The sequence below is a fragment of the Haemophilus sp. SZY H53 genome, from assembly GCF_054332375.1.
Genome location: NZ_JBTGNV010000003.1, coordinates 173,015 through 230,685, shown reverse-complemented (window position 1 = coordinate 230,685; position 57,671 = coordinate 173,015). Strand labels below are relative to the sequence as shown.

At 39.2% G+C, this 57,671-nt stretch carries 58 protein-coding genes and 6 pseudogenes; 31 read left to right on the top strand and 33 right to left on the bottom strand.

Annotated elements, in window-relative coordinates; translation table 11 throughout:
- Positions 1-17: 17 nt before the first annotated feature.
- Entirely contained in the window at positions 18-680 is a 663-nt protein-coding gene (locus tag ACXVWB_RS04710) for a tetratricopeptide repeat protein (RefSeq protein WP_289901385.1), read from the bottom strand.
- Between the two features lie 100 nt (positions 681-780).
- On the bottom strand, positions 781-1,062 hold the full coding sequence (locus tag ACXVWB_RS04705) for a hypothetical protein (protein WP_289901386.1): 282 nt from the start codon (positions 1,060-1,062) through the stop codon (positions 781-783).
- 131 nt (positions 1,063-1,193) lie between these two features.
- Between ACXVWB_RS04705 and ACXVWB_RS04700 the strand changes: the two genes are divergently transcribed.
- On the top strand, positions 1,194-1,583 hold the full coding sequence (locus ACXVWB_RS04700) for a helix-turn-helix domain-containing protein (protein ID WP_354669538.1): 390 nt from the start codon (positions 1,194-1,196) through the stop codon (positions 1,581-1,583).
- A gap of 53 nt (positions 1,584-1,636) precedes the next feature.
- On the opposite strand, the gene murI is transcribed toward ACXVWB_RS04700, so the two are convergent.
- From murI to gmk, 5 genes are all read right to left on the bottom strand, one after another.
- On the bottom strand, positions 1,637-2,446 hold the full coding sequence (murI, locus tag ACXVWB_RS04695) for a glutamate racemase (RefSeq protein WP_128787052.1): 810 nt from the start codon (positions 2,444-2,446) through the stop codon (positions 1,637-1,639).
- Positions 2,447-2,476: 30 nt separating this feature from the next.
- Positions 2,477-4,558 carry an ATP-dependent DNA helicase RecG gene (gene recG, locus ACXVWB_RS04690; RefSeq protein WP_458485221.1) on the bottom strand — a complete coding sequence of 694 codons (2,082 nt, stop codon included), beginning with the start codon at positions 4,556-4,558 and terminating at the stop codon, positions 2,477-2,479.
- The gene (spoT, locus tag ACXVWB_RS04685) at positions 4,558-6,678 is read right to left on the bottom strand and encodes a bifunctional GTP diphosphokinase/guanosine-3',5'-bis pyrophosphate 3'-pyrophosphohydrolase (protein ID WP_128787050.1); all 2,121 of its coding nucleotides are present in this window, start codon (positions 6,676-6,678) and stop codon (positions 4,558-4,560) included. Before spoT ends, recG begins: the two co-directional genes overlap by 1 nt.
- 75 nt (positions 6,679-6,753) lie before the next feature.
- Complete coding sequence (gene rpoZ, locus ACXVWB_RS04680) at positions 6,754-7,020, bottom strand: DNA-directed RNA polymerase subunit omega (protein WP_289901387.1); 267 nt, start codon at positions 7,018-7,020, stop codon at positions 6,754-6,756.
- Between the two features lie 60 nt (positions 7,021-7,080).
- Complete coding sequence (gmk, locus tag ACXVWB_RS04675) at positions 7,081-7,707, bottom strand: guanylate kinase (RefSeq protein ID WP_289901388.1); 627 nt, start codon at positions 7,705-7,707, stop codon at positions 7,081-7,083.
- A 218-nt stretch (positions 7,708-7,925) separates the two neighbouring features.
- On the opposite strand from gmk, the gene gap reads away from it, so the two are divergent.
- Together gap and ACXVWB_RS04665 are read left to right on the top strand one after the other, a co-directional pair.
- The gene (gene gap / locus ACXVWB_RS04670; protein WP_128787049.1) at positions 7,926-8,945 is read left to right on the top strand and encodes a type I glyceraldehyde-3-phosphate dehydrogenase; all 1,020 of its coding nucleotides are present in this window, start codon (positions 7,926-7,928) and stop codon (positions 8,943-8,945) included.
- Positions 8,946-9,171: 226 nt separating this feature from the next.
- The gene (locus ACXVWB_RS04665; RefSeq protein WP_128787048.1) at positions 9,172-10,989 is read left to right on the top strand and encodes an AMP-dependent synthetase/ligase; all 1,818 of its coding nucleotides are present in this window, start codon (positions 9,172-9,174) and stop codon (positions 10,987-10,989) included.
- 51 nt (positions 10,990-11,040) lie between these two features.
- Here ACXVWB_RS04665 and selD read toward each other — a convergent pair whose 3' ends face one another.
- The 3 genes and pseudogenes from selD to ACXVWB_RS04650 form a co-directional block, all read right to left on the bottom strand.
- On the bottom strand, positions 11,041-12,078 hold the full coding sequence (selD, locus tag ACXVWB_RS04660) for a selenide, water dikinase SelD (RefSeq protein ID WP_289901389.1): 1,038 nt from the start codon (positions 12,076-12,078) through the stop codon (positions 11,041-11,043).
- A 62-nt stretch (positions 12,079-12,140) separates the two neighbouring features.
- Positions 12,141-13,409 (bottom strand): HlyC/CorC family transporter, encoded by a 1,269-nt coding sequence (locus tag ACXVWB_RS04655; protein WP_128787046.1) that lies wholly within the window; start codon positions 13,407-13,409, stop codon positions 12,141-12,143.
- Between the two features lie 78 nt (positions 13,410-13,487).
- Positions 13,488-14,042 (bottom strand): annotated as a pseudogene (locus ACXVWB_RS04650) (cytochrome C assembly family protein); the annotation flags it as partial.
- Between the two features lie 2 nt (positions 14,043-14,044).
- Here ACXVWB_RS04650 and ACXVWB_RS04645 point away from each other — a divergent pair.
- From ACXVWB_RS04645 to ACXVWB_RS04600, 10 genes and pseudogenes are all read left to right on the top strand, one after another.
- A pseudogene (locus ACXVWB_RS04645) lies at positions 14,045-14,206 on the top strand (histidinol-phosphate transaminase); the annotation flags it as partial.
- Positions 14,207-14,224: 18 nt separating this feature from the next.
- Positions 14,225-15,313 (top strand): bifunctional histidinol-phosphatase/imidazoleglycerol-phosphate dehydratase HisB, encoded by a 1,089-nt coding sequence (hisB, locus tag ACXVWB_RS04640; RefSeq protein WP_128787045.1) that lies wholly within the window; start codon positions 14,225-14,227, stop codon positions 15,311-15,313.
- A 94-nt stretch (positions 15,314-15,407) separates the two neighbouring features.
- Positions 15,408-16,457, top strand: coding sequence for a cytoplasmic protein (locus tag ACXVWB_RS04635; protein WP_118790648.1), 1,050 nt, complete (start codon positions 15,408-15,410; stop codon positions 16,455-16,457).
- A 12-nt stretch (positions 16,458-16,469) separates the two neighbouring features.
- Positions 16,470-17,063: an imidazole glycerol phosphate synthase subunit HisH gene (gene hisH / locus ACXVWB_RS04630; RefSeq protein ID WP_289901391.1), complete on the top strand. Its 594-nt coding sequence runs from the start codon at positions 16,470-16,472 to the stop codon at positions 17,061-17,063.
- Between the two features lie 120 nt (positions 17,064-17,183).
- Entirely contained in the window at positions 17,184-17,639 is a 456-nt protein-coding gene (gene tnpA, locus ACXVWB_RS04625; protein ID WP_289901392.1) for an IS200/IS605 family transposase, read from the top strand.
- An 89-nt stretch (positions 17,640-17,728) separates the two neighbouring features.
- Positions 17,729-18,369: pseudogene (locus ACXVWB_RS04620) on the top strand (1-(5-phosphoribosyl)-5-[(5-phosphoribosylamino)methylideneamino] imidazole-4-carboxamide isomerase); the annotation flags it as partial.
- Positions 18,370-18,449: 80 nt separating this feature from the next.
- Positions 18,450-19,223, top strand: a complete 774-nt coding sequence (gene hisF / locus ACXVWB_RS04615; RefSeq protein WP_128787042.1) for an imidazole glycerol phosphate synthase subunit HisF — start codon at positions 18,450-18,452, stop codon at positions 19,221-19,223.
- Positions 19,224-19,338: 115 nt separating this feature from the next.
- Positions 19,339-19,689 (top strand): hypothetical protein, encoded by a 351-nt coding sequence (locus tag ACXVWB_RS04610; RefSeq protein WP_128787041.1) that lies wholly within the window; start codon positions 19,339-19,341, stop codon positions 19,687-19,689.
- Between the two features lie 13 nt (positions 19,690-19,702).
- A pseudogene (gene hisI, locus ACXVWB_RS04605) lies at positions 19,703-20,014 on the top strand (phosphoribosyl-AMP cyclohydrolase); the annotation flags it as partial.
- 18 nt (positions 20,015-20,032) lie between these two features.
- Positions 20,033-20,665, top strand: a pseudogene (locus tag ACXVWB_RS04600) (IS3 family transposase); the annotation flags it as partial.
- A gap of 27 nt (positions 20,666-20,692) precedes the next feature.
- Here the strand turns inward: ACXVWB_RS04600 and hisE are convergent.
- From hisE to ACXVWB_RS04585, 3 genes and pseudogenes are all read right to left on the bottom strand, one after another.
- A pseudogene (hisE, locus tag ACXVWB_RS04595) lies at positions 20,693-21,004 on the bottom strand (phosphoribosyl-ATP diphosphatase); the annotation flags it as partial.
- Between the two features lie 360 nt (positions 21,005-21,364).
- Complete coding sequence (locus ACXVWB_RS04590; RefSeq protein WP_458485219.1) at positions 21,365-21,475, bottom strand: helix-turn-helix domain-containing protein; 111 nt, start codon at positions 21,473-21,475, stop codon at positions 21,365-21,367.
- A 140-nt stretch (positions 21,476-21,615) separates the two neighbouring features.
- The gene (locus tag ACXVWB_RS04585; RefSeq protein WP_049356959.1) at positions 21,616-22,401 is read right to left on the bottom strand and encodes a cytochrome C assembly family protein; all 786 of its coding nucleotides are present in this window, start codon (positions 22,399-22,401) and stop codon (positions 21,616-21,618) included.
- A gap of 139 nt (positions 22,402-22,540) precedes the next feature.
- On the opposite strand from ACXVWB_RS04585, the gene ffh reads away from it, so the two are divergent.
- Both ffh and gntR read left to right on the top strand, forming a co-directional pair.
- Positions 22,541-23,932, top strand: a complete 1,392-nt coding sequence (ffh, locus tag ACXVWB_RS04580) for a signal recognition particle protein (protein WP_289901393.1) — start codon at positions 22,541-22,543, stop codon at positions 23,930-23,932.
- Between the two features lie 177 nt (positions 23,933-24,109).
- Positions 24,110-25,105: a gluconate operon transcriptional repressor GntR gene (gene gntR / locus ACXVWB_RS04575; RefSeq protein WP_289901394.1), complete on the top strand. Its 996-nt coding sequence runs from the start codon at positions 24,110-24,112 to the stop codon at positions 25,103-25,105.
- Between the two features lie 48 nt (positions 25,106-25,153).
- Here the strand turns inward: gntR and ACXVWB_RS04570 are convergent, their stop codons facing one another.
- Positions 25,154-25,684 (bottom strand): gluconokinase, encoded by a 531-nt coding sequence (locus ACXVWB_RS04570; RefSeq protein WP_289901507.1) that lies wholly within the window; start codon positions 25,682-25,684, stop codon positions 25,154-25,156.
- A gap of 227 nt (positions 25,685-25,911) precedes the next feature.
- On the opposite strand from ACXVWB_RS04570, the gene ACXVWB_RS04565 reads away from it, so the two are divergent.
- From ACXVWB_RS04565 to hda, 6 genes are all read left to right on the top strand, one after another.
- Entirely contained in the window at positions 25,912-27,261 is a 1,350-nt protein-coding gene (locus ACXVWB_RS04565; RefSeq protein ID WP_049356964.1) for a GntP family permease, read from the top strand.
- A 344-nt stretch (positions 27,262-27,605) separates the two neighbouring features.
- Positions 27,606-29,846: a nitric-oxide reductase large subunit gene (locus tag ACXVWB_RS04560; RefSeq protein WP_049356966.1), complete on the top strand. Its 2,241-nt coding sequence runs from the start codon at positions 27,606-27,608 to the stop codon at positions 29,844-29,846.
- Positions 29,847-30,022: 176 nt separating this feature from the next.
- Positions 30,023-30,361 carry a hypothetical protein gene (locus tag ACXVWB_RS04555; protein ID WP_049356968.1) on the top strand — a complete coding sequence of 113 codons (339 nt, stop codon included), beginning with the start codon at positions 30,023-30,025 and terminating at the stop codon, positions 30,359-30,361.
- A gap of 121 nt (positions 30,362-30,482) precedes the next feature.
- Positions 30,483-31,109: a uracil phosphoribosyltransferase gene (gene upp, locus ACXVWB_RS04550; protein ID WP_049356970.1), complete on the top strand. Its 627-nt coding sequence runs from the start codon at positions 30,483-30,485 to the stop codon at positions 31,107-31,109.
- Positions 31,110-31,230: 121 nt separating this feature from the next.
- The gene (locus tag ACXVWB_RS04545; protein WP_289901395.1) at positions 31,231-32,475 is read left to right on the top strand and encodes a nucleobase:cation symporter-2 family protein; all 1,245 of its coding nucleotides are present in this window, start codon (positions 31,231-31,233) and stop codon (positions 32,473-32,475) included.
- A 70-nt stretch (positions 32,476-32,545) separates the two neighbouring features.
- Positions 32,546-33,241, top strand: coding sequence for a DnaA regulatory inactivator Hda (gene hda / locus ACXVWB_RS04540; protein ID WP_289901396.1), 696 nt, complete (start codon positions 32,546-32,548; stop codon positions 33,239-33,241).
- 56 nt (positions 33,242-33,297) lie between these two features.
- On the opposite strand, the gene ACXVWB_RS04535 is transcribed toward hda, so the two are convergent.
- From ACXVWB_RS04535 to ccmA, 12 genes are all read right to left on the bottom strand, one after another.
- On the bottom strand, positions 33,298-33,600 hold the full coding sequence (locus ACXVWB_RS04535; RefSeq protein WP_289901397.1) for a hypothetical protein: 303 nt from the start codon (positions 33,598-33,600) through the stop codon (positions 33,298-33,300).
- A 4-nt stretch (positions 33,601-33,604) separates the two neighbouring features.
- Positions 33,605-34,198: a hypothetical protein gene (locus tag ACXVWB_RS04530; RefSeq protein ID WP_289901398.1), complete on the bottom strand. Its 594-nt coding sequence runs from the start codon at positions 34,196-34,198 to the stop codon at positions 33,605-33,607.
- Between the two features lie 19 nt (positions 34,199-34,217).
- Positions 34,218-34,616, bottom strand: a complete 399-nt coding sequence (gene gloA2 / locus ACXVWB_RS04525; RefSeq protein ID WP_289901399.1) for an SMU1112c/YaeR family gloxylase I-like metalloprotein — start codon at positions 34,614-34,616, stop codon at positions 34,218-34,220.
- Positions 34,616-35,533, bottom strand: coding sequence for a c-type cytochrome biogenesis protein CcmI (gene ccmI / locus ACXVWB_RS04520; RefSeq protein WP_289901400.1), 918 nt, complete (start codon positions 35,531-35,533; stop codon positions 34,616-34,618). The genes gloA2 and ccmI overlap by 1 nt, the downstream gene beginning before the upstream one ends.
- A complete protein-coding gene (locus ACXVWB_RS04515; RefSeq protein WP_054419647.1) occupies positions 35,533-35,997 on the bottom strand; it encodes a cytochrome c-type biogenesis protein in 465 nt (154 codons plus the stop codon). The genes ccmI and ACXVWB_RS04515 overlap by 1 nt, the downstream gene beginning before the upstream one ends.
- Positions 35,997-36,542, bottom strand: a complete 546-nt coding sequence (locus ACXVWB_RS04510; protein ID WP_289901401.1) for a DsbE family thiol:disulfide interchange protein — start codon at positions 36,540-36,542, stop codon at positions 35,997-35,999. The genes ACXVWB_RS04515 and ACXVWB_RS04510 overlap by 1 nt, the downstream gene beginning before the upstream one ends.
- Before the next feature lie 54 nt (positions 36,543-36,596).
- Complete coding sequence (locus ACXVWB_RS04505; RefSeq protein WP_458485218.1) at positions 36,597-38,546, bottom strand: heme lyase CcmF/NrfE family subunit; 1,950 nt, start codon at positions 38,544-38,546, stop codon at positions 36,597-36,599.
- Positions 38,546-39,076, bottom strand: coding sequence for a cytochrome c maturation protein CcmE (gene ccmE, locus ACXVWB_RS04500; RefSeq protein ID WP_049385008.1), 531 nt, complete (start codon positions 39,074-39,076; stop codon positions 38,546-38,548). The genes ACXVWB_RS04505 and ccmE overlap by 1 nt, the downstream gene beginning before the upstream one ends.
- The gene (gene ccmD, locus ACXVWB_RS04495; RefSeq protein ID WP_005699972.1) at positions 39,073-39,276 is read right to left on the bottom strand and encodes a heme exporter protein CcmD; all 204 of its coding nucleotides are present in this window, start codon (positions 39,274-39,276) and stop codon (positions 39,073-39,075) included. Before ccmD ends, ccmE begins: the two co-directional genes overlap by 4 nt.
- A gap of 29 nt (positions 39,277-39,305) precedes the next feature.
- Positions 39,306-40,046 (bottom strand): heme ABC transporter permease, encoded by a 741-nt coding sequence (locus ACXVWB_RS04490; protein WP_005695597.1) that lies wholly within the window; start codon positions 40,044-40,046, stop codon positions 39,306-39,308.
- Positions 40,047-40,113: 67 nt separating this feature from the next.
- Entirely contained in the window at positions 40,114-40,779 is a 666-nt protein-coding gene (ccmB, locus tag ACXVWB_RS04485; RefSeq protein WP_049364995.1) for a heme exporter protein CcmB, read from the bottom strand.
- Between the two features lie 6 nt (positions 40,780-40,785).
- Entirely contained in the window at positions 40,786-41,427 is a 642-nt protein-coding gene (gene ccmA / locus ACXVWB_RS04480) for a cytochrome c biogenesis heme-transporting ATPase CcmA (protein WP_065242994.1), read from the bottom strand.
- A gap of 283 nt (positions 41,428-41,710) precedes the next feature.
- Here ccmA and sodA point away from each other — a divergent pair, with 283 nt between their 5' ends.
- Positions 41,711-42,361, top strand: coding sequence for a superoxide dismutase [Mn] (sodA, locus tag ACXVWB_RS04475; RefSeq protein ID WP_289901403.1), 651 nt, complete (start codon positions 41,711-41,713; stop codon positions 42,359-42,361).
- Positions 42,362-42,412: 51 nt separating this feature from the next.
- On the opposite strand, the gene ACXVWB_RS04470 is transcribed toward sodA, so the two are convergent.
- The 7 genes from ACXVWB_RS04470 to ACXVWB_RS04440 form a co-directional block, all read right to left on the bottom strand.
- The gene (locus tag ACXVWB_RS04470) at positions 42,413-42,856 is read right to left on the bottom strand and encodes a methyltransferase family protein (RefSeq protein WP_289901404.1); all 444 of its coding nucleotides are present in this window, start codon (positions 42,854-42,856) and stop codon (positions 42,413-42,415) included.
- Positions 42,857-42,907: 51 nt separating this feature from the next.
- Entirely contained in the window at positions 42,908-43,522 is a 615-nt protein-coding gene (locus ACXVWB_RS04465; protein ID WP_005698380.1) for a YfgM family protein, read from the bottom strand.
- An 18-nt stretch (positions 43,523-43,540) separates the two neighbouring features.
- The gene (gene hisS, locus ACXVWB_RS04460; protein ID WP_289901405.1) at positions 43,541-44,812 is read right to left on the bottom strand and encodes a histidine--tRNA ligase; all 1,272 of its coding nucleotides are present in this window, start codon (positions 44,810-44,812) and stop codon (positions 43,541-43,543) included.
- A 9-nt stretch (positions 44,813-44,821) separates the two neighbouring features.
- Positions 44,822-45,928 (bottom strand): flavodoxin-dependent (E)-4-hydroxy-3-methylbut-2-enyl-diphosphate synthase, encoded by a 1,107-nt coding sequence (gene ispG, locus ACXVWB_RS04455; protein WP_049363739.1) that lies wholly within the window; start codon positions 45,926-45,928, stop codon positions 44,822-44,824.
- An 18-nt stretch (positions 45,929-45,946) separates the two neighbouring features.
- The gene (locus ACXVWB_RS04450; protein WP_289901406.1) at positions 45,947-46,975 is read right to left on the bottom strand and encodes a RodZ domain-containing protein; all 1,029 of its coding nucleotides are present in this window, start codon (positions 46,973-46,975) and stop codon (positions 45,947-45,949) included.
- A 74-nt stretch (positions 46,976-47,049) separates the two neighbouring features.
- Complete coding sequence (gene pilW, locus ACXVWB_RS04445) at positions 47,050-47,592, bottom strand: type IV pilus biogenesis/stability protein PilW (RefSeq protein ID WP_289901407.1); 543 nt, start codon at positions 47,590-47,592, stop codon at positions 47,050-47,052.
- Positions 47,593-47,661: 69 nt separating this feature from the next.
- Positions 47,662-48,810, bottom strand: coding sequence for a bifunctional tRNA (adenosine(37)-C2)-methyltransferase TrmG/ribosomal RNA large subunit methyltransferase RlmN (locus ACXVWB_RS04440; protein ID WP_289901408.1), 1,149 nt, complete (start codon positions 48,808-48,810; stop codon positions 47,662-47,664).
- A gap of 301 nt (positions 48,811-49,111) precedes the next feature.
- Between ACXVWB_RS04440 and ACXVWB_RS04435 the strand changes: the two genes are divergently transcribed.
- The 9 genes from ACXVWB_RS04435 (at position 49,112) to arsB (ending at position 57,649) form a co-directional block, all read left to right on the top strand.
- Positions 49,112-49,987, top strand: a complete 876-nt coding sequence (locus ACXVWB_RS04435; protein ID WP_070776048.1) for a D-alanyl-D-alanine carboxypeptidase family protein — start codon at positions 49,112-49,114, stop codon at positions 49,985-49,987.
- A 154-nt stretch (positions 49,988-50,141) separates the two neighbouring features.
- A complete protein-coding gene (locus ACXVWB_RS04430) occupies positions 50,142-51,023 on the top strand; it encodes a metal ABC transporter substrate-binding protein (RefSeq protein ID WP_049364985.1) in 882 nt (293 codons plus the stop codon).
- Positions 51,023-51,907, top strand: a complete 885-nt coding sequence (locus ACXVWB_RS04425) for a manganese/iron ABC transporter ATP-binding protein (RefSeq protein WP_289901409.1) — start codon at positions 51,023-51,025, stop codon at positions 51,905-51,907. The genes ACXVWB_RS04430 and ACXVWB_RS04425 overlap by 1 nt, the downstream gene beginning before the upstream one ends.
- Positions 51,908-51,910: 3 nt before the next feature.
- The gene (locus ACXVWB_RS04420; protein ID WP_049369424.1) at positions 51,911-52,762 is read left to right on the top strand and encodes a metal ABC transporter permease; all 852 of its coding nucleotides are present in this window, start codon (positions 51,911-51,913) and stop codon (positions 52,760-52,762) included.
- Entirely contained in the window at positions 52,755-53,588 is an 834-nt protein-coding gene (locus ACXVWB_RS04415; protein ID WP_458485217.1) for a metal ABC transporter permease, read from the top strand. The genes ACXVWB_RS04420 and ACXVWB_RS04415 overlap by 8 nt, the downstream gene beginning before the upstream one ends.
- A 387-nt stretch (positions 53,589-53,975) precedes the next feature.
- A complete protein-coding gene (locus ACXVWB_RS04410; protein ID WP_005662456.1) occupies positions 53,976-54,257 on the top strand; it encodes an ArsR/SmtB family transcription factor in 282 nt (93 codons plus the stop codon).
- 96 nt (positions 54,258-54,353) lie between these two features.
- A complete protein-coding gene (gene arsD / locus ACXVWB_RS04405) occupies positions 54,354-54,776 on the top strand; it encodes an arsenite efflux transporter metallochaperone ArsD (protein WP_289901410.1) in 423 nt (140 codons plus the stop codon).
- Positions 54,685-56,520, top strand: coding sequence for an arsenical pump-driving ATPase (arsA, locus tag ACXVWB_RS04400; protein WP_289901411.1), 1,836 nt, complete (start codon positions 54,685-54,687; stop codon positions 56,518-56,520). The genes arsD and arsA overlap by 92 nt, the downstream gene beginning before the upstream one ends.
- Positions 56,521-56,608: 88 nt before the next feature.
- Positions 56,609-57,649 (top strand): ACR3 family arsenite efflux transporter, encoded by a 1,041-nt coding sequence (gene arsB / locus ACXVWB_RS04395; RefSeq protein WP_289901412.1) that lies wholly within the window; start codon positions 56,609-56,611, stop codon positions 57,647-57,649.
- The last annotated feature ends 22 nt before the right edge of the window (positions 57,650-57,671 follow it).

The following is a 57,671-nucleotide window of genomic DNA, read 5'->3' as shown; positions in this document are numbered from 1 at the left end:
AAGTATAAGAAATAAATTTAATTATAAAGTTCTCTATTTATCTTAACATAATCTTCACAACCAGCTTGAACACCATTATCACAAGCCCTACCAAACCATTCCCTAGCTTGATATTTATCCTGTCTGACCCCAAGCCCGAAGTAAAACATTATGCCTAAATTACGTTGTGCAATTCCCTCTCCTTGCTCAGCGGCTTTTCTATACCATTTTACAGCCTCAAAATAATCTTGCTTTACTCCTTGCCCTTTATGATACATTACGCCTAAATCTGATTGAGCACCTGCATAACCTTGTTCAGCTGCTTTTTTATACCATTTTACTGTTTCAACATAATCCTGTATGACACCTTCTCCTGTTCGATACATATACCCTAAATTATATTGAGCTCTCACATGGCCTTGCTCAGCTGCCTTTTTATACCATTTAGCTGCCTCAACATAATCTTTTTTTACACCATCGCCCCACCTATACATATGACCTAAATTAAATTGAGCTTCCATAACGCCACTATTAGCTAAAGGTAACCAAATTTTTAGAGCGTTTTGGTAATCTCCTCTTTTAACAGCAGCAAGCCCTTTCTGAAATTGTTGATATGCCTTCTCTCCATCTTTTGATGAAGCCAAAGAAAATGTAGAAACACCTAAAAGTGTAGTAATTAAAAATACTTTCGCAAATTTCATAAAATAATCCTTTTAATAATCAATAAAAATAGGGTAAATCTCAGATCATCATCGAACGCTAATCCGTTGATGAACCTCAATTTACCCTCTTATCTATAAATTAGTAATTTCTATTAAACTGAAATTGCTCTGTATCTGGCGAATAAGTTGCATATTTAGGGCAAATCGTTTCACCTTGTGGTAAGAAAGCAGTTACATACCCCGCTGCATAATAATCTGTGCGAGCTGGCTTGTATGCACACTCAACCTTTCCAGAATACGCATCATATTGCGAACCGATCAATTCCATTTTCCATACTCTTGGCTGTTTAGGCTTGGACTCACAAGCAGATAACGCAAAAACAGATAAAGCAACAACACCGTATAGTGTTAATTTTTTCATAAAGACCTCACAAAGATTTTGAATACAAATTGATTTAACATTTGAATAATGATAATTTCGCCATAAAATTTATCCACCAACTCAAAAGCGATAAATTCACCTAAAAACATAGAAAATTAAACTAGGAGTATATGATGGGTGTTCACGATACCATTCGAACAATAAGAGAACTTAATCAATGGACGCAGGAAGATATGGCCGAAAAATTGAATATTTCGGTGAATGGTTATTCAAAAATTGAAAGAGGAAAATCTAAGCTAACCTTAGAAAAACTAGAGCAAATTGCGAATATCTTTAACATTAACGTTTCTGATCTTTACTCCGCTAAAGAAAAAGGATTTTTTTGTTTATTTAGTGAAAATAGTCAAAACAATTCAAATATCTATGCCAATACTGATGCAGTCGTCTTTGAAAATGAAAAATTATCACTCATAATTCAGCATAAAGATGAAATTATAAAAAGACAGGAAGATGAAATATCTACTTTAAGAGAGATGCTCAAATTACTGCAAAATAAATAAGACTCACTTTACAGATCTCTTTGACATCATCCTCGCCCTAAAGAGCAGGAATTTTAGTCTATTTTTATTACATCTAAAGATTCAAATCCCCATAGGTGTAAAGCTTTTTTAAATTGAGATTCTTCTAGAAAATGTTCAGTACAAAACATTTGATTATGTTTTTCACCTTGAGCTCGTACACTTTTACCATCGAGCAAATATTTTATCCGCTTAGCAATCGCCGCGCCAGGATCCATAAAATATTTAATTTGTGGCAAGCACAACTGAATTTCATCTTTGATGAGTGGAAAATGAGTACAACCTAAAACTAATGTATCTAAATCTGCCATGTCTGCCCACGGAGATAACTCATCTTTTAAACTGATTAGATCAACGGAATGACCACGAATTTTTTGCTCCGCAATTTCTACTAATTTTGTCGTTCCCAATCTCTCAACAATACAATCTTGCGCAAATTTATCAATTAAATCATCGACATAATGACGTTTTACCGTACCCTTTGTAGCTAATAAACCAATATGTTTTGTCTTTGTCATTTCTGATGCAGGTTTAATAGCGGGTACAGTCCCAATGATAGGAATATCAAAAGCAGCTCGCAAAGGCGGAAGCACAACTGTACTCGCTGTATTGCAAGCTATCACAATTGCATCTAATGGATAACGTTGATTAACAAGTTGGCAAACCGCTAAAGTGCGGTGAATAATACTTTCTTCTTCGCGTTCTGAATAAGGGAATCCCGCATTATCAAAACAATAGAGATAATGCCAATTGGGTAATAATTTTTTAGCTTCACGATATACGCTAAACCCACCCACTCCAGAATCAAAAAAGAGCACAGTTGGGCATTTTTCTTTTTTATTCATTTATAAAACTCTTTCAAAAATAACCGCACTTTAGGCATTCGAATAAATTTCTCGATTATTTAGCCAACGACGGATTAAACTTTCTGCCACATTCGGATATTTTACAATTAATGCTTTAGCATAATGTTGAACTGTTGGGATCATTTTACGATCACGCATTAAATTCGCCACTTTAAATTCGGCAATTCCTGTCTGTTTAGTGCCCAATACTTCACCAGGGCCGCGAATTTCTAAATCTTTCTCTGAAATCACAAAGCCATCTTGGCTATCACGCAATACCTGTAAACGTTTTTGCGACACTTTCCCCAACGGCGGTTTATACATTAAGACACAAAAAGACGCCGTACTGCCACGCCCTACTCGTCCACGTAACTGATGGAGTTGTGATAAGCCCAAACGCTCAGCATTTTCAATGATCATTAGACTGGCATTCGGCACATCCACGCCAACTTCAATCACGGTTGTAGCCACAAGCAAATCGAGTTCTGCATTTTTAAAGGCAGCCATAATATCTTGTTTTTCTTGTGGTTTCATTCGCCCATGTACAAGGCCAATTTTAAGCATCGGCAGCGCTTTCGTTAAATCTTCCCAAATGGCCTCGGCTGCTTGCGCTTCTAGCACTTCAGACTCATCAATTAATGTACAAACCCAATAAGCCTGACGTTTTTCATTAATACAGGCATTTTTGACTCGAGCAACGATTTCATCGCGACGCTCTTCAGAAATAACCACTGTCGTAATCGGTGTTCTACCTGGAGGTAATTCATCAATAATCGACGTATCAAGATCAGCATAAACCGTCATCGCTAATGTTCTTGGGATTGGTGTTGCTGTCATGATCAGTTGGTGCGGATAAAATCCTGCTTTTTCGCCTTTTTCTCGCAACATCAAACGTTGATGCACACCAAAACGATGCTGCTCATCAATAATCACCAAGGCTAAATCCGCAAATTCCACTTCTTCTTGGAATAAAGCATGTGTCCCCACCACCATTTGCACAGCACCCGATTTAATCTTTTCCAATTCGGTTTGGCGAGCTTTCCCTTTCACCTTACCCGCTAACCAGCCTACTTCAATACCAAAAGGTTCTAACCAACGGCGGAAATTATTCGCATGCTGTTCCGCTAAAATCTCTGTTGGCGCCATTAAAGCCACTTGTTTGCCATTATCAATCGCTAATAAGGCTGCTAAGGCTGCCACTAAGGTTTTCCCCGAACCAACATCCCCTTGAACAAGGCGCATCATTGGATAATCTTTCGCTAAATCCTGCTCAATATCCGCCACCACTCTATTTTGGGCATTCGTTAGTTGAAAAGGCAAAGATGTAAGAAAACGTTGCTTCAAATCGATTTGATAATGCAATGGCAACGCTAAAAACTGCTGCGCACCCAACCGCACTTTTTGCATCGCAAGATTATGTGCAAGAAGCTCTTCAAAGATAAGTCGTTGCTGTGCGGGATGTTGTCCTTTCTCCAAAATATCTAACGAGATATCTGGCGGCGGACGATGCAGAAATCGAATAGCATCCTTTAAACTAAAAGGATGGGGATTAAATTCATTAGGTAAAATTTCCGTTAATTGGATTTTATCGAGTAAAACCAATGCTTGATCGGTTAGCTTACGTAATGAATTTTGCTTTAAACCTTCCGTTGTGGAATAAATAGGCGTGAGCGTTTCCTCTAAAACCAATGGCGCATTATCCCGTATGATTTGATATTCTGGATGATGAATTTCTGCCATAAAACGCCCGCGTTTAATTTCACCAAACGCTTTGACGCGCGTACCAATCTGAAAACTGTTTTTCATCCCCGCATTAAAATTGAAAAAACGGAGCATAATCTTGCTCGTTCCATCAGAAAGACTTACGGTTAAAATAGGACGGCGCCCAAAGGCAACTTCACAGGTTTGGACAACCCCTTCAATGGTGGCATATTGTTCAGGACGAAGATCAGCAATGGGTGTTATTCTCGTGCGATCTTCATAACGGATGGGTAAATGAAAAAGCAAGTCTTGGAGATTATGAATTCCAAGACGGCTTAATTTATCGGAGATTGCCGCGCCTACACCAGATAAAGTGGTTAGAGGAACGGCATCGAGAAGTTGCATGCTCATTATGCTTCATTAATATTGCGCTTCAAACGAATCACACTGGTAATTTGTTTGATTTTTCGCATAATGTTTTCTAAATGATAGATATCTCTCGCGCCAACTTGGATAATAACTAATAGCACATTATTCTCTAATTCTTCAGTCCAAATACTTTGAATATTACTTTCACAAGTCGCGACCGCTGTCATGAGACTACCTAATACATTTTGTTCATTAAGCATTTCAATGTGTAATTCGGCATCAAAATTGACCGCACTTTCAGCCTCTTCCCATTTTGCCGCGGTGAAATCTTTGGCATTACCTGACGTTAAATTAGAACAAGCTTGATGATGTACAACCACGCCTTTCTTCGCCGTACTTAATGCCACGATCGGATCACCCGGAATTGGATGACAACATTGAGCGAAAGACGCTTTCATTTCGCCATCTCGGCTTAACGTTAGCGTACTTTGTGTGTTTTCAGATACACCATCCACATCAATTTCAATGGCCTCATCCATTAATTGATGAGCAATGACACTCGACATTTGGTTACCTATGCCAATTTCCTCAAAAAGCTCATTGAGGCTTGAGAGATTCAATTCATTTAGTAACGCTTGGATTTTCTCTTCAGAAACCTCAGAGAGATAATGTGGTTTTAAGGCCATTTCTAGCTGTTTTTTACCCGTCTGAACCGCATCATCTGCACGCAATAATTTTAAGAAATGACGAATACGGGTTCTTGCGCGAGCCGTCACTACAAAGTTTAACCAGCTAACGCTTGGATGAGTATTTTCACTGGTCACAATCTCAACAGTTTGACCAGATTCTAAAGCTTGTGATAACGGATAAGGTTTATGCTCTACTACTGCCGCAACACAATGATTTCCCACATCAGAATGCACGGCATAAGCAAAATCGACAGCTGTTGCGCCCATTGGTAATTCAACGATACGACCTTTCGGCGTAAAGACATAGATTTCTTTTGGGAAAAATTCAGATTTTACGTTCTCAATAAACTCAAAGGAGTTACCCACGTTTTGTTGAATATCCACTAAGCTTTGTAACCAACGTTGTGCACGTACTTGAGCGGTGGTGCTATCGTTTTTACCACCTTCTTTATACACCCAATGAGCGGTAACTCCCATTTCGGCAACCTGCTCCATTTCTTCAGTTTGAAGATGAACTTCTACTGGGACACCATGAGGGCCAATCATTGAGGTCTGTAAAGCTTGGTAGCCATTTGCACGTGGCACGGCAATATAATCTTTCACTTTACCAGGACGAGGCTTATACAAACTATGCATTTGCCCCAACCCGCGATAGCAATCATCCACCGAATTCACAATAACGCGGAAAGCATAAATATCCATAATGGAATGGAATTTCTGATCTTTCATGCGCATTTTTTGGTAAATTTTATAGAGATGTTTTTCACGTCCCCAAATACGATTTGTAATGCCCACATTATCAAGACGTTGTGAAATATCATTAGAAATGCGTTGAATCAATTCTTGACGAGAGCCACGCGCTTGTTCGACGAGCTTTTTCAGTACTTCATAACGACGAGGATGCATTGCTTCAAAAGATAAATCTTCTAATTCATTCTTGATATGCTCAATGCCTAAACGGTGGGCTAATGGGCAGTAAATCTCTAGAGTTTCTTTTGCGATACGACGGCGTTTATCCGGACGCAATGAACCCAACGTTCGCATATTATGGGTACGGTCAGCCAGTTTGATTAAGACGACGCGAATATCTCGAGTCATCGCTAAAATCATTTTGCGGAAGTTTTCAACCTGTGCTTCTTGGCGGGTACGGAATTTCAATTTATCTAGTTTCGATACGCCGTCAACAATTTCGGCTACGCTAGCACCAAATTCATCTTTTAATTGGGATTCGGTATAAGGGGTATCTTCGATAACATCGTGCAATAACGCGGCCATGATTGCTTCATGGTCTAAATGCATTTCCGCAATAATTGAAGCTACTGCAACAGGGTGAGTAATGTAAGGTTCGCCGCTTGAGCGAAATTGTCCTTCGTGAGCATCTCGCGCAATGACGAATGCACGTTTGATTAATTCAATTTTATCGGCGGGCAAATACCCCTGAATAATTCGATCTAAATCTGCAAACAATTCCAAAGGACACCTGACTTTTTGTAGAGAGAAAGACTAGGCGATCAAAATAGCTTTAATTTTGACCGCTCTTTAATGAGATTATTCTGCGATTAACGCTACAGCCACTTCTTCATTACGTTGAGAAACTGCCGCATCTAAATACTCTTTTGCATCCATGATTTCTTGGTTGATTAACCCTTTTTCGATTTCACGTAATGCGATTACTGTTGGTTTATCGTTATCTTCCGGCACTAACGGCTCACTTTGATGTAACTCTAATTGTCTCGCACGACGAGCGGCGGTTAAAATTAAATCAAAACGGTTACCAATTTTTTCTACTGCATCTTGCACAGTCACTCGAGCCATGTTTTACTCCGATGTTAAAAATAATGTCTATAAAGGGAAAATATTGTACTCAATTCAAGCTTATTTTGCTAGTAGCTGATGAATTAAGTCCGCATTTTCTGTTTGTTGATAAGCTTTGGTCAAGCGTTCCGCCTGCAAAATGCTTTGTAAATCTGCCAATGCCTGTTCAAAATTATCGTTCACAATAACATAATCATATTCATCATAATGCGAAATTTCGCTGATTGCTTTTGACATTCGCTCAGCAATGACCTCTTTGCTATCCTGTCCACGTCCAACCAAACGACGTTCTAATTCAGGCAATGATGGCGGCAAAATGAAAATACTTTTTACAGAAGGTACTTTTTGACGAATTTGCTGTGCACCTTGCCAATCAATATCTAAAAACACATCAATGCCTTTTGCTAAGTTTTCTTCAATTGCTGGCAATGAAGTGCCGTAATAATTGCCATCAAACACTTTTGCGTATTCTAAGAAATGGCCTTTTTCAATTAAGGTTTCAAATTCTTCTACTGAAACAAAATAATAATGCACTCCATGACTTTCGCCTGGTCGAGGTGAACGTGTCGTGTGTGAAATAGACACCATTTTTTTCGTGCCTTGATTTTTTTCTAATAACGCGGAAATTAATGATGACTTGCCCGCCCCACTCGGTGCAGAAAGAATATATAAATTACCTTGAGACATAATTGAAACCTCTTGTTGTTGTTTGTTTTTATTATACAAAAAGAAAATGAAAAGTGCGGTCAAATTTTCATTTGTTTTTACAAATCATTAAAAAGTGATCGAGATCACAAAAAAGTGGTATATACCCTTTTTTTTATCAAAATGCCCATGCTATAATCGACCGGAACTCGTTAGAGCAACGATTTTGTTTAACTTAAAAAATAGAAGGTGAAAATCTTATGGCTATTAAAATTGGTATCAACGGTTTCGGCCGTATCGGTCGTATCGTATTCCGTGCAGCACAACATCGTGATGACATCGAAGTTGTAGGTATCAACGACTTAATCGACGTTGAATACATGGCTTACATGTTGAAATACGATTCAACTCACGGTCGTTTTGACGGTACTGTTGAAGTTAAAGACGGTAACTTAGTCGTAAACGGTAAAACTATCCGTGTTACTTCTGAACGTGATCCTGCAAACCTTAACTGGGGTGCGATCGGCGTTGATGTTGCAGTTGAAGCAACAGGTTTATTCTTAACTGATGAAACAGCACGCAAACACATCACTGCTGGTGCGAAAAAAGTCGTATTAACAGGCCCTTCTAAAGATAGCACACCAATGTTTGTACGTGGTGTAAACTTCGGTGCATACGCAGGTCAAGATATCGTGTCTAATGCTTCTTGTACGACAAACTGTTTAGCACCTTTAGCACGTGTTGTTCACGAAACTTTCGGTATTAAAGATGGTTTAATGACCACTGTTCACGCAACCACAGCAACTCAAAAAACGGTTGATGGTCCATCAGCTAAAGACTGGCGCGGTGGTCGTGGTGCATCACAAAACATCATCCCTTCATCTACTGGTGCAGCGAAAGCAGTGGGTAAAGTATTACCAGCATTAAACGGTAAATTAACTGGTATGGCGTTCCGTGTTCCTACTCCAAACGTTTCTGTAGTTGACTTAACTGTAAACTTAGAAAAACCAGCAACTTATGAACAAATCAAACAAGCAATTAAAGATGCAGCGGAAGGTAAAACTTTCAACGGTGAATTAAAAGGCGTTTTAGGTTACACTGAAGATGCTGTAGTTTCTACTGACTTCAACGGTTGTGCTTTAACTTCTGTATTTGATGCTAATGCGGGTATCGCATTAACTGATTCTTTCGTTAAATTAGTATCTTGGTACGATAACGAAACTGGTTACTCAAACAAAGTATTAGACTTAGTTGCACACGTTTACAACTACAAAGGCTAATCAAAATCGCTAAAAAATTAACCGCTCTTTTTAGAGCGGTTTTTTTATTTCCAATTCATTTCACTTAATCAATATTTTTAAATTCTTTATTTCTCATCCAGAGATAAAAATAGAAAATAAATATGTCTATTATTTATTCTATATTCACAAAATAACAACATTTCACTAGATTTTAAATTTATTTCGTTTATATTAGCGTACACTTGTTCGCTCAAATAAGGCTTATATGAATTTAGAACGTCATTTCGTCAATCGAATTCGCCAACAGGCAAAAACTCGTCAAAATGCAACCGCACTTCGCCATAAAATTAATGGCTTATGGAAAGATATTTCGTGGAACGCATTTCAACAACAGCTTGATCAGCTGTCATTAGCTTTTCTTGCTTGTAACATTCAAGCACAAGATAAAATTGCGATTTTTGCACAGAATATGTCACGTTGGACAATCGCAGATATTGCGGCACTTCAAGTCCGCGCTATAACTGTTCCAATTTATGCAACCAATACCGCACAACAAGCTGAATTTATTTTAAATCATGCCGATGTCAAAATTCTGTTTGTCGGTGATCAAGAACAATATGATCAAGCGTTAGAAATTGCGCATCAATGTCCACAATTACAAAAAATTGTGGCCATGAAAGAACAAATTCAATTGAGTGAAAATACTCTTTCTTGCCATTGGGACGATTTAATTAAATTAGGCAAAGCCGAATTTCAGGCTGAATTTGAAACTCGCTTAGCAAATAAAACGATGGATGATTTATTCACGATCATCTACACCTCAGGCACAACAGGTGAACCAAAAGGCGTCATGCTTGATTACAGTAACTTGGCGCATCAACTTGAAGCCCATGATATGGCATTAGATGTTAATCAAGATGAGGTTTCACTTTCTTTTTTACCGTTTAGCCACATTTTTGAGCGTGCTTGGATTGCCTATGTATTACATCGCGGAGCAATTCTTTGCTATCTCGAAGACACCAATCAAGTACGTGAAGCATTAACGGAAGTACGTCCAACCTTTATGTGTGCAGTACCGCGTTTCTATGAAAAAATTTATTCTGCTGTGCTTGATAAAGTTCAAAAAGCGCCTTTTATTCGTCAGATGATTTTCCACTGGGCGATTACAGTGGGACAAAAACGTTTTGATCTTCTCTCTCAAAATAAAAAAGTCCCGTTCTTCTTGCAAAAACGCTATGCATTGGCCGATAAGCTGGTACTTTCTAAACTGCGTTCATTGTTAGGCGGACGAATTAAAATGATGCCTTGCGGTGGCGCAAAATTAGAACCAAGCATTGGGCTTTTCTTCCATAGCATTGGGATTAATATCAAACTCGGTTACGGCATGACAGAAACCACGGCAACCGTTTCTTGTTGGGATGACCATCATTTTAATCCGAATTCTATCGGTAAATTGATGCCAAATGCAGAAGTTAAAATTGGTGAAAATAACGAGATTCTGGTGCGTGGTGGCATGGTAATGAAAGGCTACTATAAAAAACCTGAAGAAACGGCTCAAGCCTTCACTGAAGATGGGTTCTTGAAAACGGGAGATGCGGGTGAATTTGATGCTGAAGGTAATTTATTTATTACCGACCGCATTAAAGAATTGATGAAAACCTCTAACGGTAAATACATTGCACCACAATATATCGAAGGTAAAATCGGTAAAGATAAATTTATCGAGCAAATCGCGATTATTGCTGATGCCAAAAAGTATGTTTCTGCCTTAATCGTACCTTGTTTTGATAGCGTAGAAGAATATGCGAAAAAACTGAATATTAAGTATCAAGATCGCATGGAATTACTCAAACACTCTGAAATTATCAAGATGTTTGAACAGCGTATTGAGAGCCTTCAAAAGGAACTCGCTCACTTCGAGCAAGTGAAGAAATTTACGCTACTCTCTCAAGCATTTAGCGTCAAACTTGGTGAAATCACCCCTACGCTCAAATTACGCCGAAAAGTGATTATGGAACGCTATCATCACATCATTGACTCGATGTATTCCAGCAATAAAGAGAACAAGGAAAATAAAGAATAAAAAAAAGTGCGGTGAATTTTTCACCGCACTTTTTAGTTTAACAAAAATGATTTATTCGACTTCGACCAGCACACCTTCTTGGTGAGGTTTCAATACACCGACCTCACTAAGCTCGATACCGGCTTTTTTCGCAATCTCTAAGATTTCCGCTTCACTTTCAGGTTTAACCGCAATCAATAAGCCACCTGAAGTTTGAGGATCGCAAAGTACCGCCTTTTGATAATCCGTAAGAGGACCGATTTTATGGCCATAGCTTTCAAAGTTACGATTGGTTCCACCTGGTACACAACCTTCAGCAATATAATCCGCTACGCCATCTAATAATTTGATTTTATCAAAATGCACAACCGCATTAAGATTTGAGCCTTCACAGATTTCAGCCAAGTGTCCTAATAAACCAAAGCCAGTGACATCCGTCATGGCGGTTACACCAGCAACTTCCGCAAATTGGCTACCAATCAGGTTCATTTGACACATGGCTGCCGTTGCTAAGCCTTGGTGTTCTGGTTTTAACTTGCCTTTTTTCTCTGCAGTAGTTAGCACACCGATACCTAATGGTTTGGTTAAATAAAGCTTACAATTTGCTTCTGCTGAGGCATTCCGTTTTACACGATCCGTTGCAATCACACCCGTTACAGCTAAACCAAAAATGGGTTCTGGGGCATCAATCGAGTGACCTCCAGCAAGGGAAATCCCCGCTTGATGACAAGCAAAACGGCCACCATCAACTATTTTCTGTGCCACTTCTGCCGGCAATTTATTAATCGGAAAACCTAAAATAGCAATCGCCATAATTGGCTTTCCGCCCATTGCGAAAATATCACTAATGGCATTGGTTGCGGCAATACGGCCAAAATCAAAAGGATCGTCCACAATCGGCATAAAGAAATCCGTGGTACTGATAATTGCAGTACCATTACCAAGATCATAAACCGCTGCGTCATCCGCTGTTTCGTTCCCGACCAATAAATTCGGATCGGTAAATTTTTCGATTTCTGTCTGTAAAATTGTCCCTAACACCTTAGGCGAAATTTTACAGCCTCAACCTGCGCCGTGGCTATATTGTGTTAAACGAATCTCACCCGTCATGCTAAATCCTTACTAAAATCACATACCTTTTAAACTAAAAGTGCGGTCAGAAAATTTGGCGTTTATGACGCCAACTTCTCCACTTTCGCTTGTTTAATCATATTATCGCTGACTTCCAAAATCGTAATTTGCAAGCCATCAATTTCACAAACTGTTCCTTCATCAGGAATATCTTCAAGATGCTCAAGAATCAAACCATTAAAGGTTCGAGCATCTTCTGTATCTAATTCCCAACCGAACATTTTATTTAAATCACGAAGATTTGCTGAGCCTTCAATAATCATTGAACCATCAGATTGATGCACCACTTCTTGCTCAATAGATGGCGCCATGGAAGTGGTGAAATCACCTACAATTTCTTCCAAAATATCTTCAAGTGTGACTAACCCTTTGATATCACCATATTCATCCACCACTAATCCAATACGTTCTTTTTTCGTACGAAAGTTAGCTAATTGCATTTTAAGTGGTGTTCCCTCTGGAATGAAATATACTTCATCCACTGCACGTAATAACGTTTCTTTTGTAAATTCATTCTTTTCTAATAATAGCCGGAAGGCTTCACGTACTCGTAAAATCCCTAGTACTTGGTCATCAAGACTGCCTTTGTATAAGACAATTCGGTTATGGGGTGCATGGTTGAGTTGACGCATAATGGCTTTCCAATCATCGTCAATATCGATTCCGCCAATTTCATTACGTGGCACCATAATATCATCAACGGTAACCGTTTCCATATCTAAAATAGAAAGTAGCATTTGTGGATGCTGTTCATCTGGCGTGGCTTCACCTGCTTCAGAAACGATACTTCTCAGTTCCTCACGACTAATCACCTGTTTTTGCAAATCGAGTTTTAATCCAACCATTCGCATTAAAGTTTTGGTAAAAATATTCATCAACCATACTAATGGATAGAATACTTTTAACAATAACGACAAAATGTGACTTGAAAATAATCCCACTTTCTCTGGGTGCATTGCCGCAACCGTTTTAGGAAATATTTCAGAAAAAACAAGCATCACAAAAGTTAATAAACCTGTTGCGATTGCTACCCCCGCATCACCATATAAACGCATACCAATCATGGTTGCAATAGCTGACGCACTGATATTCACAAGGTTATTAAAGATCAGAATGAAACTTAACAAGGTATCAGGCTTTTCAAGCAGTTTTTCTGCTTTTTGCGCGCCTTTATTGCCTTGTTCCGCCAGAAAGCGAAGACGATATTTATTAAGAGACAGTAGACCAGTTTCCGATCCTGAAAAATAGGCAGATAAAATTAAACAAATAATCAGTGTAATAAATAAAGTACTAAGGGGAATACTATCCAAGGGAAAATCCTTTTGTTCGTTAATCAACAAAAAGTGCGGTTATTTTTTACCGCACTTTTTACTTGTTTTTGATTTTTACTAAATCAAACGACTACTAAAATAGCCAATCGTGAGCAGAATGATACCCGAAATTGCGTAAATAATCATCCTTTTTCCACGCCAGCCTAGTCGCCAATGACCAAAACAAGCTATACCAAAACTAATCCAAGCAAGGAAAGAGAAAATTGCTTTGTGCAGATTTTCTAGGGTCACTGCTTGTAACACATGATAAGTACCCGAAATTAAAGTCAGTGTGAGTAAAACTTCTCCCATCGCAAATAAAAAGAAGAAATGACGTTCTACTGCCATCAATGGTGGAATTGCTGGTGAAAATTGGATTTTACGCTTTTTCAAATTACGGTCTAACCACACCAACTGGATCACATAAAGCGTTGCAATAAAACAAACTGCATAGGTAAACAGCGACAAGCCAATATGGAACAACATCAATGTATTTTGATTAAGCATTTGAATAATGTGGCTTGATAAGAATGTCGCAAAGATTAAGCTAATGATCGAAAAAGCATACACGATTGGTAAAACAAACCACATCGTGGAAACAAGAAACATTGAAAGCGTCGCTAAGGCAGCAATTTAAATGCCAAGATGGCGAAAAAGTGTTTAAAGCCTTATGGGATTTAGGAATTATTCTGCGCGACCAAAATAAAACGTTAAATTTACAAGACTGCATTCGTATCACCGTTGGCACAAAAGAAGAATGTGAACGTGTGGTTGAAGCCATCAAACAAATTAACTAATACACAGGAGAACAGCCCATGCAACCTATTCTTTTCATTGACCGCGATGGTACCTTGATTGATGAGCCAAAAACTGATTTTCAAATTGATAGCCTTGAAAAACTTAAATTCGAGCCGAACGTCATTCCGGCGATGCTGAAATTGAAAGAAAAATACCGTTTTGTGATGGTGTCCAATCAAGACGGGCTAGGCACGGATTCTTTTCCGCAAGAAGATTTCGACAAGCCGCATAACGCCATGATGGCGCTGTTTAAATCGCAAGGCATTGAATTTGACGACGTACTGATTTGCCCGCACAAACCGGAAGATAACTGCGCCTGCCGCAAGCCGAAAACCAAGTTGCTGAAAAAATACATCCAAAAAAACTTGTTCGATCCTGACCGCTCTTTTGTGATTGGCGACCGAGCTACCGACGTACAGTTGGCGGAAAATCTCGGCATTCGCGCACTGCAATATCACCCTGAAAAATTAAACAGGGATCTGATCGCAGAAAAACTGCTCGGCGACCCCATCAGCAACATCGGCAACCGCCCACCTCGCTACGCAGAAATCGCCCGCAAAACTAAAGAAACAGACATCAAGGTTCAAGTATGGTTGGACGAAACGGGCGTGAACCAAATCAGTACGGGTGTGGGCTTTTTCGACCACATGCTCGATCAAATCGCTACCCACGGCGGTTTCCGCATGAACGTACAATGCAACGGCGATTTGTGGATCGACGAACACCATACAGTGGAAGATACTGCCCTCGCTCTCGGGCAAGCATTGAAACAAGCCCTTGGCGACAAACGCGGCATCGCCCGCTTCGGCTTTGTGCTCCCGATGGATGAATGCCGCGCCGAATGCGCCTTAGATTTATCCGGCAGACCTTGGATCAAATTCAACGCCAAATTCAAACGGGACAAAGTGGGCGATTTCAGCACAGAACTCACCGAACACTTCTTCCAATCCCTTGCGTTCTCGCTACTCGCCACGCTACACTTAAAAGCCATCGGCGACAACGACCACCATAAAATTGAAAGTTTGTTTAAAGTGTTTGGGCGGACGTTGAGACAGGCGGTGAGAATTGAGGGGGAGGAGTTGCCGAGTAGTAAGGGCGTGTTATGATTTGTAGGGCTGGCCCTGTGCCCGTCCGAAATTACTAATTTTGAGAATTTTTTTAGAAATTGATCTTTTAAAACCATAAATAGGAAACTTAAAAATGCAAGTAGAGACTGAAATAGATGGGAAAATACGAGGATTAATAGAATCTGATATCAGTAAAAAATCTAATAGGAGATGTTGTAGTGCTCGAGGATTATTTGGGATAGAGTGCAGTAAAAAAATTATAGAATCTCATACGTTATCAAAAAGTGGTTCTTTAAAGACAATTATGAATAAACAAAATAAAGTATGTGGGATTAATTTAACCTTTAATGCTTTAGAAAAAAATGGTGGCTATTTTGATATTTCTGAGTTTGGTATAAATAAAGCATCTACTTTTAAGGGATTTTGCTCTGAGCATGATAAAAAATTATTTTCTATCTTTGAAGATAGTCCCATTATTCCCACTAAGGAACAATTATGCATGCTATCTTACAGAGGTATATGTAGGGAATTGTATACAAAAGAAAATGAATCAAATACAGGATTATTACATAATATGTGTGATTTTTCTGTGTTTTCTGATTCTCCAATATTACCTATAGTAAAAAATATAATCTCAAAGAGAGATGAACTGTTGGGTATAGGATTAACAGAAATTAAAAATACTTATCATGAATTAAATAATATTATTTCAAATAATAGGTTTGACGATCTTGAATATTTCGTAATAAGTTTATCATATCCGTCAAAAGTGCTATGTAGTGGTGCAATTGTTCCAGATAGGGATTTTAATAATAAAATTCTTAAAGATTTATCTAATAAAAATGAAAAGGCGGAACATCTTTTTTTTAATATTATAAATTATGAAGATAGAGGTATGTGTATTTTTTCTTGGATTAAGAAAGAAGAGAATAAATATTTCTATGATTTTATTAAGACATTAGTTCAGCGGAAGCATAGAATTGAAGATAATCTTGTGAATTTTGTATTTTCTTATTTTGAAAATACGTACTTTTCTCCTGATTGGTGGAAGGGGCTTACAGAAGAGAAAAAGAATGAAATACAAAGAAAGATAATGGAATATGACGGATGTCATAATTTGGCTGAACATAAGATAAAAAATTATTTAGCTTTTAAAATAGATAAATATAATTATTTAAAATAAGTGAGATTTACAGTGACCAATATCACAATCATCAACACCGGCTGCGCTAACCTCTCCTCCGTCAAATTCGCCTTTGACCGCTTGGGTTATCGCGCTGAAATTACGCGAGATATTCACAAAATCCAAGCTGCCGATAAATTGTTGTTGCCCGGTGTGGGCACGGCGATGGCAGCGATGCGGAATTTGCAGGAGCGCAAGCTAATTGATTGCATCCGCAACGCCACCCAACCGATGCTCGGTATTTGCTTGGGTATGCAGCTGATGACCAAATTTTCTACCGAAGGTAATGTGGCAACGCTCGGCTTAATGAACGGGCAGACGAATCTTATCCCTGACAGTGGGTTGCCGTTGCCGCACATGGGCTGGAACAAGGTGCGTTATATGCCAGACCATCCGCTGTTTGCCGGCATAGAACAATACAGCCATTTTTATTTCGTACACAGCTACGCCGTGCAACCCAATGAAAACACAATTGCGACAAGCTGTTACGGCATGTACTTCTCCGCTGCCATTGCCAATAAAAATTTCTACGGCGTACAGTTCCACCCGGAACGCTCGGGCAAAAACGGCGCGATGTTGTTGAGGAATTTTGTGGAGAATATTTGATTTTTCGATCGGGGTCGGAAAGTTGAGATAGTGTAATTGCCGTTTCTTTCCGCCTAGGGTAACAAGTTACCCTAGGTTAAGCATAATTCTACCCTGTTAGGGTAGTAGTTAGAGGAAAGAATGAGTTATACACGTTTGTTTTATCATATTATTTTTCGAACTAAACACGGTGTTCATGCTATTAATGAGGAAAATGAACAGGTTTTATACCGTTATATTTGGGGATTTGTAAAGGAACATAGCTCTATTTTATATCGAATTAATGGGATGCCAGATCATCTTCATTTATTTGTAGAGCTACACCAAACAATTTCAGTTGCTGAATTTGTGCGTAAATTAAAGAAAGCAACACATCTATTTTTAGACGCAAATAAAGACTTATTTCCTGATTTTACAGCATGGTCTGTTGGATATTGTGCATTAAGTTATGGTGAATTAGAGAAAAATAAGATCATCAACTATATTAAAAATCAAAAGGTACATCATCAGACAAGCGATTTTAAAAATGAAATGAAAACATTATTTCAAAATGAAGGAATTAAATTTAATCCCACGTTTTTTGAAGACAATCTATAACTGCCCTAACGGGGCAGAATCATGCCTAACCTAGGGGTAACTGGTTACCCTAGGCACATAAGACAGCCCAACAGGAGGATAGAAAATATATGCAATCCATCATCCCCGCCCTCGATCTTATCGACGGGCACGTTGTCCGCCTGCATCAGGGCGATTATGCGCAACAGACCACTTACAGCGATAATCCTATTGAGCAGTTCGCAAGCTATATTCAACAAGGCGCGCAGCAGTTGCATTTGGTGGATTTAACCGGTGCGAAAGATCCGTCCAAAAGGCAGACCGCACTTATCGGCAAGATTATCGCCGCCACACAAAGCAAGATTCAGGTGGGCGGAGGGATTCGTACCGAACAGGACGTCGCTGATTTGCTGGCGGTGGGCGCGAACCGCGTGGTGATTGGTTCTACGGCGGTGACACAACCCGATATGGTACAAGGCTGGTTTAACAAATATGGCGCGGAGAAATTCGTGTTGGCGTTAGACGTGCGCATTGAAAACGGGCAGAAATTGGTGGCGATTAAAGGTTGGCAGGAAACCAGCGCGCTGCCCCTTGAAAACGTTGTGGAAAACTACCGCACTTTTGGCTTGCAACATGTGCTTTGCACCGACATTTCCCGCGACGGCACACTGGCGGGTTCCAACTGCATCTTTACCGTGAAGTGTGCGCTAAGTTTCCGGACGTGCAGTTCCAGTCTTCCGGCGGCATCGGTTCGCTAGCGGATATTGAAGCTCTCAAAGGCACAGGCGTGGCGGGCGTGATTGTGGGTCGCGCGTTGTTAGAAGGCAAATTTAATGTAGCGGAGGCAATCGAATGTTGGCAAAACGGATAATTCCTTGTTTGGACGTACGCGACGGGCAGGTGGTGAAAGGCGTGCAGTTTCGTAATCATGAAATCATCGGCGACATCGTGCCGTTGGCGCAACGTTATGCGCAGGAAGGCGCGGACGAGCTGGTGTTCTATGACATTACCGCCTCTTCGGACGGTCGCACCGTGGATAAAAGCTGGGTGGAACGCGTGGCGCAAGTCATCGACATTCCGTTCTGCGTAGCGGGCGGTATTAAAACCATCGCAGACGCGGAACAGATTTTTGCTTTCGGTGCAGATAAAATCTCCATTAATTCTCCCGTCCTTGCCGACCCTGATTTAATTTCCCGCTTGGCAGAACGTTTCGGTGTGCAGGCTATCGTGGTGGGCGTTGACAGCTGGTTCGAGCACGAAACGGGCAAATATTGGGTGAACCAATACACCGGCGATGAAAAACGCACCCGACAAACCAATTGGCAGCTGTTAGATTGGGTGGCAGAAGTACAACAACGCGGCGCAGGCGAAATCGTGTTAAATATGATGAACCAAGACGGTGTACGTAACGGCTATGATTTAGCGCAACTGAAACTGGTGCGCCAAGTTTGCCATGTCCCGCTTATGGCCTCCGGCGGCGCGGGCGAAATGGTGCATTTCCGTGATGCTTTTATTGATGCCAACGTGGATGGCGCTTTAGCCGCGAGCGTGTTCCATAAGCAGATTATTAATATCGGCGAATTGAAGGATTATTTGGCACGGGAAGGCGTGGAAGTACGGCGATAACACAAAAAAGTGCGGTCGTTTTTGGACGTGTTTTTTGTATTGAATTTTATTTTTTTTGCTCTTAATATTCTTCTTGCCAGTTGGTTTTTTGTTATAGCTTTAAGGAGACAATTCTATGGATAAAAAAGATAAATTTCATTTTGAAATTTTAAAACGAAGTGCATTAGGTGATCAAAATGCATTTGATAAAATAGCGTTAGCATTTGATTTTGACGAAAGTCAAATTGATACACTATGCGATGTCCTTGAGGAATTTGAACAAAAAGAGTTTCGTTATGGTGAATTGGAACAGCGATTGAAAGAAACTTTAGGGTTGAATTACCAAAATCTTAAATTAATTATTCATTATCTATATGAAGATCATAGATATACAGATGTAATTGGTTCATATCTAAGAAGTAATAAAGATATTATGGGTAATCTCTCTATAGAGTATAATTCTATTGCGAAAGAACTTGGTATTTAGAGTAGGAATATAAATGAAAAAACAAGAAATCAACTGGCAAAAAATCAACAACCTCCTCCCCGTTATCGTGCAACACGCGACGACGTGCGAAGTGCTGATGCTCGGGTATATGAATCCGGAGGCGTTGGAGAAAACCTTGGCGGAGAAGAAAGTAACGTTCTTTTCCCGTACGAAGAATCGCCTGTGGACAAAGGGGGAAACCTCAGGACATTTTTTGAATGTCGTGGATATGAGCTTGGACTGTGACAATGACACCTTGTTAATTTTAGCCAACCCTATCGGCGCAACCTGCCATACTGGAGAAGACAGTTGCTTTCATCGATTTCACGCCTGTTTACCGGGCATGAATCATAAGAAAATCCAACGTTTAATGCGAGAGCTTGAACTTCAAGTGCGGGTAAGAAAAAGCAAAAAATTGACGACTTATCGAGGGACGATTGGCCATATCGCGCCCAATCATCTAGAACGCCATTTTAGTGCTACCAAGCCGAACCAAAAGTGGGTAACGGATGTGACCGAGTTTAAAGCAAAAGATGGTAGTAAAGTCTAATTATCCCCAATATTAGATTTATTTAACAATGAGATAGTCTCATATACCCTCAGTTATTCCCCAAACTGGGCACAGGTGGAGAAAATGTTAAAGATAGCGGTTAAGCGATTAAATAAAACAAGTGGTAGCATTTTACATTCAGACCAAGGCTGGCAATATCAGATGGCGGCTTATCGTCAAATTCTTGCTGAGCACGGCATCATACAAAGTATGTCAAGGAAAGGAAACTGTTTGGATAATGCCGCAATGGAGAGTTCCTTTGGACGATTAAAAACGGAATGCTTTTATGGTTGGGAGTTTAATACACGAGAGGAGATAGTTAATGCGGTAAGGGATTATTTGGATTACTATAATCATCGACGGATTCAACTAAAATTAAAAGGACTGAGTCCGATACAATATCGTCTTCAGTCCTTATGTGAATAGTCCAGATTTTTGGGACAGATCAGGCGTTTATTTATTCGAACCCTCTGGGTGCAGGCCAATTCTCTGATGGCGTTCTTGCAATTTTGCAATCACATCCGCCCATGCCTGTCCTTGATGGTGCAACAACACGGTTAAGTGATAGACCAAATCCGCCGCTTCGCTGAGGGTTTCTGGTTTATCTTGTGAAACGGCAGCTAGCGCCGTTTCTACCGCTTCTTCTCCCACTTTTTGGGCGATTTTCTTAATGCCTTTGCTGTGCAGTGTTGCAGTGTAAGAGCTAGCCGGATCGGAGTTTTTCTTATCTGCTAAATGTTGTTCAAGCTGGGCGAACCATGTCCAATGGCTGGTGCCTTGTTGGGTAACCCGTCGGTAACCGTAATCAGGATGCTTTACTTTAATCTGGATAATCGCGGCTTTAAGTCCTTTATCCTTATCTGGCTTAACCTGGCGTCGAGCAAAAAACGTACTGCGCGCTAAGCCTGCAATACCTAATAGATATTTTAGGGGATAATAGTCTCTTAACTTTTGGATAATTTCCGCTGCCTTGCTTCTTCCTGAAGTCTGAGCTTTCTCAACTCCTTTAGGTAAGCGACCTCCGCTTCAAGCTATAAAATTCTCAGGCGCAAGCGGTCTTCTTCTGTTTTGGGTGGAGGAGGCATTCTGGCATATTTAGGTTTCATTGGCGGTCGTCCTGATGGTTTATAAGGAATAAGCCCTTTTATGCCACTTTTTTTCAAAGCGTTTCAACCAGGTTCCGACTAATGTGTCAGAGGGGATATTGTAAAAACGAGCGGCTTCTCGAATGCTCATTTTTCCTTTTAGAATAGGTTGAAGGACCTGTAATTTAAATGCTATTGTGTAGTGTTTACCCATAAAAAATCTGCACCTCAATTGTTGGTTGTTTAGTCCAACTTTTGGGTTGCAGATTTTTACCTGTTCTTTGATTCTTGCTAAATCAAACGGCTACCAAAATAGCCAATCGTGAGCAGAATGATACCCGAAATTGCGTAAATAATCATCCTTTTTCCACGCCAGCCTAGTCGCCAATGACCAAAACAAGCTATACCAAAACTAATCCAAGCAAGGAAAGAGAAAATTGCTTTGTGCAGATTTTCTGGGGTCACGGCTTGCAACACATGATAAGTACCCGAAATTAAAGTGAGTGTCAGTAATGCTTCCCCCATCGCAAATAAACAGAAGAAATGACGTTCTACTGCCATCAATGGCGGAATAGCTGGTGAAAATTGAATTTTACGCTTTTTCAAATTACGGTCTAACCACACCAATTGGATCACATACAACGTTGCAATAAAACACACCGCATAGGTAAAGAGCGACAAACCAATATGGAATAACATCAAGGTATTTTGATTCAGCATTTGAATGATATGGCTTGATAAGAATGTTGCCAAAATCAAACTAATGATTGAAAACGAATATACTATTGGCAAAACAAACCACATGGTAGAGACAAGAAACATTGAAAGCGTTACTAATACCGAAATAATTACACTCATTAAGGAAGCTATTTCCAGTAGTGTAAATGTTTTCCCTGATACTAAATGCTCTAATAGCGGCAAAGTAGTAATAACATGCAGTACGATTGCCGAAAGTGAGGTTAGAAAAAATGGAACTTTACGCTGGCTCAACTTTCCTTCTGATGAATTCATCAAAAACGGGGCAATCAACAATAGACTAAGAATGTAAAAAATAATCGAAAAAAGGGCAAACCACATAATGCATTCTCTTTACTAGGAATTATTCTTATTTTAACGGATCTTTTCTGTAGATCGCTAGAATTTTATTTGAAATGATGAAAAACGCCCAAATTTCGGTATAATCACGACAATTTTTAAAAAAAAAACAGGATTTAAAATGTTTGAGAGTTTATCGGATCGACTTTCCAAAACGCTACGCAACATTAGCGGGAAAGGGCGTTTAACTGAAGATAATATTAAAGAAACCCTACGCGAAGTGCGTATGGCATTGTTAGAAGCTGACGTTGCTTTACCTGTCGTACGTGAATTTATCGCTAAAGTAAAAGAAAGCGCGTTAGGCGAAGAAGTCAATAAAAGCTTAACACCTGGCCAAGAATTCTTAAAAATCGTTCAGAGCGAACTTGAAAAAGCCATGGGTGAAGCCAATGAGAGCTTAAACCTCGCAACACAACCACCCGCAGTTATTTTAATGGCGGGCTTACAAGGTGCGGGTAAAACCACCAGCGTAGGTAAATTAGCAAAATTCTTACGCGAACGTCATAAAAAGAAAGTCCTTGTAGTCTCTGCCGACGTATATCGTCCTGCGGCAATCAAACAGCTTGAAACCTTAGCTCAATCTGTTGGCGTGGATTTTTTCCCATCTGATGTTAAACAAAAACCGGTAGAGATTGCAAAAGCAGCACTTGCTGACGCCAAACTCAAATTCTACGATGTTTTAATCGTGGATACGGCTGGTCGCTTACACGTTGATAGCGAGATGATGGATGAAATTAAGCAAGTTCATGCGACATTAAATCCAATCGAAACTCTCTTCACCGTTGATGCAATGACCGGTCAAGATGCGGCAAATACAGCAAAAGCCTTCAATGAAGCCTTGCCACTTACTGGGGTTATCTTAACCAAAGTGGATGGGGATGCACGTGGCGGTGCGGCGTTATCGATTCGTCAAATCACCGGCAAACCAATTAAATTCCTTGGGGTGGGCGAAAAAACAGAAGCCCTCGAGCCATTCCATCCTGATCGTGTAGCGTCGCGTATTTTGGGCATGGGTGATGTGCTTTCCCTTATCGAAGATCTTGAACGTTCTGTGGATCGCGAAAAAGCGGAAAAAATGGCACAGAAATTCAAGAAAGGCGATGATTTCACCCTAGACGATTTCCGTGAACAACTCCGTGAAATGAAAAAAATGGGCGGTATGATGTCGATGCTTGAAAAATTACCGGGTGCAAAAAACTTACCGGATCATGTCAAAAATCAAGTAGATGACAAAATGTTCATCAAAATGGAAGCAATCATTAATTCCATGACCTTAAAAGAACGTGCTAATCCAGACATTATCAAAGGATCTCGCCGTCGTCGTATTGCATTAGGTTCTGGCACACAAGTGCAAGATGTGAATAAGTTACTAAAACAATTTGACGAAATGCAACGTATGATGAAAAAAATGCGCAAAGGCGGAATGGCGAAAATGATGCGCGGCATGCAAGGCTTAATGGGCGGAGGCGGTTTAGGTGGCCTCAGTGGTTTAGGCGGCATGTTTAAACGTTAATTTGTTTATAAAAATCAACCTATAAAATCAAATGGATCAATAAACAATATTCTGAGTTCTGTATGACACAGAACTCGTTCTTTTGACTTAGAATGAATTTATTTTTGAGAACCAGTGCGGTCAAAAAATTGACTGTTTTTTGACTTCTCGACAAAATATTCATCGCTACTTACTTCAATGAAGCAAAAACGCCCGACTCTACAAGATATTGCCGACCATCTAGGCATGACTAAAATGACGGTAAGCCGTTATTTACGTAATTCTAATTCTGTTGCGAAAGAGACTCAGAAACGTATTGCGGTGGCAATTGAACAGTTTGGTTATATTCCTAATCGTGCGCCAGAAATTTTGTCTAATGCAAAGAGTAAAGCGATTGGTGTACTGCTCCCCTCCTTAACAAATCATGTATTTGCAGATGTATTAAAAGGCATTGAGCAAGTTGCCGATATTGCAGGTTATCAGACGATGCTTGCACACTATGGATATAGTGTAAAAAAAGAAGAAGAACGTATCGAAAGTTTACTTTCCTATAATGTGGATGGATTAATCTTATCTGAAAACTACCACTCTTTACGTACCCTTAAAATGATTGAAATCGCCAATATTCCAGTCATTGAAATCATGGATAGTTCCCAACCTGGCATTCAACAAGTCATTGGTTTTGATAACGTTGCTGCGGCACAAGCTATGGTAGAAACCATGATTCAGCGTGGTTATAAAAATATCGTCTATTTCACAGCAAGAATGGATAAACGAACCCAATTAAAAATGCAAGGTTATGAACAAGCCATGAAAAAATATGGGTTAGAACCTTATAGCTTGATTACTGAAGCCGCATCTTCTTTCACATTGGGTGGAAAACAGCTACGTAAAATTTTAGAAGAACGTCCTGAAACAAACGGTGTCTTTTGTACAAATGATGACTTAGCAATTGGTGCATTATTTGAATGCCAGCGATTAGGTATTGCTGTGCCTCAACAGATTGCAATTGCAGGGTTTCATGGACATGACGTAGGCTTTTCGGTCACACCTCAGCTCGCAACGGTTATGACTCCTCGTTTAGAAATTGGCAAACTTGCCGCACAAGAATTGTTAGTAAGACTCAATAATGAGCCACTAAAAGAGAAAATAATTGATCTAGGGTTTAAAATCCATTTAGGTGAAAGCATATAAGCTGTGCGATCAAAAAAATACCAACATTTTGACCGCACTTCTTTTACTTTAGATCAGAGGTTTTAATACCTCAACACAACGTTCAATTACTTGCTCAAAACTTCCAGAAATATCCACATGAATAACATCTGATTCATCTTGACCTGGCACTTCCAGCGTCTCAAACTGACTTTTTAGCATATCAGTTTTCATATAATGCCCTTTACGCTGTTTCATGCGCTCAAGTACCAGTTCAAAAGAGCCTTCTAAAAATAAGAACTTCACATTTCCATTTCCTTCACGAATGAGATTGCGGTATTTTTTCTTTAGTGCAGAACAAATAATGATCCCCACTTCACTTTTTCGTTCTAGACTAAATGCTGCATCACGAATACGCTCCAACCAAGGTGCGCGATCTTCATCATTTAACGGATGCCCCTCTCCCATTTTGATGATATTCGCTCTAGGATGAAGATCATCACCATCAATTAACTTTATTCCTAAACGATGAGCCACCTCTGTTCCTACGGAGGTTTTACCCGTACTTGATACGCCCATTAGAATAAAACTTTTTCCCATATTTTCTTGTTTATGACTCATCATACACCTCTGCAAATTTTCATTTACCATACTCTAATTACAAACAAAATGTTACTGGTAACATTTTATTTTGTGATTAATATCACAAAATAAATTCATAATCATAATTAACCGCACTTTTAAAGATAAAAATTATGTGAATGAGATCACAATTTTGAAAAGTCATCGTTTACCAAATGTTAAATCAAGCGTATGTTACGGGTAACAATTCTATTTGGAGAACAACCATGCTCATTGCAATTATGATCGTAGCAATCTTATTGCTCCTTTTACTTATTATTAAATTCAAAGTTCATGCTTTTGTGGCATTAATTATTGTGAGTTTACTTACCGCTCTGGCGGCTGGGATTCCGGTGGAAAAAATTCTGCCAACCTTGCTTGGTGGATTTGGCAATACGCTTGCGGCAGTTGCCTTATTAGTAGGTTTAGGTGCAATGATTGGTCGGCTTCTTGAAATTACTGGCGGAGCAAAAGTGCTTGCCGACACGTTAATTAATAAATTTGGTGAGAAAAAAGCACCACTTGCATTAGGTATTGCTGCATTACTCTTTGGTTTTCCTATTTTCTTTGATGCAGGCCTTGTCGTAATGCTACCTATCATCTTCAGTGTCGCAAAACGGTTTGGTGGTTCTGTCTTACGCTATGCTTTTCCCGTTGCAGGAGCATTTGCTGTAATGCACGCTTTTTTACCACCACATCCAGGCCCTGTTGCATCTGGTGATTTATTAGGCGTGAACATTGGTTTATTGGTCATTGTTGGCTTAGTTTGTGCAATTCCAACATGGTATATTGGGACTTACTTATTTAGTCTATTCATCAGTAAAAAAATTCACGTTGATTTACCAAAAGCATTCTTAAATGCCGTCGCAATCAGTGAAACCTCTGTGCAAAATCCGCCAAGCTTTACCCGTGTAATAACGATCTTATTACTACCTATTCTTTTGATCTTATTAGACACGGGTTTAAACACATTAAGCGTGGCAAAAATAATTGACGGTTCACAAACCTGGGTTGAAGCACTGCGCTTAATTGGTAAAACGCCTGTTGCCTTACTAATCACTTTAATTATTTCCATTTTGTTATTAAAAGAACAGCGTAGCTATGAACAAATTGAAAAAATTTGTGATAATGCCTTAGGTCCAATTTGCTCTATCGTGCTCGTTACTGGTGCAGGCGGAATGTTTGGAGGTGTATTACGTGCCAGTGGTATTGGTGATGTATTATCTACGATGCTTTCCAATACCGGAATGCCAATCATTGTTGCCGCTTTCGTTATCGCCATGGTAATGCGTGTCGCACAAGGTTCTGCAACTGTTGCTTTAACTACGGCTGCTGCACTAATTTCGCCTACCGTTGCTGCGGCAACTGACTTGAGCCAATTTGATCTTTGCTTCATTGTAATCGCTATTGCATCAGGTGCAACAGTGCTTTCTCACGTAAATGATTCAGGTTTCTGGCTGATCAGCCGTTTCTTAGAAATGGATACAAAAACGACATTAAAAACGTGGACATTACTAGAGACATCTATCGGTATTGTGGGCTTTATTATTGCATTAATTGGAAGCCTGCTCTTCTAATCTTTGAATATCACTTATTCACTGAAATTATTCATTCTCGTTCTGAGCCTTGCTACAGCAGGGCTCAGCCGCTCACATGCCTATTCCACTGCTAATTTTACCGTTCACTTGTTCGGGGAATTAAAGCTTAAATCTTGTCTGCATCACTCAAAAAAATAAACAACTTTTTCAATTAAATTTTTCATTACCATAGTAAATTACTCAGTTTTAGGTAATATTTTGATTGCACAATACCATATATAATTACTCAGGTATTTTACCTTGCGTAAAATGTCGCTTTAGATGAACATTCTTAGCATGTAATCATCGAGCATCCAATTTTATAATAATCTAGGAGTGATAAAATGGGACAGTATAAAAAGTTCTGGTACCTATTAGTCGCCGTATTAATTGGAGCATTCTCCATTCTCGGTTACTATGGGTTTGAAGTGTATCGTGAAGCACCACCAATTCCGCAACAATATGTTTCAGAATCAGGTGAAAAAGTGATTACTCACGATGAAATTTTACATGGTCAAACTGCTTGGCAAACCACTGGTGGTATGCAAGTAGGTTCTATTTGGGGGCATGGTGCATACCAAGCGCCTGACTGGACTGCAGATTGGCTTCACCGTGAATTAACTAACTGGTTGGATATTACAGCGAACCAAGAATTTGGTAAAAACTTTGCTGATTTAAATGATGAACAGCAAACGTTATTAAAAGCGCGTTTAACCAAAGAATATCGTGGTAGCAAAGTTGAAAACGGTACTGTTGTGCTTTCAAATACCCGTTTAGCGGCAATGGAAAAAACTGCACAATACTACATTTCTTTATACGGCGATGATCCTGCCACTAAAGTCACTCGTGAACACTTTGCGATGAAGGATAATACCCTCCCTGACTTACAAGCACGTAAAGACTTAACTAAATTCTTCTTCTGGACAGCATGGACTGCCTCTGCAGAACGTCCAAATACAAATGCAAGTTATACTAACAATTGGCCACATGAGCCATTAATCAATAACGTGCCAACACCAGAAAACGTGATTTGGTCTATTGCGAGTGTGGTATTCCTCATTGCAGGTATTGGTTTTGTTGTATGGATTTGGTCATTCAAAAAACGTGAAGATGAAAAAGAACCACCAATGCCTGAGTTCGATCCACTCACAAAATTACAACTTACGCCTTCTCAACGCGCATTAGGTAAATATCTCTTTACGGTGCTTGCATTATTCTTACTGCAAGTGAATTTAGGGGCGATTGTTGCTCACTATACTGTTGAAGGTCAAGAATTCTATGGTATTGATATCTCTCAATACTTACCTTATTCATTAGTGCGTACATGGCATATTCAAGCGGCATTATTCTGGATTGCAATGGCATTCTTAGCTGGCGGTTTATTCCTAGCACCGATCATCAATGGTGGTAAAGATCCGAAATTCCAAAAATTGGGCGTGGATGTTTTATTCTGGGCATTAGTGGTATTAGTCGTCGGTTCATTCACTGGTAGCTATTTAGCAATTGCACATATTCTTCCAGAAGAATGGAGCTTCATGTTCGGTCACCAAGGCTATGAGTTCATTGACTTAGGTCGTTTCTGGCAAGCGGTGAAATTCGCAGGCATCTTATTCTGGTTAGTCTTAATGCTTCGCGGTACAGTGAATGCATTCAAACAACCTGGTGATAAAAACTTATTGGCATTATTCTTCGCCTCAGTAATTGCGATCGGTTTATTCTATGGCCCAGCATTATTCTATGGCGAGCACACTCACATTTCTGTGATGGAATACTGGCGTTGGTGGGTAGTTCACCTATGGGTAGAAGGCTTCTTTGAAGTATTCTCTGTCGCGGCACTCTCATTCATTTTTGTAAGTTTAGGTTTAGTTTCACGTCGTACTGCAACTGTGGCAACCATTACTGAAGCGGCGTTATTCTTAATCGGTGGTATCCCTGGTACGTTCCACCACCTATACTTCGCAGGTGCAACTACACCAATTATCGCAGTAGGTGCGTCATTCTCTGCACTTGAAGTGGTTCCATTAGTGTTATTAGGTCATGAAGCTTGGGAACACTGGGAAATGCAACAAAAAACACCTTGGATGGAACGTTTAAAATGGCCTCTTTACTGCTTCGTAGCCGTAGCGTTCTGGAATATGTTAGGTGCTGGCGTATTTGGTTTCTTAATCAACCCACCAATTTCGCTTTACTATATCCAAGGCTTGAACACCACTGCCGTTCACGCTCACGCAGCATTATTCGGTGTGTATGGTTTCTTAGCGTTAGGTTTCGTGTTCTTAATTGCTCGTTATTTACGTCCAGATACACCATTTAACGATAAGTTAATGAAATGGGGATTCTGGTTATTAAATGGCGGTTTAGTATTAATGATCGTATCAAGCTTATTACCAATCGGTATTATTCAAGGTTATGCAAGTATCTCTGAAGGCTTATGGTATGCACGTAGTGAAGAATTTATGCAACAACCATTATTCGATACCTTACGTTGGGTTCGTTTAGGTGGTGATGTAGTATTCATCTTCGGTGCACTCGCCTTCTTCTGGCAAATCTTTACGATGATTTTCTTCAAACCGAAAAATAGCTAGCCTCCTCATCACATAAAAGCAACCAAAATTTTGGTTGCTTTTATTTGTTAAATATTCGTTAATTTTCTAACCGTAATTTGATCCACATCAAATCTTTTACCCTCTTTTAAGTATAAAAAAATTCTTAGTTAGATCTATACTACTTGCACCTTCAACTTTTTTTATAAAATATCAACATGAGTGAGAATCCATTTAAAGCACACTGGTCATCAAAAGGTAATACCCTATGCTTAGGGCATTGGAACATTACTTATCTTGGCCTTCCCATTGTCCTACCCATAGAGCGCCATGATAAAGATATGGGGACAAATAATATCTATAATTTCATGGATCCTGATGATGAACTTTATCGTGAGGGATTAACAGAAGATGATTGGATTGTAGAAAATATTGATTGGTTATCTGATGTATTTATTGAACACAATATTCCATTAGAAGAAGAAACCATACGAGCATTTTACCGTGCTGTCAACAAAGAGGATTGGCGATGTGGTAGCTGTGGCGGGTGCATTTAGTTAAAGTGCGGTCATTTTCATTACTCTTTTTTATAAAAAAATATTTATAATAAAACCACTAGTTAACTTTTTATTTAAACTATATAATTTGTCGATTTGTTTTTTAAAAGGGAGAAAAAAGATGAAACTTGTTGAAGTAAAACACCCGCTCGTTAAGCATAAATTAGGCGTGATGCGTGAAGCTGAGATTGACACTAAGAAATTCCGTGAACTTGCAACCGAAATTGGTAGTTTACTAACTTATGAGGCGACCGCAGACCTTGAAACAGAAAAAGTGACCATCAATGGTTGGAATGGCCCTGTTGAAATAGAACGTATTAAAGGTAAAAAAGTCACTGTTGTACCAATTTTACGTGCGGGGCTAGGAATGATGGATGGCGTCTTAGAACATGTTCCAAGCGCACGAATTAGTGTAGTAGGAATTTACCGAAATGAAGAAACGCTTGAGCCAGTCCCTTACTTCCAAAAACTCGCCAGTGATTTAAATGAACGTCTAGCTATCGTTGTAGATCCAATGCTTGCAACAGGTGGCTCTATGATTTCCACTATTGATTTGTTAAAAGCAAAAGGTTGCCAACATATCAAAGTATTAGTATTAGTGGCAGCACCAGAGGGAATTAAAGCGTTAGAGCAAGCCCATCCAGATATTGAACTTTATTGCGCATCTATTGATGATCACTTAAATGAACAAGGCTACATCATTCCTGGCTTGGGTGATGCGGGTGACAAAATTTTTGGAACAAAATAATCTTCTTATCATAGGACGGCATGTATTGCCGTCTTTTTTCCGTGCGTGAAAACATAACGCTAAAAACAGCAGATAAAACCGACCGCACTTTCAGTTAATTCAAACAGTGAGTTGAAACTAAATGAGTCATCAAGCTACAGCACCTGTTGAGGTGCAAAATATTGGCAAACAAGCGTTTGTCGGCTTACAAATGTTATTTGTTGCCTTTGGTGCATTGGTATTAGTACCTTTAATCACAGGCCTAAATGCAAATACCGCATTACTCACCGCTGGTATTGGTACATTACTATTCCAACTTTGTACTGGCAAACAAGTGCCCATCTTTCTAGCGTCTTCTTTTGCCTTCATTGCACCAATTCAATATGGTGTACAAACTTGGGGAATTCCCGCAACAATGGGTGGGCTTGCTTGTGCGGGCTTAGTCTATTTTGCACTATCAACCTTAGTGAAATTGCGCGGTAGTGCTGCACTTGAGCGTATCTTCCCACCTGTTGTTGTAGGCCCAGTAATTATCATTATTGGTATGGGACTTGCCCCCGTTGCTGTTGATATGGCATTGGGCAAAAACAGTACATATAGCTATGAACATTCGGTGTTGGTTTCTATGATTACCTTGGTCACAACTCTCTCTGTTGCGGTATTTGCAAAAGGCATGATGAAACTGATTCCAATTATGTTTGGTATTGTTGCCGGCTATGTGGTTTGTTTATTCCTAGGATTAATTAACTTCCAACCTGTTTTAGATGCAAAATGGTTTGAATTACCTCAGTTAACCAAACCAGAATTTAATTTAGAAGCCATTCTTTATATGCTACCGATTGCTATCGCACCAGCCGTTGAACATGTGGGTGGTATTATGGCAATCAGTTCTGTAACTGGTAAAGATTTCCTTAAAAAACCAGGCTTACACCGCACCTTATTAGGCGATGGTATCGCAACAGCTGCGGCTTCATTAGTAGGCGGTCCACCAAATACTACTTATGCTGAAGTAACGGGTGCTGTAATGCTAACCCGCAACTTCAATCCAAATATTATGACTTGGGCTGCGGTATGGGCGATTGCAATTTCCTTCTGTGGAAAAGTAGGCGCATTCCTTTCTACTATCCCAACCATCGTAATGGGTGGCATTATGATGTTAGTATTCGGTTCGATTGCCGTTGTCGGGATGAGTACCTTAATTAAAGGTAAAGTGGATGTAACTGAACCTCGCAACCTTTGCATCATTTCTGTGGTGATGACTTTCGGGATCGGTAATATGTTTGTCAACGTCGGCGATGCTGTTTCCCTAAAAGGTATCAGCCTTTGCGCTATCGTCGCGATTGTACTGAACTTGATTTTGCCAAAAGCAAAAAATGAAGTAGAATAAAACTTCCCAAACAAAAGGGTTAAATGAAAATTTAGCCCTTTCTTTTTTATTTTAAATCACTCGTTAATCCGTGAATCAGCAACTTTCTTTACCTATTCATCAAATTGATGATGAAACGCTTGAGAATTTTTATAGTGATAATAATGCATTATTGCTCAATTCTTTGCGTCAAAATATGACTGATTTACAGCAACAATTCTTCTACCTTTGGGGAAACCAAAGCGTTGGAAAAACTCATCTTCTACGCGCACTCTGCAATGAATATATTCAGCAACAACGAAGTGCTATTTATGTTCCATTGAGCAAATCACAATATTTCTCCACGGCTGTTTTTGAACATTTAGAACAGCAAGAATTGGTTTGTCTGGATGATTTGCAAGCGGTTATTGGAAATTCAGAATGGGAAATAGCCTTATTTGATCTCTTTAATCATATTAAAGCCAATGACAAAACCTTATTGGTTGTCAGTGCAGAGCAATCTCCAGCTGCTCTCCCCGTTAAATTACCAGATCTGGCTTCTCGCTTAAAATGGGGAGAAAGTTATCAATTGATTCCACTCAGCGATGAACAAAAACTCGCTGTATTGAAACAAAATGCCCATCAGCGCGGCATTATGCTTTCAGATGATACTGCCAATTTTATATTTACTCGTCTAGACCGAGATATGGCGACATTAAAAGAGGCGTTAGTTCAACTCGATAAAGCCTCATTGCAAGCTAAACGAAATCTGACCATTCCTTTTGTGAAATCTATTTTAGGCTTATAAACAGATAAAAAAATAACCGCTCTTTTTCAAGTGCGGTTAATTTTTTAGTCATTTAATTACCAGCAGTGATGGCAATAACCAACACCGACACTCGGCATTATTGCTACAGGAACGCGAGAATAACCTCTATGTTTAGAACGATGATCACTCGCATTCATTTCATTTGGAACGCTATCTCTTTGTGCAACTTTCGCTTTTTCTCGAGCAGTGACAGTATTACCACTTGTTACTCGAGCATTGTAATCTTGTACGGAATTCATATCATACATCGCTGCACCATTACCAATGGTTGAGGCTTGCTGAGGTGCAGTACAAGCTGTTAAAACAGATAATGCTGCAATAGAAATTAATTTTTTCATAACGTTACCTTTTATCACAAACTACTTTATTAAGCGTTTCTCTGCCTTCTTTAATCCGCTCATTCGCTTTTTTTCTGACGTTCGGATCTTCATTTTGCTCAATATATTTTGCTACATTGGCATTTTTGATTGCATAAACAGGGATATACTGTGAATGTTTCGTTTCACCTTTTTTATAAATTGTGGCACCTAAAACACTACCATAATACTCGCTAGCATCATTAGGTTTTATGTAATAATTGCTAGAATTTGTTACATCTACGCCATCATCACTTTTAAACCCACTACAGATCCCCGCAGGTGAAAGAAACGTTGTTTTTGAAGCGGCAACTTCGTTAAATTTGTACACCTCAAACTCAACACTATTCGCAAGCTCTTCTATGTCTTTTTCAGACTTAGGATCTAAACTTCTTTGGCCTTTTCCATCAATATATTTCACTGTTTCAGAAATATTACTTTCAGAAACATTGACTGAAACATGATTTTCAGGTGTCTTCGCTTTTGTTGCATATACAACACTACTACCTTCGGCTAAAGCAACTGATGATGCTAAAACACAAAAAGAGTAAATCCCAATTTTTTTCTTAATATGACTCATAATAATTTGATTTTCTACGTTAATAATTATTTTCGTATAATTCGATGGGTAAATAATCTGGGTCTCGGCAGAAAGTGTACTTCATTCCCGTTAATTCATCAACTCGAATTGGTTCACAATCAATGCTATTTTCCAAAAGATAAGCAACATACTCATCAATATTCTCTACTTTAAATGCTAAATGTCGCAAACCGCAAGCCTCTGGAGTGCTTACTCTTGATGGCGGATTTGGAAAAGAAAACAACTCTATTTGACTCCCATCGGGAAAACTTAAATCTAATTTATAGCTATCCCGTTCTGTCCGATAAGTTTCATTTAGCTGTTTAGCGCCTAAAATCTCCATATAAAAATGCTTCGAACGTGCATAGTTCGAAGCAATGATTGCAATATGGTGAAAACCTAATAATTGGGGCTTCATTATTTCTCCGGTGTGACACTCTTCGCTTTTTCTTCTTCCTGTAAAGCGAGTGCATCACGTGCTGCACGAATACTTTTCTCAAGCATTGGCACACGAGGATCATCTGGCTCCAATAAACGTAACATCATCGCCCAGGTTACTGCCGCCATTTTATAATCTTCCCCTTCAAAATAACTGAAAGCAAGTAAACTTAAGGCTTCAGGATTCGAATGATCTTGACGAATAACATCACGTAAAAGCTGGTTACCTTTGAGTTTATCTGTTTGATCCTCAGAAGACATTAGCATACGCGCATAGGAAAGCTTATACGTTAAATTATCTGGTTCAAGCTTATTCGCTTGTTGATAACTATCAAAGGCTAATTTTCCATTACCTAAATTCATCCCTACCTGACCTAACAACCACCATTTTTTAGCATCCTTTGGTGTTTTTTGTAAATCCAAACGAAGTGCAGTCGAAAATTGCTGCATTTCTGCATCTGTCATTGGGTTTGTGTCTTCTTCTTTGATCCGTTCAAAGAAATAAGGTAATTTTGCCAATGTCTTTTCCATCATATCTTCGGCCTTCCAAGATCCCAAAGGGAAATAAGCTCCGCCAGCAATAATGGCCAAACCTAATAAGCCAGACACAAACCACAACTTACCGTAATTTGAGGCATTTTTATCGATAGCTTGTGTTTCTTGTTGAGGAATATCTTCCAACAATGTTTTTTGTAGCTCTTGCTTGAGTTGTTCAACATTTTCAACTAAACCCTGTTGATTATCTTGCTCAATCTCTTTCAAACGAGAAAAATATAACGCCTTATTTAATTCATCACGTTTTTTATCTTCTTTCGCTTTAACCGAACGCAACAATGGATAAAAACAAATCAATGCCACCACTAAAGTGAGCGCAATAATACTTAATGCAAAATTCATTATTTATCCTTTTCTTTGAGTAAAGCCGACAAGCGTGCATTCTCTTCATCATCTAAAACAACATCAGAATTAACCGCACTTGAGCTTTTCGATTTACGTTTAAATACAAATAAAATGCCAACAAACACTAATAAAATTGGAGCAATCCATAACACCATTGTGGCCATTGTCATTGGCGGATCATAAGTCACGAAATTGCCATAGCGTTGAATCATATAATCCACTACTTCATTTCGATTTTTGCCCTCTTGCAACAATTCAAACACTTTGCCACGCATATCCACGGCAATGGTTGCATTAGAATCGGCAATATTGTTATTTTGACATTGTGGACAACGCAATTCTTGTGTTAATTGATGATAGTCCTTTTCTTGCTCCGGTGAGGCAAAATTCAATGCATCAATAGAGGCTGTCGCTGAGATACTCACAAAAAGTGCGGTTAAAAAAAGCCATGATTTTTTCATTATGGTTTCTCCGCGAGTTTGTCATAAATCGGTTTTAAGGTCTCATTCCAAACGCGTTCATTCACATCACCCGCTAAGCGATAATGAATAACGCCTTTACCATCAACGATAAATGTTTCCGGGGCGCCGTAAACACCCAAATCTAATGCAAAAGAACCTTTTTCATCTTTAAGCACAAGACTATAAGGATTGCCTAAATCTTTTAGCCATTTTACAGCTTTTGGTGATTCATCTTTATAGTTGATACCAATGATTGTTACGCCTTGTTTAGCCAATTGATTCAAATATTGATGCTCTGCATAACAAGTTGGACACCAAGTCGCCCACACATTCAAGAGAATCGGTTTACCTTGTTGGAAAATTTCATTACCGTAGGTTTTATTTTCCAATAAATCCGTTAATGTTTTCTGTGGCACAGGTTTCCCCACAAGAGCAGACTCTAACGCTTTTGGATCATCACCTTGCGCATTGCGTCCTAACTGAACTAAAAAAGCTGCCGCCACGGCAAGAAAAACAATAAGTGGGATAAGTAGTTTTTTATTCATAACACGATCAATTTACATCTATTTCTAGGGGCTTAATTTAGTCCCGCATCACAATTAAGACTGTTTTACCAAACGACTAAAACGATAACGGCGGTCAAACATACAAAGCAAACCACCTAGCGCCATAAACAAGCCACCAATCCAAATCCAACGGATAAACGGTTTATAGTAAAGGCGAAGTGCCCATGAGTTATCTTCTATTTTTTCACCCAAGGCAACATAAAGATCGCGGGTAAAGCCCCAATCAATTGCCGCTTCAGTCATTGGCATTTTACTGACGGTATAAAAACGTTTTTCAGCAAATAATGTTGCTTCTGGTTTACCGTCTTTTGAAATATCAATTTGTGCTTTGCCGCCCATATAATTAGGACCATTTGCATCGCTCACACCGGTAAATGTGAAGTCATAGTCAGCGATCTGCACCGTATCGCCAACAGCCATTCGCACATCGCGTTCTACACTAAAGTTTTGGCTAAATGCAATTCCCCAAACCGTCATCGCTACACCAAGGTGAGCTAAAATCATCCCCCAATGGGAACGAGAAAGTTTAGTAATACCTTTAAAGAAAGATTCGCGGTGTGTTGCACGTTGTTTCATTTCATAGAGACTCAGTAACACAATAATGACGGACATCATGGTACCAAGCACAGCACTGACGGTGAGTTTATTTTGTAGGAAATACGGTAAAGCAAAACCTGCAATCGCCATCACAATGGCACTCACAACAACCGGTGTACGAATTTCAGAGAACTGATCGCGACGCCATTTTACTAACGGTCCAATACCCAGTAATAAGGCAAACGGAGTCATAATAATCAAGAACATTTGATCAAAGAATGGCGCACCGATCGAAATAGATCCCAAACCTAATTGTTTATGAACTAACGGCAATAACGTTCCTAAGAACACCACACAAAGTGCGGTCATTAATAGGATGTTATTTAATAATAATAACGTTTCACGAGAATAGCGCTCTGCATTATCACGCGAACGAATTTGGTTGCCTTTATAAGCATACAAGGTTAACGAGCCACCTATCACTACAACCAAATAAGCAAGAATATACAAACCACGTGTTGGATCTGAAGCAAAGGCATGTACTGACACTAAGATACCGGAACGAACTAAGAATGTACCCAGTAAGCAAAGGGAGAACGCCAAAATCGCTAAAAGCACAGTCCAAGCTTTAAAAGAGCCACGTTTTTCAGCCACCGCTAAAGAGTGGATTAATGCGGTTCCCGCAAGCCAAGGCATTAAAGAAGAGTTTTCTACTGGATCCCAGAACCACCAGCCACCCCAGCCGAGCTCATAATATGCCCACCAAGAACCGAGCACGATCCCGAGTGTTAAAAACACCCAAGCAGCGATCGTCCAAGGACGTGACCATCTAGCCCAAGCTGAGTCTAATTTACCCGTCATTAATGATGCGATCGCAAAGGCAAAAGCAACAGAAAAACCAACATATCCCATATAAAGTAATGGTGGGTGGAAAATTAAGCCCACATCTTGCAACATTGGATTGAGTTCTCTGCCATCTACTGGGAAGTCAGGGAATGTACGGGTAAACGGATTTGAGGTAAATAATACGAAGAGTAAAAAGCCGATGCTAATAATCCCCATAATACCTAATACACGAGCTACTGCTTCCTGTGGCAAGTGTTTGCTAAATAAGGCTACTGCTGCACCCCAAAGTGTTAATAACCAAATCCAAAGTAATAATGACCCCTCATGTGAGCCCCAAACTGCAGATAAACGATAATAAATCGGCAAGCTGCTGTTAGAGTTATTTACCACATATTGCACACTGAAATCATTTACAGCAAAGAGATAAAACAATGCTGCAAACGCAATGGTTAAAGTAAAAAATAAACCATAAGTCATTGGACGAGCCAATGACATAAGTTGAGGATGACCTTTTTCAGCTCCCCATAATGGGAGAATGGCTAAAAAGAATGAAACGGCAAGGCTTAAAGCAAGCGCATAATTTCCTAATTCAGCAATCATTAGCGACCTTCTTGCGATTTTTGCTGGGTTTCTTTATAACGACGATCGGCTTCACTCTCGCCTTTTAGTTCTGCCCCCATTGGTTTATGCATTTTCTTCATTTTCTCACCTAATTCTGGCGGCACATAATTTTCATCATGTTTAGCAAGCACTTCTGTTGCTTCTAATAAGGTTGGTTCTTTTAACACACCTTGCGCAACAATACCCTGCCCCTCACGGAAAAGATCCGGCAGAATACCTTCGTATTCAACTGTAATTGATGGACCAATATCATTCACATCAAAACGAACTTTGAGACTTTTCGGATCTCGACTAACAGAGCCTTCAACCACCATACCACCAACACGAATACGTTGCCCTACTTCAGGTTTTTGATCAGGATTTCCGTCTTTCCCTTCTACAACTTCCGAAGGGGTATAAAATAAATCAATATTTTGGCGAAGCGCATAAAGCACCAAACCTGTCGCAATCGAAATACCTAAAATCACAAAGATGATGATCGAAAGTCTTGATTTACGTCTTGGATTCATAGCGTATTTCCTTTATTTGCTTGGTTTAAACGGGCTTCACGTTGTTGCTCGCGTAACACTTCTTTTAATACTGCTTTACGACCCTTGACGCTTTGTATTGCCAAAATGATCATTGCCACGAGGCTAATGCCATAGGAAAGCCACACATAAAAACCGTAGCCTCCCATATTGATAAAATCACTCCAACTTTGGAAAAACATTTTCCGCTCCCTAAAATAAAAATAAAAAACTATTTCAGCTTACTTGCTAACTCTTTTACCCATGGGCGTTTGCTGTCTTCTTTTAGCAATTCAACGCGGTAACGCACAAGCGTAAACCAAATGGATAAAAATAAAAATCCAAAAATACATAAAATCAGTGGAATTAACATCGGTGTTGCAATCGACGGTTTTTCAAACTTCGTGATACTTGCCCCTTGATGTAAGGTATTCCACCACTCTACGGAGAAGTGAATGATTGGTAAATTCACCACACCAACAATACACAAGATACCCGCTGATTTTGCGCCCACGGCACGATCAGAAAATGCAGAATAAAGCGCTAACACACCGATATATAAGAAGAAAAGAATGAGTTCCGCAGTTAAACGCGCATCCCATACCCACCAAGTTCCCCACATTGGTTTGCCCCAAATTGCACCTGTTACCAAGGCAATAAAGGTAAACATTGCACCGATCGGTGCCATGGCTATCATTGAAAGATGAGCGGCTTTAATTTGCCAAACTAACGCAATAATGGCAGCCACCGCCATAGAACCATACACACCCATTGACCAAATCGCTGCCGGCACATGGACATACATAATTCGGAAACTATTGCCTTGCTGATAATCTGCCGGCGCATAAGCTAAACCCCAAACGATTCCAACAGCCAATAATAAAACCGCAATCACACCAAAAAATGGACTTAATTTGCCACATAAATGATATTGGGTTTCATGTTTTGCGTAAGGATGTAACCACTTCCACATAAAAGATCCTTAATTCAAAAAATAAAAAACAGTTAAAAATCTGACCGCACTTTCACCGTCATGATGATTAATTATCTAAACTAATTCGTAGTGCAGCGGCAATCGCAAAAGGCGATAAGGTTATCGCGCCAGCTAAAATTGCACCTAAAATAGCAAGCTGTCCACCATAAGGGAGATTTAACGCGGCGGCATCTAAAATTGCTGAAGCAAAAATTAAAACCGGAATGAATAATGGTACCACAAGTAAACTCAGTAATACGCCACCTTTACGCAATCCTACCGTCAATGCCACGCCAATTGCGCCAATGCAGCTTAAAATCGGCGTGCCCACTAAGAGTGTAAGCACCAATGCCCACCAAATATTCACTTCTAATGAGAGCAATAAAGCGGCAATAGGAGAAAGTAGAATCAACGGCAAACCCGTTAACAACCAGTGTGCAACGACTTTTGCAAGTGCCGTTAGCGCTAAAGGTTGAGCCGTAAGCATCAATTGTTCTAAAGAGCCATCAATAAAGTCATCTCGGAATAAGCGTTCAAAAGACAGCAACGCAGAAAGCAATGCCGCCACCCAAGCAACGCCAGGTGCGATGCGAGAAAGTAACTTAGGATCCGGCCCAATAACTAATGGAAATAGCGTGATGACGATCAAAAAGAACCAAAGCGGATTTAAAATTTCCGCTTGCTTACGGGTCGCAATCTTCAGCTCTCGCTTTATAATCTGTAAAAATATCATAAAAATCTAAGGGTTATATTTATAATCAGCAAGATTGATTTTCTTCAATAGGCTACTTGGTACTTCTTGATGACTCGTTAAAATCACCATTCCACCCTTTTTAGCATGATTTTCAAAAAGTGCGGTCAAAACTTCAACCCCTTTTTTATCTATTGCTGTAAAAGGTTCATCCAAAATCCAAAGTGGTGCTTCCGATATCCATAGTCTCGCCAAGGCAATGCGCTTTTGCTGACCCGCTGAAAGTTGGGCTGCCGGCAAATCTTCGCGACCGAGTAAGCCCACTGTTTCCAACACATCCCATAAAATATCGGTGCCTTGCTGGCTTTGACTAATCTGCTGATAAAATTTTAAATTTTCCCATGCCGTTAATTCAGGTTTCACACCAGAATGATGACCGAGATAAAGTAGCTGATGATGGTATTCTTCGCGTTGCTTTGTAATCTCGTCTGAATTCCACCGCACTTTACCTTCTACAGGTTGTGCAAGGCCGGCTAAAATCCGCAATAAACTTGTTTTACCGATACCATTGTGCCCTTCAATTTGCACGAAATCACCACTTTGAAATTGCAGTGAAAGATCTGTGAACAAGACGCGATCGCCACGTTGGCACGCCAATTGTTCTAATTGAAGTTGATGAGCAGGAAACATAGTCTCAGCCTTAAAAATAAAATCTTGTGAAAAATCAGCGGGTATTCTACCACAAGGGGAAATTTTGACGAGATTTTAAGGACTAAAAGGCATAACTATTTAGGCGTAGATCGGTGTATTTATTGATTTAAAACAAACTAAATTTTCCTAGCTTTTTCATCAGATAATCAAATAATTAAAAGATTTACTGATCTAAATCAAATTTTCTGCTACTATTTAGTTACTTTTTGATGTTGTTCTATCAAAAACATTACCTTAACTTCATTTAAAAAAGGAACATATTATGTCTTATACTCTACCTGAATTAGGCTACGCTTATGATGCGTTAGAACCACATTTTGATGCACAAACAATGGAAATTCACCACTCTAAACACCACCAAGCATATGTAAATAATGCAAATGCAGTGTTAGAAACTTTACCAGCAGAATTTTCTGAAATGTGTGCAGGCCAATTAATCAGCCAATTAGATAAAATCCCAGCTGAAAAACGTACTGCATTACGTAACAATGCAGGCGGTCACGCAAACCACAGCTTATTCTGGAAATCATTGAAAAAAGGCACTACTTTACAACAAGGTGATTTAAAAGCAGCTATCGAACGTGATTTTGGTTCTGTAGAAAACTTCAAAGCTGAATTTGAAAAAGCTGCAGCGACTCGTTTCGGTTCTGGTTGGGCATGGTTAGTAATTAACCAAGGTAAATTATCTGTTGTTTCTACCGCAAACCAAGATTCTCCATTAATGGGCAAAGAAATCGCAGGTTGTGAAGGTTTCCCACTTTTAGGTTTAGACGTTTGGGAACACGCTTACTACTTGAAATTCCAAAACCGTCGTCCAGACTACATCAAAGAATTCTGGAACGTAGTGAACTGGGATTTCGTGGCAGAGCGTTTAGCTAAAAAATTAGCAAACTGCGGATGTTCAGCTAAATAATCGCTTCTCAAAATGTAAAAAATCGCCTTTTTTAGGCGATTTTTTTATCGATTAAATCCAACGTCTGACTTTTTTCTTGTACTCTAAATAAGACTCTCCAAACTTCTTTTCTAACCAGTATTCTTCAGGCTTAATTTGCCATTGTGTGATGAGATAAATAAACAGAAAAATACCGAGAAAACTGACCGCACTTTGCAAATAAACTGCCCATGCCACTAACAAACCCGCTAAGCTTAAATACATTGGGTTACGGCTAAAACGATAAATACCATTTGCCACAAACACATCACTTTTTTCTAAGTGAATTGGATTAATATTTGCTTTACTTTTATAGAATTGCCAAAGGCTGAAAAAAGCGATGACAGAAGAAATCGATACAATCAAATAAACTGCTAACACATTGATTTCGAATGGATAAGGATTAGGCAAATATGCCATCATAAGTGCACAGCCAATAAAAATGACGGGTGGCGGTACAATCGGTTTCTGAATCATCAGATCAAAAATCCAATAAAAAAGCCCGAACAATTCGGGCTAATTAAAATATTACAGATTATTTAATTTCATCTGCGCCATTTGTTTTTCTAACGGGTTACCGTTTTTCTGTGCATTCTCAAAGCTTGCTTTAGCACCATTCACATCGCCTTTTGCGACTTGAATATCGCCCGCTAAAAGATCTTTACGCGCACTAAAGCCTTGGCTTTTCACTTGATTTAGACTTGCTAATGCGGCATCAAATTGACCTTGTTGGAATTGCACAGCAGACAAACGAAGCGCCGCAAGAGAAGTTAAGATATCATCTTGTGATTGAGCAATCGCTTGTTTCAAGCTATTTTCAGCAGAGGCGTAATCTTGTTTTGCAACGAAACCTTTTGCTTCATCTAATAAGCTAAATACCGCATAGCTAGTTTTATCATGCGCTTTCACAAATTCAGCCACTTTAGCTTGTTGTGCTGCGGCATCTTTGTTTGTGGTATAAACTAAGGCATCATATTCAGCAGACGCTTGCATGATTTGATTAGCTTGATAAGACTGCCAATAACGCCAGCCCAACATCCCGCCTACGCCAAGGATGAAAGCAGCAATAATGGCTTTGCCATTGTCTTTCCACCACTCTTTTAACTGATTCAGTTCTTGTTCTTCTTCAATGGTATATGCCATTTTCCTATCCTTCTAAAATTAAAATTGAGCTTTCACGTGTTCAATTAAATTGGCCACATCAATGGTTTGTTGCTCAGCTACGCCAAGTAAGTGTTTTACCACCACTTGATTATTTTGCACTTCGCTTTCACCGAGCACAAGGGCAAGGGTTGCACCTGATTTATCAGCGCGTTTAAATTGTTTTTTGAAATTACCGCCGCTGCAATGCAACATGGTGCTTAAGTGCGGTAATTCTGAGCGAAGTTTTTCAGCGAGTTGGAATGCGGCTAATGTTGTGCCTTCACCTTGATAAACAACGTAAATATCTACCGCACTTTTTACCGGAATCGATTTATTCACTTCTTGAACGAGCAACACTAAACGCTCTAAGCCCATTGCGAAACCAACACCACTGGTTGCGTGACCACCAAGTTGCTCAACTAAGCCGTCATAACGTCCGCCACCACATACAGTACCTTGCGCACCTAATGCGGATGTCACCCATTCAAATACAGTTTTATTATAATAATCTAAACCACGCACCAATTTTGGATTAATTTCATATTGAATGCCCACCGCATCTAATAGACCGCATAACTGCGCAAAATGCTCGCGACTTTCATCATCTAAATAATCCAATAATTTTGGTGCGCCGTCCAATACATCTTGTAATGCTTGATTTTTAGTATCCAAAATACGTAATGGATTTTTTACAAGACGTTCTTTCTCTTCGTCGCTCATTAAATCTTGGTGATTTTCTAAGAAAGCCACTAATGCAGAACGATAGTTTGCACGTGCTTCTAATGAACCAATCGAATTTAATTGAAGAGAAACATGTTGATCAATACCTAATGCTTTCCACAAACGAGCCGTTAAAATAATTAACTCGGCATCAATTTCAGGGGTTGCGATACCAAATACTTCTACACCCGCTTGATGGAATTGACGATAACGACCTTTTTGCGGACGCTCATGGCGGAACATTGGTCCCATGTACCATAAACGTTGTTCATTGTTGTAAATCCAACCGTGTTCAATCGCAGCTCGCACGCACCCTGCAGTACCTTCAGGACGAAGTGTTAATTGCTCATCATTATCCCAAAATGTGTACATTTCTTTTGAGACGACATCTGTGACTTCACCGATTGCACGAGCAAATAATGGCGTACTTTCCACGATTGGCATACGCACTTCTGAATAGCCGTAGCTGCTTAAAATTTGGCGAACCTGCCCTTCAATCCATTGCCAAAGTGGAGATTCAGTTGTGGAACAGTCATTCATCCCACGAATTGCTTGAATATTTTTTGCCACGAGTTTTCCTTAAATAATTCGATTTTTTGGATCTTGTTGTGCAACTTTGGCACGAATTTTTGCTTCTAATTGGTCAATAATCGCGTCGTTATCAAAACGTTCTTTTTGACGCTCGCCATCTAAATAATAGCCACTTTTCTTATTACCACCGGTAACACCGAGGTCAGACACTAATGCTTCACCTGGGCCATTTACCACACAACCAATAATAGACACATCCATTGGGGTGATAATATCTTCTAAACGTTGTTCCAGTGCATTCACCGTGCCAATCACATCAAACTCTTGACGTGAGCAAGTTGGACAAGCAATAAAGTTAATCCCGCGAGAACGAATACGTAACGATTTCAAAATATCAAAACCAACTTTGATTTCTTCTACAGGATCGGCGGCTAAAGAGACACGCAAGGTATCACCAATACCTTCCGCTAACAACATACCTAAACCAATTGCAGATTTCACTGCTCCTGCACGTGCACCGCCCGCTTCCGTAATCCCTAAATGTAATGGTTGTTTAATGGCTTTTGCCAGTAAACGGTAAGATTCCACCGCAAGGAAGACATCGGATGCTTTTACGCTTACTTTAAATTGATCGAAGTTTAAACGATCTAAAATCTCAACATGGCGTAATGCTGATTCTAATAAGGCTTCTGGTGTTGGCTCACCAAATTTCTCTTGGATATCTTTTTCTAATGAGCCAGCATTAACACCAATACGGATAGGGATATTTTTATCGCGTGCGCAATCCACCACTGCACGAATACGATCTTCACGACCAATATTGCCTGGATTAATACGTAAGCAATCCACCCCATATTCAGCCACTTTTAACGCAATACGATAGTCAAAATGAATATCCGCTACTAATGGCACATTCACTTGCTGTTTAATGATTTTAAACGCTTCGGCGGCATCCATGGTAGGTACAGAAACACGCACGATATCTGCGCCGACGCGTTCCAACGATTTAATCTGTGCAACGGTCGCCTCAACATCAGTTGTGCGAGTATTTGTCATGGATTGTACAGCAATCGGTGCATCACCACCGATTGGTACATTGCCCACATAAATTTTTGTCGATTCACGACGTTTGATAGTAGGTTTTACTGCAGACATTCTTTTGTAAATTATTCGTTAAGGTTTTGGTAATTTAAATTTAGCCACACGGCCATCAACGGTAAGCGGATACGCCTCGCCTTTATAAGTAATACGAACGTTACCCGGCGCACCAATAATCAATGCATAGTCATTACCATTAAAGGTTAAGACTTCGCCTTGTTTATATTCTTTTTGCGCTAAAACTTTACGATTTTGGTCTTTCACACTAATCCAGCTTGAATTTTTGGTAATCTCAATAACAAGATCGCCTTTTGCTGTGGTTGGCGCTTCAGAAATGGCTGGATTTTCAACCGCACTTTGAGCATCTGGTACGGTTGGCTCTGTTGTAGGTTCTGTGTTAGGTAAGGTTTGTTCCACAACAGGGGCTTGAACTTGTTCAACGGTAGGGGCCGAAGTTGCGCCAGTTGAAACTTCTGCGTTTACTGGTTGAACTTGATTCTCTTGAGTATTTGAAACAACAGGTTCAGCAGCATTATTTTTTGCTTCCGTTACAGGTGCTGTTTCATTATTTGACGTTAAAGGCTGGTTATTCACCGCGACTGGGATGTCATTCGAATGAGTAACCGGTACCTCTGCTGTTTTTTCTTTTTCAACGTAGGTTTGCACTAAATTATCACGTTCTTCATTTGATTTTTGATAATTTTGCCACCACCATAAGCCAGTCATTCCAACAGCAGCGAGTAAAATAATAGTTGTGAGTGTGCCTACCCAACGGCTGTGAGATGAATATTGGTTAACTGAACGAGTGGCACGTGCATTTTTACTTAAATCATTTTTGTGTGCTTCACCAAAGGTCAAATGCGCCCATTCGCTTTCAGGAATACGTAAAAATTTCGTATAACTACGCACATACCCTTTCATAAAGGTTGAAGGTACATTTTTTTGGACAAATTCATTATTTTCTAATTTTGCCAAAATACTTGGACGTAAAGAAATGGCCTTTGCCACATCTTCTAGAGAAAGGTTTAGTGCTTCGCGTGTTTGGCGAAGTTTATCCCCAAAGGAGATATCTGTTTTTTCGGTTTGTTCAAGGATTGTATTCATAGGTATAAAATAAAGAAATAGCAACAAAAAACTAAATACTAAATTCTAAAGTCGAAAGGGTTTTTTGGCAATGATTATTTGAGTGAACGGAGCTTTTCCGCTCTAGAAGGATCAACTTGGCGCAATTTCTCCAACGCTTGTTGATAAACATCGGTTTGTTTTCCGGCAAAAGCACAAAGTGCTATGTTTTCGTAAGTATCGGCTTGATGATAATAATTCGGTGCTGCAAGCGCCGCATTAAATTGTGAATAAGCTTGTTCAAACTCACCCTGCCCACATAAAAATGCACCAAAGTTGTTATACACATCGCCTTGCTTATCATCTAACTTAATCGCCTGTAAATAAGCTTGCTTCGCTTTTTCCGTATCGCCTTGTAATTGATAAAAATGCGCAAGTGCCGAATGTACAAGATAATAGCGGTCATCATGTTCAAAGGCTTTATCTAAATTCAGTTTTGCTTGAACAAAATCCTCTTGTTGCAGATAGCCTAATGCCAACTCAACGCGCGCTTTTGCGGCTTGTTGTTTATTAAAATCAACAGAAGACTGAGAAACGCAAGCAGAAAAAACAAAAGGAAAAATGACCGCACTTAGAATGTTAATTGGGATTAATTTCATCTTATCACTCCTCTATCTTATCACTCTTCCTCGGGCCATTTTCCCTTTACAAGTATTGCTATATTTAGCTTAGTTAACCGCTTTTACGTCAATACCTTCGCCAAACTTACGTTTCATTGCTGTACGTTTGGTTCGGTCGATTACATCGCCCGCCAACTGACCACAAGCCGCATCAATATCATCACCACGGGTTTTGCGCACAATCACCGTAAAGCCGTATTCCATTAATGTTTTTTGGAAACGATCGACACGGCTATTTGAGCTTTTACCATAAGGCGCTTCTGGGAAAGGATTCCATGGGATCAAGTTAATTTTACACGGGGTATTTTTTAACACTTGAGCTAATTGATGCGCATGCTCTGTGCCATCATTCACATGATCTAATAACACATATTCAATAGTCACTTTACCATGGTTAGCATTTGATACTTCTAAGTATCTATGCACCGAGTCCATCAACATTTTGATGTTATATTTTTTATTGATCGGCATAATTTCATCGCGCAACTCATCGTTCGGTGCGTGAAGTGAAATCGCTAATGCCACATCAATCTTATCGCGCAGCATATCAAGTGCTGGCACGACACCAGAAGTGGATAACGTCACGCGTCGTTTAGATAATCCATACGCGAAATCATCCAGCATAATTTCCATCGCGGGTACAACATTGGCCACATTTAGTAATGGCTCACCCATGCCCATCATCACCACATTGGTAATCGGACGAACACCCGTCACACCAAAATTACCGATAATTTTTGATGCACGCCAAACCTGCCCAATAATTTCAGACACCGTTAAATTACGGTTAAAGCCTTGCTGTGCTGTCGAACAAAAAGTACAAGCTAAGGCACAGCCTACTTGAGAAGAGACACAAAGCGTTGCGCGATCTGCTTCAGGAATATAGACCGTTTCAACTTGCTGTTCACCTACCTGCATCGCCCATTTAATGGTACCATCCGCAGAGCGTTGCTCAACCGCCACTTCTGGCGCTTTAATTTCCGAGACCGCTTTTAATTTTTCTCGTAATTTTTTATTAATATTGGTCATATTGTCGAAGTTATCTTCGCCAAAATGATAAATCCATTTCACTAATTGATCCGCACGAAATGGTTTCTCGCCTAATTCAGCAAAAAACTCACGCATCTGCTGACGCGTTAAATCCATTAAGTTAATCTTTTTTGTATTCGTTTCGGATGAAAGGGGTTGTTCTAACATAAAGCCTCGTTATTACACATTACGGCGATGATGTTACTCATAATTGAGCAACAAAAAATTCGCATATTAAAAATGAGCCGAGATTTTACAGATTTACCGACGGATAAGCTAGCAGATTTGAAAAACAACGAAAATTTTGACCGCACTTCTTTGCGATCGCTATCGCAAAAATCAAAAAAACAAAAGAAAAAAGTGCGGTTAAAAAACTTTAAATTTTTTCTCTTTCACACATCCCAAACCCTTACAAAAACTGATAGAATATGCACTTCGTTTTATTCTCTGAGTTAGCTATATTGAAGATATGTTAAAAAAAGTTCTTTCTGTATTGTGTTTAGTGCCCGCCGTCGCAACGGCACAATCTTACATTGTGTATGACTTCACCCATGATCGCGTGCTCGAAAGTAGCTCACCGAATCACGTTCAACCTATCGCATCCGTCACCAAGTTAATGACTGCAAATGTGTTTCTTGAAAATAATCGAAACGCAAATTGTACTGCATCGATTACTGACGATGATTATGATTACATTAAAGGCACACATACAAAATTACCAAAATACACGCCAATTTCTTGTAATGAATTATTAAAAGCAATGCTTGTTCATTCTGATAACTATGCTGCCCATGCACTTTCTCGCTCTGCGGGCATGAGTCGTTTGCAATTTATCCAAAAAATGAATGAGAAAGCACGAGAATTAGGCATGCGCTCTACTCGCTTTTCAGACAGTTCAGGTTTATCTGATAGCAACATTTCAAGTGCAATGGATTTAGTTAAGCTAGCCAAATACTCGCTCAATAAAGCACAAATCAAAAATCTTTCTAATATGCCAAGTGCCTTCATTCAAGCTGGCGGACGCAGCGTTTTTGTTAAAAACACCAATAAATTAGTGCGTGAAGAAGTGTTTGATGCAGCAATTAATAAAACCGGCTATATTCGCGAATCTGGCTATAATTTAGTTTTCGTGAATAAAAATCCATGTAATCACTCTACCATCGGTGTGATCAGTTTAAATAACCATTCATCTGCGTTTCGTACTAACTTTACCAAAGGAAAATTAGAACAATACGGTTGTATCGCAGGGCGTAGCATGCACAACTTTACCGTTGATGAAGCCCAATATGAAGAAGGCTATGATGAAGCAGGTATGGATCGTCTAATCCAACAAGTTGGTGGTTAATTGTTTCAAAAAAGAGCGGTCAATTTTGCACAAAATTTTCCGCTTTTTAATTTTAATCACCTATCGATTTGATAATTATTTTCATTTAAAAAGCTTGTAAAAAATGATATTATTATGCAGAATGCTAATTCATCATTATTTTTAAGGAGATCTCATGAAGCATTTATTTAAAAGCCTATCTGTTATCGCTCTAGGTTTAGCAGCTTTACAAGCCGAAGCGAAATTTAAAGTGGTGACCACATTTACGGTTATTCAGGATATCGCACAAAATGTTGCGGGCGATGCCGCGACGGTGGAATCTATCACCAAACCTGGTGCAGAAATTCACGAGTATGAACCGACCCCTAAAGATATTGTAAAAGCTCAATCTGCTGATTTAATTTTATGGAACGGATTAAATTTAGAGCGTTGGTTTGAGCGTTTCTTCCAAAATATCAAAGATAAACCAGCCGTTGTGGTAACCGAAGGCGTCACGCCACTTTCTATTTATGAAGGCCCTTATAAAGATGCCCCTAACCCACACGCTTGGATGTCGCCATCTAATGCGTTGATTTATGTCGAAAATATCAAAAATGCATTAGTTAAATACGATCCGCAAAATGCTGATACTTATCAAAAAAATGCAGCGGCGTATGCAGAAAAAATCAAACAGCTCGATAAACCTTTACGTGAAAAACTCTCACAGATTCCTGCCGACCAACGTTGGTTAGTGACTAGTGAAGGCGCCTTTAGTTATTTAGCGAAAGATTACGATCTCAAAGAAGGCTATTTATGGCCAATTAACGCTGAACAACAAGGTACGCCTCAACAAGTGCGTAAACTTATCGATTTAGTGAAAAAAAATCACATTCCAGTGGTATTTAGTGAAAGTACCGTGTCAGCCAAACCTGCTCAACAGGTAGCGAAAGAAAGCGGTGCTAAGTACGGCGGCGTGCTTTATGTAGATTCTCTTTCTGCCGCTGACGGTCCTGTACCAACTTATATTGACTTACTGAATGTCACTGTATCCACCATAGTCAAAGGATTTGAAAAATAATGACCGCAATTTCCGTTAATGATGTAACTGTGCGTTACAACAACGGGCACACTGCAATTTATGATGTTACCTTTGCATTACAAGGGGGAACAATCTGTGCCCTTGTCGGCGTAAATGGGAGCGGAAAATCAACGCTATTCAAAAGTATCATGGGCTTAATTAAACCACAGCAAGGCAATATTGCGCTTTGTGGTTTGCCAATTAATCGAGCATTGAAACAAAATTTGGTTGCCTATGTGCCGCAAGCGGAAGAAGTCGATTGGCAATTTCCAGTCTCCGTTTATGATGTTGTCATGATGGGGCGTTATGGCTATATGAACTTTTTGCGTATTCCAAAAGCGGAAGATAAACAAAAAGTGCTCGAAGCGATGCAACGAGTAAACATCGAGCATTTAGCTGAACGACAAATCGGCGAGCTTTCTGGTGGACAGAAAAAACGCGTATTTTTAGCTCGCGCGTTAGCACAACAAAGTAAGATTATCTTACTCGATGAGCCTTTTACAGGTGTGGATGTTAAAACTGAAAATGCTATTGTGGAACTCCTTCGCCAATTACGTGCTGAAGGCCATTTAATTTTAGTTTCTACCCACAACTTGGGTTCTGTACCCGATTTCTGTGATCAAGTGGTGATGATTAACCGTACTGTGATTGCAGCCGGTAAAACGGAAGATACATTTAATCAGCATAATTTGGAAAAAGTCTTTGGTGGTGTATTACGACACATCAAATTATTAGGTGAAGATCTGCATAATGATGAAGATAAACGTGCGGTGACCGTTCTCACAGATGATGAACGCCCAGTTGTCTTCTATGGCGAAACCAAAAATGATCCGCCTGCAACGGCTGTTAAATCCTGTCGTCTGCCTCCGTCTGACAAGGAATAAGTCATGCTTGAATATTTACTGGAACCTTTCTCCTATGAATATATGCAAAAAGCCATGTGGATAAGTGCCGCAGTTGGTGGCATTTGTGCCTTTCTTTCTGCCTATTTAATGTTGAAAGGCTGGTCATTAATTGGCGACGCACTCTCTCATTCGGTGGTACCGGGTGTGGCGATAGCTTATGCCTTTTCACTCCCCTATGCTTTAGGTGCTTTTTTTGCCGGAATTTTAGCCGCACTTTCCATTTTATGGATCAAGTCCATTTCTAAACTCAAAGAAGATGCCGTTATCGGCTTTATTTTCAGCACCTTTTTTGCCTTAGGTTTACTGATTATTTCCTTGAATCCAACTTCAATAAATGTGCAAAATATTATTCTCGGTAATATCCTTGGTATTGCTGATGAAGATATTTATCAAGTAGCCATTATTATGTTGATTTGCTTGGTCTTATTGCTTATTTTTTGGAAGGATCTGTTACTGATTTTTTTTGATGAAACGCAAGCAATTACAGTTGGACTTTCACCACTGTTTTACAAAGTTCTCTTTTTTACACTCTTGAGTGCTTGTGTTGTTGCCGCATTGCAAACTGTCGGGGCGATTTTAGTGATTGCGATGGTAATCACACCAGGCGCAACCGCCTATTTACTTACAGATAAGTTCAAAACACTCATCAAAATTGCCGTAGCATTAGGCGCAATCACTGGTTTCGTCGGTGTCTATTTAAGCTATTATTTAGATGGTGCAACAGGTGGTGTCATCGTAACATTGCAAACCTTGTTATTTTTATTGGCTTTTCTATTCTCGCCTAAATACGGATTAATCAGTCAAAAACGACGTAAGGTGGTGGATTATGACTGAGATGTTCGCCATTTTCGTTGAGCCATTTCAATTTGTCTTCATGCAAAATGCGCTACTCACCGCATTAGTGGTTGCCGTGATCTGTGCACTACTCTCTTGCTATTTGGTGTTGAAAGGATGGTCATTGATGGGGGATGCCATTTCTCATGCTGTCCTACCTGGCATTGTCTTAGCTTTTTTAGCCGGTATTCCATTAGTAATTGGTGCGTTTGTCTCAGGTATTGCCTGTGCATTAGGTGTTGGTTATTTAAAAGAGAACAGCCGTATCAAAGAAGATACCGCGATGGGGATTGTATTTTCGGGGATGTTTGCCATTGGGTTGGTGCTGTTCACTAAAATCCAAACCTCACAACATCTTACACATATCTTATTCGGTAACGTATTGGGTGTAAGCCAACAAGAGCTGATTCAAACGGCTATTATCGCCTTGATTATTTTTATTTTGCTTGGCTTAAAGCGTCGTGATTTTCTGCTTTATTGCTTTGATCCTAGCCATGCTCGCGTTGCGGGGCTCTCGCCGAAATTACTGCACTATGGCTTGCTCACATTACTCGCGCTCACCATTGTGAGTACGATGCAAGTCGTTGGGGTTATTTTGGTTGTAGCGATGCTAATTGCGCCTGGCATCACCGCACTAACCCTGACGAATCGCTTCGACAAGATGCTTGTTATCGCGATCATCAGTGCTGTAACTGCAAGTCTACTAGGCGTGCTACTTAGCTATCATTTTGATGCGTCCACGGGCGCATGTATTATTTTGCTACAAGCAGCGTTCTTCTTGCTCGCACTGATTTATAGCAAAATAAAAGTGCGGTTAAATTTCTAAATAAAAAAAGCTAACAGAGATGTTAGCTTTTTTATTAGGAATTGAGTTCCAGCAATGTCACTGCTTCAACTTGCTCATCATTGTCCAAATTGGAATTCTGTCAATATTTTGGACACATTTTGGGAGGAATATTTAAGTCAAAGATACTGACGAACAGATGGTTTTGATGTCTGATAAAAAGGATAGATGATGCTTGTAACGTCATTCTATAAACTTATATGTTCCATGACACAAGTATATACATAAAAGAAACTAACATTAATTACAATAATATTAGATGACAAGATTATCCAGAAGCATTTTTGATATCTAACGAAATAAGACTTGTCAAGAAGAACAATTAGTGATACAAACAACACATCAAAATAATTTGATATGAAGACTTTTATGAACAGAGATTTAGTAAAAACTGCAAAGATATTTAAAGCCTTTTCAGTGGCAATTCGCCTAGAGATATTAGATTTATTAAAAAATGGGGAAGAATGTGCCTGTGTTTTACTAGAAAAACTAGATTTAACGCAATCAGGCTTGTCATACCATATGAAAATATTGATAGAGTCAGGAATTGTTACAGCAAGAGAAGAAGGCAAGTGGGTTTACTACACTATATCTGAACAAGGAAGACAAAAAATAATACAGATGTTTTTATCATCTACAGCAAGAAATTAGTTACCCTTAAGGGTAACTAAAAAAATACTCTTCACATCAAAAAAAATTGATATATTAATAATGTTTAATTCAAAAAATTGAAGAAAGGGGTAAAAAATGAAAAGAATGTCAATTTATGAACCAGCTATGTGTTGTGATACCGGTGTTTGCGGAGTTAATGTCGATCCTGAACTCGTACGTATTTCAACAGTAATTAACAACTTGAAGAAAAATGGTATCACTATTGAAAGATACAATTTATCAAGTGAGCCAATGGCATTTGTCAATAATAACAAGGTAAAAGATGCTTTGGATAAAAATGGAATCGATAGGCTGCCATTAATCCTTGTGGACGACGATATAGTCATAGAAGGCAGATATCCAAAGAATGAAGAAATAATGGAACTTTTACAAATCTCTAAAGATTATCTTGAAAGTAGTAACCAAAATGGCTGTTGTTCTTCAGGTAATGATTCTTGCTGTAGTGAAGATGAAGAACCAAATCAAGGGTGCTATGGAAATAATAACTCTTGTTGCTAAGGGGGGATTTATTATGAAGAAATTTAATCTTCCAGATATTAAATTAACTAAATATCTATTTTTCACAGGCAAGGGAGGGGTTGGTAAAACATCTACAGCTTGTGCAACAGCAGTGGCTTTAGCAGATGAAGGAAAGAAAGTACTACTTATTAGTACAGACCCTGCTTCAAATCTTCAAGATGTTTTTGAAACAGAATTAGACGGTAAAGCAAAACCAATCAAAGGCGTAGATAATTTAGAAGTAATCAATCTAGATCCATTGGAAGCGGCACATAACTATAAAGAAAGTGTAGTTGGACCTTTTAGAGGCAAATTGCCTGATTCTGTTATTGAGAACATGGAAGAACAGCTATCTGGATCTTGTACAGTAGAGATTGCTGCCTTTAATGAGTTTTCTAATTTCATTACAAATTCTAAGCTCAATACAGACTATAACCATATTATATTTGATACAGCACCTACAGGTCATACCCTTAGAATGTTACAACTTCCTTCTGCTTGGACTGATTTTATCAGTGAAAGTACGCATGGCGCATCCTGTTTAGGACAGTTATCAGGATTAGATACTAAAAAAGAAACCTATAAAAAGGCAGTTGAAAATTTATCAGATAAGAGTTTAACAACCCTAGTATTAGTTACAAGGCCTGATAAAACACCACTTAATGAGGTAGCCAGAGCATCAAAGGAGCTATCTGAGATTGGAATAAAAAATCAAATATTAGTGATTAATGGTGTCTTAGAAAATTATGATGATGACTTATCTGAAAATATATTTAACAAACAAAAGTTAGCCCTTGAAAATATGCCAGAGATGTTAACTGAGTTTGATACCTATACAATTGCCTTGAGATCATACAACATTACTGGAATTGACTCTATAAGAAATCTCCTTAAGAAGGATCAAATAAATGAACAAAAAGTGGAAGTAAAAGGCAAACTCTTTAATTTAGATGATGTTGTTAGTGACCTTGTAAAAAATAATAGAAAAGTAATCTTTACTATGGGCAAGGGCGGTGTAGGAAAGACTACTATTGCATCTTCTGTTGCCATCAAACTAAGCAAACTTGGTAAAAAGGTACACCTGGCTACAACAGATCCCGCTGACCATATCAAATTTATGATAGATAGTTCAAGTGGAATATCTATGAGTCATATTGATGAAAAAGAAGAATTAAAAAAATATCAAGATGAAGTACTTGGAAATGCAAGAAAAACAATGAGTGAGGATGATGTAGCTTACATTGAGGAAAATTTAAGATCACCATGTACACAGGAAATAGCTGTATTTAGAGCTTTTGCAGAGCTCGTGGAAAAAGCAGACGATGAAATAGTGGTGATTGATACTGCTCCTACGGGTCATACCTTGTTATTATTAGACTCAACTTTAAGTTATCATCAAGAAGTTCAAAGAACACAAGGACAGGTACCTGAATCTGTAAAAAACTTGTTACCTAGATTAAGGGGAGAGGAAACAGAAGTATTAATCGTTAGCTTGGCGGAGGCTACCCCATTTTATGAGGCATATCGATTAGAAGAAGATCTAACAAGGGCATCAATTCATACAAATTGGTGGATTGTTAATTCATCCTTGTATAAAGCAAATCCTAGTAACAAGATGTTATCTGCTAAAGTAAATGAAGAAGTTAAGTGGATTAACAAGATATTAGATCATACTTCAGGAAAACTAGCCGTCATTGAATGGACAAAAGAAGACCTTTGTGGTGACAAACTTTATCAGATATAGGGGAAAAAATGATGAAGAGTTTAAAAACCATTAAAGCGATTGAAAGTAAGGTTCATAAATTAATTGAGAAAGTTGAGGATATTTAGGAATGAAGAAAATAAATGGAATTGGTTTTTTTGAGAAAAACCTGACTTTTTGGGTGTTAATTTGTATGGTAATAGGCATATTTATTGGGAAATATTTTCCTGCTATTCCAGATTGGTTAGGAAAATTTGAGTTCTACAATGTGTCTATACCAACAACAATTTTACTTTGGATAATGATTTATCCAATGATGTTGAAAATTGATTTTAAGAGTATAAAAGACATAGGAAAAAATCCTAAAGGTCTATTTATTACATGGTTTGTAAATTGGATCATTAAGCCACTCACTATGTATTTAATCGCTTCCTTATTTTTCTTTATTATTTATAAAGGATTTATTAATAAGGAATTGGCATCAGAATATTTAGCTGGGGCGGTTTTACTCGGAGCTGCACCATGTACCGCAATGGTATTTGTATGGAGCAAGTTAACAAGAGGTGATAGTGGTTATACCTTAGTACAGGTAGCTAGTAACGACTTAATTATTTTGATTGCATATATACCAATTGTGAGTTTCTTATTAAAGGTTGGAGATATAAATATTCCATGGGGAACACTTTTATTGTCCATTGTATTATTTATTGTTGTTCCTCTTATTTTAAGCATGGTAACTAGAAGTATAATCATTAAAAATAAAGGGGAAGACTACCTAAATAAAACTTTTATCCCTGCATTTGATAAATACACTATGATGGGATTATTGTTGACGTTGATTATAATATTTTCATTTCAAGGACAGAAGATATTGGATCAGCCACTAAATATTATCCTTATTGCAATTCCTTTGATAATTCAAACTTTGTTTATATTTGCAATAACATTTTTCATGGCATATTTAGCAAAGCTACCATATTCAATTGCAGCACCATGTGGCATGATTGGTGCATCTAACTTTTTTGAGCTGTCTGTTGCAGTTTCTATATCTCTATTTGGGTTAGTATCAGGAGCTACGCTAACAACTGTAGTAGGTGTTCTGGTTGAGGTTCCTGTTATGTTAGCCTTGGTAAAGTTTGCCAATTCTATGGAAAATAAATTTAATCGTTGAATATGAGTTAAAACTGCTAGCA

Excerpts from the sequence above, each read along its gene's own strand:
- ACXVWB_RS04710 (WP_289901385.1), bottom strand. The coding sequence starts at position 680 with ATGAAATTTGCGAAAGTATTTTTAATTACTACACTTTTAGGTGTTTCT.
- ACXVWB_RS04705 (WP_289901386.1), bottom strand. The coding sequence starts at position 1,062 with ATGAAAAAATTAACACTATACGGTGTTGTTGCTTTATCTGTTTTTGCG.
- ACXVWB_RS04700 (WP_354669538.1), top strand. The coding sequence starts at position 1,194 with ATGATGGGTGTTCACGATACCATTCGAACAATAAGAGAACTTAATCAA.
- murI (WP_128787052.1), bottom strand. The coding sequence starts at position 2,446 with ATGAATAAAAAAGAAAAATGCCCAACTGTGCTCTTTTTTGATTCTGGA.
- recG (WP_458485221.1), bottom strand. The coding sequence starts at position 4,558 with ATGAGCATGCAACTTCTCGATGCCGTTCCTCTAACCACTTTATCTGGT.
- rpoZ (WP_289901387.1), bottom strand. The coding sequence starts at position 7,020 with ATGGCTCGAGTGACTGTGCAAGATGCAGTAGAAAAAATTGGTAACCGT.
- gmk (WP_289901388.1), bottom strand. The coding sequence starts at position 7,707 with ATGTCTCAAGGTAATTTATATATTCTTTCTGCACCGAGTGGGGCGGGC.
- gap (WP_128787049.1), top strand. The coding sequence starts at position 7,926 with ATGGCTATTAAAATTGGTATCAACGGTTTCGGCCGTATCGGTCGTATC.
- ACXVWB_RS04665 (WP_128787048.1), top strand. The coding sequence starts at position 9,172 with ATGAATTTAGAACGTCATTTCGTCAATCGAATTCGCCAACAGGCAAAA.
- hisB (WP_128787045.1), top strand. The coding sequence starts at position 14,225 with ATGCAACCTATTCTTTTCATTGACCGCGATGGTACCTTGATTGATGAG.
- ACXVWB_RS04635 (WP_118790648.1), top strand. The coding sequence starts at position 15,408 with ATGCAAGTAGAGACTGAAATAGATGGGAAAATACGAGGATTAATAGAA.
- tnpA (WP_289901392.1), top strand. The coding sequence starts at position 17,184 with ATGAGTTATACACGTTTGTTTTATCATATTATTTTTCGAACTAAACAC.
- hisF (WP_128787042.1), top strand. The coding sequence starts at position 18,450 with ATGTTGGCAAAACGGATAATTCCTTGTTTGGACGTACGCGACGGGCAG.
- ACXVWB_RS04610 (WP_128787041.1), top strand. The coding sequence starts at position 19,339 with ATGGATAAAAAAGATAAATTTCATTTTGAAATTTTAAAACGAAGTGCA.
- ACXVWB_RS04590 (WP_458485219.1), bottom strand. The coding sequence starts at position 21,475 with ATGAGCATTCGAGAAGCCGCTCGTTTTTACAATATCCCCTCTGACACA.
- ACXVWB_RS04585 (WP_049356959.1), bottom strand. The coding sequence starts at position 22,401 with ATGTGGTTTGCCCTTTTTTCGATTATTTTTTACATTCTTAGTCTATTG.
- ffh (WP_289901393.1), top strand. The coding sequence starts at position 22,541 with ATGTTTGAGAGTTTATCGGATCGACTTTCCAAAACGCTACGCAACATT.
- gntR (WP_289901394.1), top strand. The coding sequence starts at position 24,110 with ATGAAGCAAAAACGCCCGACTCTACAAGATATTGCCGACCATCTAGGC.
- ACXVWB_RS04570 (WP_289901507.1), bottom strand. The coding sequence starts at position 25,684 with ATGAGTCATAAACAAGAAAATATGGGAAAAAGTTTTATTCTAATGGGC.
- ACXVWB_RS04565 (WP_049356964.1), top strand. The coding sequence starts at position 25,912 with ATGCTCATTGCAATTATGATCGTAGCAATCTTATTGCTCCTTTTACTT.
- ACXVWB_RS04560 (WP_049356966.1), top strand. The coding sequence starts at position 27,606 with ATGGGACAGTATAAAAAGTTCTGGTACCTATTAGTCGCCGTATTAATT.
- ACXVWB_RS04555 (WP_049356968.1), top strand. The coding sequence starts at position 30,023 with ATGAGTGAGAATCCATTTAAAGCACACTGGTCATCAAAAGGTAATACC.
- upp (WP_049356970.1), top strand. The coding sequence starts at position 30,483 with ATGAAACTTGTTGAAGTAAAACACCCGCTCGTTAAGCATAAATTAGGC.
- ACXVWB_RS04545 (WP_289901395.1), top strand. The coding sequence starts at position 31,231 with ATGAGTCATCAAGCTACAGCACCTGTTGAGGTGCAAAATATTGGCAAA.
- ACXVWB_RS04535 (WP_289901397.1), bottom strand. The coding sequence starts at position 33,600 with ATGAAAAAATTAATTTCTATTGCAGCATTATCTGTTTTAACAGCTTGT.
- ACXVWB_RS04530 (WP_289901398.1), bottom strand. The coding sequence starts at position 34,198 with ATGAGTCATATTAAGAAAAAAATTGGGATTTACTCTTTTTGTGTTTTA.
- gloA2 (WP_289901399.1), bottom strand. The coding sequence starts at position 34,616 with ATGAAGCCCCAATTATTAGGTTTTCACCATATTGCAATCATTGCTTCG.
- ccmI (WP_289901400.1), bottom strand. The coding sequence starts at position 35,533 with ATGAATTTTGCATTAAGTATTATTGCGCTCACTTTAGTGGTGGCATTG.
- ACXVWB_RS04515 (WP_054419647.1), bottom strand. The coding sequence starts at position 35,997 with ATGAAAAAATCATGGCTTTTTTTAACCGCACTTTTTGTGAGTATCTCA.
- ACXVWB_RS04510 (WP_289901401.1), bottom strand. The coding sequence starts at position 36,542 with ATGAATAAAAAACTACTTATCCCACTTATTGTTTTTCTTGCCGTGGCG.
- ACXVWB_RS04505 (WP_458485218.1), bottom strand. The coding sequence starts at position 38,546 with ATGATTGCTGAATTAGGAAATTATGCGCTTGCTTTAAGCCTTGCCGTT.
- ccmE (WP_049385008.1), bottom strand. The coding sequence starts at position 39,076 with ATGAATCCAAGACGTAAATCAAGACTTTCGATCATCATCTTTGTGATT.
- ccmD (WP_005699972.1), bottom strand. The coding sequence starts at position 39,276 with ATGTTTTTCCAAAGTTGGAGTGATTTTATCAATATGGGAGGCTACGGT.
- ACXVWB_RS04490 (WP_005695597.1), bottom strand. The coding sequence starts at position 40,046 with ATGTGGAAGTGGTTACATCCTTACGCAAAACATGAAACCCAATATCAT.
- ccmB (WP_049364995.1), bottom strand. The coding sequence starts at position 40,779 with ATGATATTTTTACAGATTATAAAGCGAGAGCTGAAGATTGCGACCCGT.
- ccmA (WP_065242994.1), bottom strand. The coding sequence starts at position 41,427 with ATGTTTCCTGCTCATCAACTTCAATTAGAACAATTGGCGTGCCAACGT.
- sodA (WP_289901403.1), top strand. The coding sequence starts at position 41,711 with ATGTCTTATACTCTACCTGAATTAGGCTACGCTTATGATGCGTTAGAA.
- ACXVWB_RS04470 (WP_289901404.1), bottom strand. The coding sequence starts at position 42,856 with ATGATTCAGAAACCGATTGTACCGCCACCCGTCATTTTTATTGGCTGT.
- ACXVWB_RS04465 (WP_005698380.1), bottom strand. The coding sequence starts at position 43,522 with ATGGCATATACCATTGAAGAAGAACAAGAACTGAATCAGTTAAAAGAG.
- ispG (WP_049363739.1), bottom strand. The coding sequence starts at position 45,928 with ATGTCTGCAGTAAAACCTACTATCAAACGTCGTGAATCGACAAAAATT.
- ACXVWB_RS04450 (WP_289901406.1), bottom strand. The coding sequence starts at position 46,975 with ATGAATACAATCCTTGAACAAACCGAAAAAACAGATATCTCCTTTGGG.
- pilW (WP_289901407.1), bottom strand. The coding sequence starts at position 47,592 with ATGAAATTAATCCCAATTAACATTCTAAGTGCGGTCATTTTTCCTTTT.
- ACXVWB_RS04440 (WP_289901408.1), bottom strand. The coding sequence starts at position 48,810 with ATGTTAGAACAACCCCTTTCATCCGAAACGAATACAAAAAAGATTAAC.
- ACXVWB_RS04435 (WP_070776048.1), top strand. The coding sequence starts at position 49,112 with ATGTTAAAAAAAGTTCTTTCTGTATTGTGTTTAGTGCCCGCCGTCGCA.
- ACXVWB_RS04430 (WP_049364985.1), top strand. The coding sequence starts at position 50,142 with ATGAAGCATTTATTTAAAAGCCTATCTGTTATCGCTCTAGGTTTAGCA.
- ACXVWB_RS04425 (WP_289901409.1), top strand. The coding sequence starts at position 51,023 with ATGACCGCAATTTCCGTTAATGATGTAACTGTGCGTTACAACAACGGG.
- ACXVWB_RS04420 (WP_049369424.1), top strand. The coding sequence starts at position 51,911 with ATGCTTGAATATTTACTGGAACCTTTCTCCTATGAATATATGCAAAAA.
- ACXVWB_RS04415 (WP_458485217.1), top strand. The coding sequence starts at position 52,755 with ATGACTGAGATGTTCGCCATTTTCGTTGAGCCATTTCAATTTGTCTTC.
- ACXVWB_RS04410 (WP_005662456.1), top strand. The coding sequence starts at position 53,976 with ATGAACAGAGATTTAGTAAAAACTGCAAAGATATTTAAAGCCTTTTCA.
- arsD (WP_289901410.1), top strand. The coding sequence starts at position 54,354 with ATGAAAAGAATGTCAATTTATGAACCAGCTATGTGTTGTGATACCGGT.
- arsA (WP_289901411.1), top strand. The coding sequence starts at position 54,685 with ATGGCTGTTGTTCTTCAGGTAATGATTCTTGCTGTAGTGAAGATGAAG.
- arsB (WP_289901412.1), top strand. The coding sequence starts at position 56,609 with ATGAAGAAAATAAATGGAATTGGTTTTTTTGAGAAAAACCTGACTTTT.